This is a genomic window from Megasphaera sp. SW808 (genome assembly GCF_012027795.1).
Taxonomy (GTDB): Bacteria; Bacillota; Negativicutes; order Veillonellales; family Megasphaeraceae; genus Megasphaera; species Megasphaera stantonii.
The window spans coordinates 1-45,918 of record NZ_SJOT01000023.1 but is presented as its reverse complement, the minus strand read 5'-3'; the positions used below and the strand labels follow the sequence as shown (position 1 = coordinate 45,918).

General features: G+C 50.5%; 40 protein-coding genes and 1 pseudogene. 24 read left to right on the top strand and 17 right to left on the bottom strand.

Annotation, left to right across the window (positions count from 1 at the left end):
* Positions 1–140: 140 nt before the first annotated feature.
* Positions 141–1,328: a DUF3298 and DUF4163 domain-containing protein gene (locus E0L13_RS09010; protein ID WP_168061892.1), complete on the top strand. Its 1,188-nt coding sequence runs from the start codon at positions 141–143 to the stop codon at positions 1,326–1,328.
* A 113-nt stretch (positions 1,329–1,441) separates the two neighbouring features.
* On the opposite strand, the gene E0L13_RS09005 is transcribed toward E0L13_RS09010, so the two are convergent.
* The 3 genes from E0L13_RS09005 to E0L13_RS08995 are packed head-to-tail and all read right to left on the bottom strand — an operon-like array spanning position 1,442 to position 3,932.
* The gene (locus E0L13_RS09005) at positions 1,442–2,650 is read right to left on the bottom strand and encodes an MFS transporter (RefSeq protein ID WP_168061890.1); all 1,209 of its coding nucleotides are present in this window, start codon (positions 2,648–2,650) and stop codon (positions 1,442–1,444) included.
* 45 nt (positions 2,651–2,695) lie between these two features.
* Positions 2,696–3,307, bottom strand: a complete 612-nt coding sequence (locus E0L13_RS09000; RefSeq protein ID WP_107196088.1) for a hypothetical protein — start codon at positions 3,305–3,307, stop codon at positions 2,696–2,698.
* Positions 3,308–3,356: 49 nt separating this feature from the next.
* Positions 3,357–3,932 carry a xanthine phosphoribosyltransferase gene (locus tag E0L13_RS08995; RefSeq protein ID WP_168061888.1) on the bottom strand — a complete coding sequence of 192 codons (576 nt, stop codon included), beginning with the start codon at positions 3,930–3,932 and terminating at the stop codon, positions 3,357–3,359.
* Between the two features lie 183 nt (positions 3,933–4,115).
* Between E0L13_RS08995 and E0L13_RS08990 the strand changes: the two genes are divergently transcribed.
* Positions 4,116–7,859 (top strand): phosphoribosylformylglycinamidine synthase, encoded by a 3,744-nt coding sequence (locus tag E0L13_RS08990; protein ID WP_168061886.1) that lies wholly within the window; start codon positions 4,116–4,118, stop codon positions 7,857–7,859.
* Between the two features lie 75 nt (positions 7,860–7,934).
* Here E0L13_RS08990 and citX read toward each other — a convergent pair whose 3' ends face one another.
* Both citX and E0L13_RS08980 read right to left on the bottom strand, forming a co-directional pair.
* The gene (gene citX, locus E0L13_RS08985; RefSeq protein ID WP_168061884.1) at positions 7,935–9,305 is read right to left on the bottom strand and encodes a citrate lyase holo-[acyl-carrier protein] synthase; all 1,371 of its coding nucleotides are present in this window, start codon (positions 9,303–9,305) and stop codon (positions 7,935–7,937) included.
* Positions 9,274–10,347: a GNAT family N-acetyltransferase gene (locus E0L13_RS08980; protein WP_168061882.1), complete on the bottom strand. Its 1,074-nt coding sequence runs from the start codon at positions 10,345–10,347 to the stop codon at positions 9,274–9,276. The genes citX and E0L13_RS08980 overlap by 32 nt, the downstream gene beginning before the upstream one ends.
* 172 nt (positions 10,348–10,519) lie before the next feature.
* Here E0L13_RS08980 and E0L13_RS08975 point away from each other — a divergent pair, with 172 nt between their 5' ends.
* The 10 genes and pseudogenes from E0L13_RS08975 (at position 10,520) to E0L13_RS08930 (ending at position 21,005) form a co-directional block, all read left to right on the top strand.
* On the top strand, positions 10,520–12,079 hold the full coding sequence (locus E0L13_RS08975; protein WP_168061880.1) for an ATP-binding protein: 1,560 nt from the start codon (positions 10,520–10,522) through the stop codon (positions 12,077–12,079).
* A 19-nt stretch (positions 12,080–12,098) separates the two neighbouring features.
* Complete coding sequence (locus tag E0L13_RS08970; protein WP_168061878.1) at positions 12,099–12,776, top strand: response regulator; 678 nt, start codon at positions 12,099–12,101, stop codon at positions 12,774–12,776.
* A gap of 115 nt (positions 12,777–12,891) precedes the next feature.
* Positions 12,892–14,181, top strand: a complete 1,290-nt coding sequence (locus E0L13_RS08965) for a 2-hydroxycarboxylate transporter family protein (protein WP_168061876.1) — start codon at positions 12,892–12,894, stop codon at positions 14,179–14,181.
* A gap of 21 nt (positions 14,182–14,202) precedes the next feature.
* Positions 14,203–14,466 carry a citrate lyase acyl carrier protein gene (gene citD, locus E0L13_RS08960; protein WP_095629555.1) on the top strand — a complete coding sequence of 88 codons (264 nt, stop codon included), beginning with the start codon at positions 14,203–14,205 and terminating at the stop codon, positions 14,464–14,466.
* A 13-nt stretch (positions 14,467–14,479) separates the two neighbouring features.
* Entirely contained in the window at positions 14,480–15,334 is an 855-nt protein-coding gene (locus E0L13_RS08955) for an aldolase/citrate lyase family protein (RefSeq protein WP_168061874.1), read from the top strand.
* A gap of 18 nt (positions 15,335–15,352) precedes the next feature.
* Entirely contained in the window at positions 15,353–16,915 is a 1,563-nt protein-coding gene (citF, locus tag E0L13_RS08950) for a citrate lyase subunit alpha (RefSeq protein ID WP_206081603.1), read from the top strand.
* 350 nt (positions 16,916–17,265) lie between these two features.
* Positions 17,266–18,398, top strand: a pseudogene (locus E0L13_RS08945) (acyl-CoA dehydrogenase family protein).
* 12 nt (positions 18,399–18,410) lie between these two features.
* The gene (locus tag E0L13_RS08940) at positions 18,411–19,649 is read left to right on the top strand and encodes a CoA transferase (protein ID WP_168061872.1); all 1,239 of its coding nucleotides are present in this window, start codon (positions 18,411–18,413) and stop codon (positions 19,647–19,649) included.
* 36 nt (positions 19,650–19,685) lie between these two features.
* Complete coding sequence (locus E0L13_RS08935) at positions 19,686–20,468, top strand: enoyl-CoA hydratase-related protein (protein WP_168061870.1); 783 nt, start codon at positions 19,686–19,688, stop codon at positions 20,466–20,468.
* A 93-nt stretch (positions 20,469–20,561) separates the two neighbouring features.
* Positions 20,562–21,005: a GntP family permease gene (locus E0L13_RS08930; RefSeq protein ID WP_168061868.1), complete on the top strand. Its 444-nt coding sequence runs from the start codon at positions 20,562–20,564 to the stop codon at positions 21,003–21,005.
* Between the two features lie 77 nt (positions 21,006–21,082).
* Here E0L13_RS08930 and E0L13_RS08925 read toward each other — a convergent pair whose 3' ends face one another.
* Positions 21,083–22,699, bottom strand: coding sequence for a recombinase family protein (locus tag E0L13_RS08925; protein ID WP_002596236.1), 1,617 nt, complete (start codon positions 22,697–22,699; stop codon positions 21,083–21,085).
* A gap of 225 nt (positions 22,700–22,924) precedes the next feature.
* On the opposite strand from E0L13_RS08925, the gene E0L13_RS08920 reads away from it, so the two are divergent.
* Positions 22,925–23,125, top strand: a complete 201-nt coding sequence (locus E0L13_RS08920; protein WP_002596235.1) for a hypothetical protein — start codon at positions 22,925–22,927, stop codon at positions 23,123–23,125.
* 64 nt (positions 23,126–23,189) lie between these two features.
* Here E0L13_RS08920 and E0L13_RS08915 read toward each other — a convergent pair whose 3' ends face one another.
* From E0L13_RS08915 to tet(W), 10 genes are all read right to left on the bottom strand, one after another.
* Positions 23,190–23,384 (bottom strand): transposon-encoded TnpW family protein, encoded by a 195-nt coding sequence (locus E0L13_RS08915; protein WP_002596234.1) that lies wholly within the window; start codon positions 23,382–23,384, stop codon positions 23,190–23,192.
* 14 nt (positions 23,385–23,398) lie between these two features.
* A complete protein-coding gene (locus E0L13_RS08910; RefSeq protein ID WP_002596233.1) occupies positions 23,399–24,241 on the bottom strand; it encodes an ATP-binding protein in 843 nt (280 codons plus the stop codon).
* The gene (locus E0L13_RS08905) at positions 24,238–25,032 is read right to left on the bottom strand and encodes a replication initiator protein A (RefSeq protein ID WP_006356266.1); all 795 of its coding nucleotides are present in this window, start codon (positions 25,030–25,032) and stop codon (positions 24,238–24,240) included. Before E0L13_RS08905 ends, E0L13_RS08910 begins: the two co-directional genes overlap by 4 nt.
* Positions 25,033–25,104: 72 nt before the next feature.
* Positions 25,105–25,491: a cysteine-rich VLP domain-containing protein gene (locus E0L13_RS08900; RefSeq protein ID WP_002596231.1), complete on the bottom strand. Its 387-nt coding sequence runs from the start codon at positions 25,489–25,491 to the stop codon at positions 25,105–25,107.
* Positions 25,481–27,106 (bottom strand): relaxase/mobilization nuclease domain-containing protein, encoded by a 1,626-nt coding sequence (locus E0L13_RS08895; RefSeq protein ID WP_002596230.1) that lies wholly within the window; start codon positions 27,104–27,106, stop codon positions 25,481–25,483. The genes E0L13_RS08900 and E0L13_RS08895 overlap by 11 nt, the downstream gene beginning before the upstream one ends.
* Positions 27,078–27,476 carry a plasmid mobilization relaxosome protein MobC gene (mobC, locus tag E0L13_RS08890; RefSeq protein ID WP_002596229.1) on the bottom strand — a complete coding sequence of 133 codons (399 nt, stop codon included), beginning with the start codon at positions 27,474–27,476 and terminating at the stop codon, positions 27,078–27,080. The genes E0L13_RS08895 and mobC overlap by 29 nt, the downstream gene beginning before the upstream one ends.
* A gap of 497 nt (positions 27,477–27,973) precedes the next feature.
* On the bottom strand, positions 27,974–28,186 hold the full coding sequence (locus tag E0L13_RS08880; protein WP_002586615.1) for a helix-turn-helix domain-containing protein: 213 nt from the start codon (positions 28,184–28,186) through the stop codon (positions 27,974–27,976).
* Positions 28,179–28,601, bottom strand: coding sequence for a sigma-70 family RNA polymerase sigma factor (locus E0L13_RS08875; RefSeq protein WP_002586616.1), 423 nt, complete (start codon positions 28,599–28,601; stop codon positions 28,179–28,181). The genes E0L13_RS08880 and E0L13_RS08875 overlap by 8 nt, the downstream gene beginning before the upstream one ends.
* 171 nt (positions 28,602–28,772) lie before the next feature.
* The gene (locus E0L13_RS08865; RefSeq protein ID WP_002586626.1) at positions 28,773–29,540 is read right to left on the bottom strand and encodes a class I SAM-dependent methyltransferase; all 768 of its coding nucleotides are present in this window, start codon (positions 29,538–29,540) and stop codon (positions 28,773–28,775) included.
* 50 nt (positions 29,541–29,590) lie between these two features.
* The gene (gene tet(W) / locus E0L13_RS08860; RefSeq protein ID WP_002586627.1) at positions 29,591–31,510 is read right to left on the bottom strand and encodes a tetracycline resistance ribosomal protection protein Tet(W); all 1,920 of its coding nucleotides are present in this window, start codon (positions 31,508–31,510) and stop codon (positions 29,591–29,593) included.
* A 668-nt stretch (positions 31,511–32,178) separates the two neighbouring features.
* Here tet(W) and E0L13_RS11885 point away from each other — a divergent pair.
* From E0L13_RS11885 to E0L13_RS08845, 3 genes are all read left to right on the top strand, one after another.
* On the top strand, positions 32,179–32,919 hold the full coding sequence (locus tag E0L13_RS11885; RefSeq protein WP_240924707.1) for a hypothetical protein: 741 nt from the start codon (positions 32,179–32,181) through the stop codon (positions 32,917–32,919).
* Between the two features lie 367 nt (positions 32,920–33,286).
* Complete coding sequence (locus E0L13_RS08850) at positions 33,287–34,768, top strand: helix-turn-helix transcriptional regulator (RefSeq protein ID WP_168061866.1); 1,482 nt, start codon at positions 33,287–33,289, stop codon at positions 34,766–34,768.
* Positions 34,769–35,004: 236 nt separating this feature from the next.
* On the top strand, positions 35,005–36,174 hold the full coding sequence (locus E0L13_RS08845) for an autotransporter domain-containing protein (protein WP_168061864.1): 1,170 nt from the start codon (positions 35,005–35,007) through the stop codon (positions 36,172–36,174).
* 55 nt (positions 36,175–36,229) lie between these two features.
* On the opposite strand, the gene E0L13_RS08840 is transcribed toward E0L13_RS08845, so the two are convergent.
* Positions 36,230–37,432 (bottom strand): MFS transporter, encoded by a 1,203-nt coding sequence (locus E0L13_RS08840; protein WP_168061862.1) that lies wholly within the window; start codon positions 37,430–37,432, stop codon positions 36,230–36,232.
* 230 nt (positions 37,433–37,662) lie between these two features.
* Here E0L13_RS08840 and E0L13_RS08835 point away from each other — a divergent pair, with 230 nt between their 5' ends.
* The 8 genes from E0L13_RS08835 to E0L13_RS08800 all read left to right on the top strand — a co-directional run bounded on the left by E0L13_RS08835 (position 37,663) and on the right by E0L13_RS08800 (position 45,763).
* Positions 37,663–38,595, top strand: coding sequence for an ABC transporter permease (locus E0L13_RS08835; RefSeq protein ID WP_168061860.1), 933 nt, complete (start codon positions 37,663–37,665; stop codon positions 38,593–38,595).
* A 2-nt stretch (positions 38,596–38,597) separates the two neighbouring features.
* Positions 38,598–39,512 (top strand): ABC transporter permease, encoded by a 915-nt coding sequence (locus tag E0L13_RS08830; RefSeq protein WP_206081602.1) that lies wholly within the window; start codon positions 38,598–38,600, stop codon positions 39,510–39,512.
* Positions 39,509–40,504 (top strand): ABC transporter ATP-binding protein, encoded by a 996-nt coding sequence (locus E0L13_RS08825; RefSeq protein WP_168061856.1) that lies wholly within the window; start codon positions 39,509–39,511, stop codon positions 40,502–40,504. Before E0L13_RS08830 ends, E0L13_RS08825 begins: the two co-directional genes overlap by 4 nt.
* Entirely contained in the window at positions 40,491–41,459 is a 969-nt protein-coding gene (locus E0L13_RS08820) for an ABC transporter ATP-binding protein (RefSeq protein ID WP_168061854.1), read from the top strand. Before E0L13_RS08825 ends, E0L13_RS08820 begins: the two co-directional genes overlap by 14 nt.
* On the top strand, positions 41,456–43,042 hold the full coding sequence (locus tag E0L13_RS08815; protein WP_240924706.1) for a peptide ABC transporter substrate-binding protein: 1,587 nt from the start codon (positions 41,456–41,458) through the stop codon (positions 43,040–43,042). Before E0L13_RS08820 ends, E0L13_RS08815 begins: the two co-directional genes overlap by 4 nt.
* A 14-nt stretch (positions 43,043–43,056) precedes the next feature.
* Positions 43,057–43,992, top strand: coding sequence for an LD-carboxypeptidase (locus E0L13_RS08810; RefSeq protein WP_168061852.1), 936 nt, complete (start codon positions 43,057–43,059; stop codon positions 43,990–43,992).
* 19 nt (positions 43,993–44,011) lie between these two features.
* Complete coding sequence (locus E0L13_RS08805; RefSeq protein WP_168061850.1) at positions 44,012–45,166, top strand: amidohydrolase; 1,155 nt, start codon at positions 44,012–44,014, stop codon at positions 45,164–45,166.
* Positions 45,167–45,319: 153 nt separating this feature from the next.
* On the top strand, positions 45,320–45,763 hold the full coding sequence (locus E0L13_RS08800; protein ID WP_157949754.1) for a flavodoxin family protein: 444 nt from the start codon (positions 45,320–45,322) through the stop codon (positions 45,761–45,763).
* The last annotated feature ends 155 nt before the right edge of the window (positions 45,764–45,918 follow it).

The window sequence follows — 45,918 nt, the reverse complement described above, 5'->3', positions numbered from 1 at the left end:
TCGTCTGATGCGGCAGTTTTTTTGTAAAAAACTCAGCCTCCTCCATGAAACTTTTTTATAGCAGCTTTTTATCGTTTACGAAATCAATGGCATAGGGTATGCTTAAGGTAACGACACTACTTTTTAAGGAGGCGACGGAGATGAAAGTTATGCGAAATAAAGACGGAGGCTTTGGACGACGTTCCATCTTTTTGCTGCAGGGCTGCCTTATGAAAGCCGCTGCGGCAGCTGCCCTGACGGCGGGTATGGCTGTCCTGCCGGTCAGTGCAGCCGAAGGGGATCTTCAGCCTGTGCCGAAGGTAGTCACGGCCTTGGCCTATGAGAAGGAGGACAGGGACATCGCTGTTTCAGTGAAAATTCCTGAAATACACTGGGGGCTTTCTGTCTCCGCTGCCCGGCAGAAGCAGGTAAACGCCGGCATACGCCGCTTGTGCGAGCAGTATGCTGAAGAAACAGAAGACTGGGCCCGGCAGTACCGTAAGGCCTTTTTGGAGACCGGCGGCAGCGAAGAGGAATGGAAAGGCCACGGCATAGCGGTTTCCGTCGGGTACGAAATCCTGGCGCAGACAGACAACTACTTATCCCTGAGAATTATGGGAACAGACAACTGGAGCCGTGCCCACTATCGGGCGAAATACTATACCTTCGACTGCCAAACGGGAAAGACCGTCACGCTGAAAGATATTTTGGGAGACGAATATCAGACCATTGCCGACGTCAGCATCCGGCGGCAGATGGATCGCCGCTGGAACGGCGGAGGCTCTTATGGGACCTTTGCGGGCGTAGACGCGGATACGCCCTTTTACGTCAATGAAAAGGGCAACCCCGTCGTCGTCTTTTCCGCTTATGAAATCGCTCCGGGCAGCGAGGGACGGCCGGAATTTGAAATCATCAGGCCCTATGCCGTCGACAGCCTGTCCGAATTGACAGGGCTGCTGGGGATGAACGACGAGGACACGGCGCGGCTCTTTGGCGGCGGCCGGGAAAATTGGTCGGCAGACCGCACGTTTTTCGTCGGCCGGACCTATGAAATCATGCTGCATGGACAGCCTTGCCGCCTGTTTACGATCTGCAGCAGGGATAAGATTGTAGAGGCCGTATCCTTGTGGGTTATAGGCGGAGAACGGCCTGTGACGGAAAGGGACGCTGCGGCATGGGCTGCCTATGTCACGGCCATGATGGGGACGGAGCCGACGCTGGACCCTGACATTTCTGAAGGCGGAAGCCGCAACCGCCGCTGGCATGGGAGCGGACTCATTGCCGTCCTGCACCAGATGCCCGATATTCTTACGATTTCTATTCAGCCGGCCGTCGGCGAGCTGCATTGACGCTGACTCCTGAGAAGGAAGCCGGCTGCATAACCGCATATAGCAGACGTAAAAAACGCTGCCGCGCCAAGAGAATTTCCTGACGCGGCAGCGTTTCTGCATGATCTGTATATTTATCTTTCTTTAGAACGAATTCGTTCCATCTGTTTGTACGAGAACACGCCGGTCCGTCCGATGAGGGCGTAGTACAGGGGAATGGCCGCTAGGGCGATGACGGCGGCTCCGAAGTAGACGCTGGAAAACCCATAGGCCGGCACGAGGCTTCCCAGCATGTAAGGCCCGACGCCGACGCCCAGGTCGACGAAGATGAAAAAGGTCGACGTAGCCAGGCCGATGTGGTCTTCCGGCACGCCGTGGATTGCCAGGGCCTGTCCGGACGAGGTGACGGTGCTGTAGCTGAGGCCGAGGAGCACGCCGCCGATGGCAAAGAGGGCATTGCTTTCAGCAAGCCCGACGGCAGCCATGCACAGGGCTAAGATGACCAGCGTCGGATACATGACGGCGTCACCGCCGTGGTGATCCAGAAAGCGCCCGATAATGGGCCGGCTGAAAAACGACGTGACCGAATAGGTACAGAAGAAAATGCTGCCGGCAATGGCCAGATTCAGGGAATTCGTATAGGCTCCGATGAAGCTGAGCACCGTAGAATAGCCGATGCCGCAGAAGAAGGAAATGATGGAAATGGGCAGGGCCTGTACGGAAATGAAGCTGTCCCAGCGCAGGGATTTGAGGGCCGCCCTGTCGGCTGCCGTACAGACGTGCTCCGGCGAATGGATGGCGGCAGCCAAGGCAAAGGTCAGCACGGCCAAGCCGATGCACACGTACACGTTCAAGTAGTAGTTGCCGCCGCTGCACAGGGTCATGCCTAAGAAGGGGCCCGCTGCCGAAGCCAGCGTGTTGCCCAGGGCGTAGTAGCCGATGCCTTCGCCGCGCCGCTTCGGCGGGACGATGGCCCCGACGATGGTGCTGGCCGCTGTGGCGGATATGCCGTAGGCCGCGCCGTGGAGGCAGCGGATGACCAGAAAGGCCGTCAGCGAGTGGACGGGGAAATATAATAAGAGTCCCAGCATGTACATGCTCGTGCCGACGAGTAAAGCCTTTTTGCGGCCCAAGGCATCGATGACGTGGCCTGTGACGATGCGGGACGATAAAGCGCCGATGATGAAGATACCCGACGCCAGCCCAGCCTCGCTGACCGTCGCATCCCAGGTGTGGATGGCAAACTGGGTCGACCACAGCATGAGCTGGTACATGATGACGTAGAGGAGAAAGTTGATGCATACATCAATGGTAAAATCTTTAGTCCATAGCCTGTCGCGCACGACAAGACCTCCTTTGCAAGACGCCCCAGGGGCCGACGGAAGCTTTTAAAAGAGATACTTCGTATCGTAGCTCAGATCCATATACTGGGCGATCGTTTCGTCGTCGAAGCCGTATTCTTCCGATTTGCGCATCCACGAACCGACGCGCATCTGCATCTTCTTTTTGGCCGTTACCGGCTCTTCGTACTCGATGCGCAGCATACGGGCCGCTTCCGATTTGTCTTCGACGCGGACGAAGAGACCGTGGCGGAAGGTCAGCTCGTAGACCTTGCGGAAGGCGTGGGGCAGCTGAAATCCGAAGGGGACGAAATATTTGTCGATGAAGCCATTTGCGATGAGGATAGAGCCGGAGTAGTCCATGACATGATTCAGGTCGTACTTCAGGTCTCCTGCCGGCGAGTTGAATGGGACGGGCTTTATGCCGTCGATAGCCGGCGGTTCCATGCCGTTGTTGTTGGTCAGCAGCTTGTGGAGGGTCAGCATTTTCTCATCGTTAAAGCCGAAGATGGCCGTGTAGCCCCGCAGGCACGCTTCGTTGTACATGATGGGATGCAGGCCGAACTCTTCGATATTGAAAAAATCTTCTACGTATTCGACGGCGACGATGCTGAGCTTGAAATCGGCGAAGTCGAAGCCGTCAAAAAACTGAGCGCGCATGGCAGTTCCTCCTGTTTATAGGCGCCGGCCCCGTCTGGGGGGCGCGAGTTTAATCGGCAAAAACCGGGGCGTTGTTTTCAAAGCGGGCGATGCGGGCCAGCGATTCGACGCGCAGGCCTTTGGATTCCAAGGTTTGTCGGCCGCCCTGGAAGGTCTTCTCGACGACGATGCCGATGCCGGCGACGGAACAGCCCGCCTGGGCGGCGATTTCGGCCAGGCCTACGGCAGCGGCGCCGCTGGCCAGGAAATCGTCGATGATGAGGATGGATTCGCCGGCGTGGAGATAGGATTTACCGATAGACGCCGTATACGATTCTTCCTTCGTATAGGAATAAATCGACGCCGTGTACTGCTCGCCGCTCGTCAGGAGCGATTTCTTCTTGCGGGCGAAGACGACGGGGCAGTTGTTCATGGCCAGCGATACGGCGTAGGCTACGGCGATGCCGGACGATTCGATGGTGACAATGCGGTCTACAGGGACATCCTGAAATAGACGGGCAAATTCCTGGCCGACGTGGTTGATGAGCGTCGTGTCGATTTGCTGATTTAAAAAGTTGTCTATCTTTAAAATGCGGTTGTCGATGATGATGCCGTCCTGCAGGATGCGCTGTTTCAATTCGTCCATTACGAACCCTCCTAGTAATTATGAAAGTCAAATGTAAACGTACACGTTTAGAATAGTAACAGTCTAATACGAAACCCCAGTCAAGTCAATAATAGAGCTGAATTTCTAATTTACTTATGGAAATAAAACAGGTATACTAGGGGTAGCATTCGATTATGTATATCTTTTTAGGGAGGTCATGACATGCAGTCTATTCGACGTTTGTATGTTGCCAAAAAAGGCGTGTTTGCCGATGAAGCAAAACGCATGCTTGCTGATTTACAGGAAAACCTGCTTATCAAGGGGTTGACCGATATTAACATATTCCACCGCTACGACGTGGCCGGCTTGGACGACGCCGCCTTCGAAGCGGCGAAAACCATGATTTTCTCCGAGCCCCCGGTAGACGCCGTATACGATGAACTGCCTGTCAAAGAAGGCGACACGGTGCTGGCTATCGAATACCTGCCCGGCCAGTACGACCAGCGCGCCGACTCGGCCATGCAGTGCCTGCAGATGCTGACGATGCAGAACGACAGCCTCGTCCGCACCGCCCGGGTCGTCGTATTGTCGGGAGACTTGTCCGACGAAGACGTCGCCGCCATCAAGCATTACTGCATCAACCCCGTCGAAGCCCGCGAAGCGTCCCTCGACCCGGTAGACACCCTGGAAATGGCCTGGGAACAGCCGGCAGATGTCGCCGTCATCGAAGGCTTTACGACGATGGACGACGCCGCGCTGAAGGAATTGTCGGCTCACATGGGCCTTGCCATGAGCTTTGACGATCTGAAGTTCTGCCAGACCTATTTCGGCGAAGAAGAAAAGCGGAATCCGACGGTAACGGAAATCCGCGTCATCGATACGTACTGGTCCGACCACTGCCGCCATACGACGTTTATGACGGAACTGACAGACGTCGCCTTTGAAGACGGCAAGTTCACCGCGCCTATCCAGCGGGCCTACGAAGCGTATAAAACGACGCGGGAAAACCTGAACCGCAAGAAACCCCAGACCCTCATGGACATGGCGACTATCGCCGTCAAAGAGCTGAAGGCTGCCGGCAAGCTCCAGAACCTCGACGAATCGGACGAAATCAACGCCTGCACCATCATCATCCCCGTCGACGTCGACGGCGTGGAAGAAGAATGGCTTCTCCTGTTTAAAAATGAAACCCATAACCATCCGACGGAAATCGAACCCTTCGGCGGTGCGGCGACCTGCCTGGGGGGCTGCATCCGCGATCCCTTGAGCGGCCGCTCCTACGTATACCAGGCTATGCGCGTTACCGGTGCCGGCGATCCCCGTCAGGCCGTCAAGGATACGCTCAAGGGAAAGCTGCCCCAGCGCACGCTGACGACCGGCGCGGCCAAGGGCTACAGCTCCTACGGCAACCAGATCGGCTTGGCGACGGGCGAAGTTAAGGAATATTATAACCAGGGCTTCGTAGCTAAGCGCATGGAAATCGGCGCAGTCCTCGGTGCAGCGCCGCGCTGCAACGTCGTCCGCGAAGCGCCCGTCCCCGGCGACATCATCATCCTTCTCGGCGGCAAGACCGGCCGCGACGGCTGCGGCGGCGCGACGGGCTCGTCGAAAAAGCACACTGTCGAATCCCTGGAAACGTGCGGAGCTGAAGTCCAGAAGGGCAACGCCCTGACGGAACGGAAAATCCAGCGCCTCTTCCGCCGCCACGAAGTGACGGTCCTCATCAAGCGCTGCAATGACTTCGGCGCCGGCGGCGTGTCCGTCGCTATCGGTGAATTGACCGACGGCCTCGACATCAACCTCGACAAGGTTCCGAAGAAATACGAAGGCCTCGACGGCACGGAACTGGCTATTTCCGAATCGCAGGAACGCATGGCCGTCGTCGTCGCGCCGGAACACGTCGACGAATTCATGAAATACGCCGCAGAAGAAAACCTCGAAGCAACGATCGTCGCCGTTGCGACGGATACGAAGCGCCTCGTCATGCACTGGCGCGGCCAGAATATCGTCAACATCACGAGAGCCTTCCTCGATACGAACGGCGTAACTCAGCACCGCAAGGCCTTTGTTACGGCTCCGGAAGATGTGGACTTCTTTACGGCTCCGGAAGTAACGGATGTCGCCAAAACGTGGCTCGATACGATGGGAACCCTCAACATCGCTTCCGAACAGGGCCTTGCCGAACGGTTCGACAGCACTATCGGCGCCCGTACGGTCCTCATGCCTTTCGGCGGCAAATACCAGAAGACGCCCGTTGAAGGCATGGTCGCCAAGATCCCCGTCATGAACGGCAAGACGACGACGGCCAGCATCTTCACCCACGGCTACGACCCCGATCTGGCGATTTGGAGTCCCTTCCACGGCGCGCTCTACGCTGTCGTTCAGTCCATCGCCAAGCTGGTGGCTCTCGGCGGCGACCGCAAGAAGGTTTATTTGACCATGCAGGAATTCTTCCAGAGCCTCGGCACGAACGAAAAAGCCTGGGGGCAGCCTGTCAGCGCCCTCCTCGGCGCGTATATCGCCCAGAAGGAAATGGGCGTCGCGGCTATCGGCGGCAAGGACAGCATGAGCGGCACCTTCGAAAACTTGACGGTTCCGCCGACTCTCGTATCCTTCGCCATCGTTCCCGAACATACGAAGAATATCATTTCTCCTGAATTTAAACAGCCCGGCAACGCCGTGCTCCTCTTCGACCTGCCCCGCGACGGCGAAGGCGTGCCCGATTTCGACGCCTTCAAGGCGAACTGCGACTTCCTCCACGAAGCCGTAGTCGCCGGCAAGGTTAAGGCGATGCATGCCGTCGGACAGGGCGGCGTCGCCGCGGCTATCGCCCAGATGGCCTTCGGCAACGGCCTCGGCGTAGAAATCGACAGCTCCTTCAACGTCCAGGAACTCTTCAATCTCCGGTATGGCGCAATTATCGTTGAAACAACGACAGACAATGCTGTAGAGTGGGTTCGCCGCGACAACGTGCGCCGCGTCGGCCTGACCCGCGGCAACGGCCTTATGGAAATCGGCGATGTGAAGATTGCCTTAGCCGACCTGCAGAAGGCTTGGGAAGAACCGCTGAACGGCGTATTCTCCATCAAGAGCGAAAGCGGCGAAGGCGACGCCGAGCTGCCCTTGTTCACCACCTACGGCCCGCGCCGCAGCGAATCCTTCGGCAAGCCCCGCGTCTTCATCCCCGTATGCCCGGGCACGAACTGCGAATACGACTCGGCCGAAGCCTTTGAACGGGCCGGCGCAGTAGCGGACGTCATGGTTCTGCGCAACAACACGGCACAGGATTTGGCCGAATCGATCGACGAAATGGCCAAGCGCATCGCCCAGGCCCAGATCATCATGTTCCCCGGCGGCTTCAGCGCCGGCGACGAACCGGAAGGCTCGGGCAAATTCATTGCGACACTGTTCCGCAACCCCGCTCTTACGGAAGCCCTCGAATCGCTCCTGTATCAGCGCGACGGCTTAGCTCTCGGCATATGCAACGGCTTCCAGGCCCTCATTAAGCTGGGCCTTCTGCCTTACGGCCACGTACAGCCCTTGAAGGCCGACAGCCCGACGCTGACGTACAACACCATCGGCCGTCACCTGTCCCGCATGGTCGACACCAAGGTCGTGTCGGTCATGAGCCCCTGGTTCAGCAACGTCACGGCCGGCGACGTCCACACCGTGGCTATTTCCCACGGCGAAGGCCGCTTCGTCGCATCGCCGGAACAAATCCGCGAATTAGCTGCCAAAGGCCAGATCGCCACGCAGTACGTCGACCTGTCCGGTAAGGCGACCTACGACAGCGAATACAACCCGAACCAGTCGGTCCTCGCCGTCGAAGGCATTACCAGCCCCGACGGCCGCGTCCTCGGCAAGATGGCCCATACGGAACGGTTCAGCGCCGACGACATCTTCGAAAACATCAGCGGCAACAAGCTCCAGCCCATCTTTGCTGCCGGCGTAGCGTATTTTAAATGAGATAAATAAAAGTATAAGTAAAGCCCCTGTCTCTATCTGAAGAAACAGGGGTTTTATGTTTTGCAATGAATACATTTAATCTAATAGCGCAGATTGGGTATCTAAGAGATATAAAAAATATGTTAAGCTGAGCATGTCGGCAGAACCTCCGGGAGAAATATTTAGTTTGACGAATTGTTTATCAATGGCCCAAATTTTTTCCTGCCAATCGGGCGTGTCAAATATATTTTCATGTAATGCCTTTTTAGCTGTGTTTTGCACCCAATGTAGCGTTTCTAAATGAGGCTGTCTATGCAAAATAGTGGTATCATCTACTGTTGTCATTAACGCGAATAGCGTTTGTATTAATGCCAACCGCAGCGGTTTCCCTTTGACAAGAGCTTTCTTTAAGGTCGGCAGACCTTGATTTACAACGGAAGGAAAACCGGCTGCAGCTTCTCCTCGTACTCCTTTAATCTTAAATTCTTTGAATGCCTGAATTCCTGCCGATGCACAAGATGACGGCTGGAAAAAATCTTTAGAAAGCGGGGGCAGAATTTGAGGGACGGTACGTAAAATGGATAGTGAATTGATAGGTAATTGCAACCTTTTCATGTAACCAATCGTTCCAAGGACAAGGCCCATAGAAAAAATGATACCCTTATGCGTATTGATTTTTTCCGTTGAGGAATACATTGCCGATTCTGCAAGAAGGCCTATTTTTTTTAAAAGAGGAAATAATTCTTGTTTTGACGTAGCAAACTGTAGTCCGGCATCGTAAAAATTTGCAAAGTATGAGGATAAACTGGCGCTGCTGTTTAAAAATGTAAAAAAATCCATATCAGAATGGGAACCGGGATGCAATGGATCAACTAAACCTGGTGAAGGATAAGAAGCAGCCTCATACAATAAAGAACGAACAGCTAATGCGCTTATCTTTTTTGCTGTTTCAGAAGTTTGATTACATAATAATTCTACTTGAAAATCTAACAATAATTCTTGGACTTTTTGCAGAATTTCATTTCTGGTATGAGTGTGGTTGCGCATACAAGTTACGGCCCGCTCCTGACAAAGAAAACAAGTACGGCCTTGGCGTCGTGAAAGAAGAGAAACGGCCTTCTTATTATTCGCGTAGATGTCGATATCTAATAATCGGGAGTACGGAGAGTTTTCTTCTATCTGACTAGAAATTTCTTTTAAATGAAGGGCATTAGCAGATGATACGAATAATCCGCTGGGACCATCTGGGTCGTAGTAAATTTGTTCATGACATAGTGAGGGAATTTTTTGGTGAATAGACTCTATGCCTTTGTAAAATAATTGCTGTGCTGAGAAGCTATTTTTGTATGGTTCTGGAATAGCTAGTGTCAGTTGAATGATTGCATAATTTGGATATTGACTATGCAGTATATTGCGGCGTTCTACGCGCATTTCATTATATGCCAAATGAGCTGTTAGCGTTGTCATGCCAGTGAGTCCTTTCTTCATACTTTGCCAGGACGGCAGCGTAAGTGTTTTTTTGTAAATAAGACAGTGTAGATGCTGGAACTAACTTTTCCAGTATTGCCCAATTTTGATTTTTCCAATGCATTCGGACTGCCGATGCAGATATAGGAGCCCCGTTATATTCGACGCGAGGAATTTCTTTTACTTCAATATGAGATTTTTCTAATATATGTTGTAATGTTTGATTGTATGTTTTGGTTACTATGTCTTGTGGTTCTGTTCCGATATACCGGGCTGATATATGAAGTAACGGTGCAATTTTGTGTGCGAATAGAGAGGCATCTAACAATGTTTGCGCTAAAAGCTTATCGCTGCTTTTTAAGAAATATGACGGAAATGTTCCCTGGGAAATGATATAAGGGCCGCTGGGACATAATTTTATTTGCGGGCGATTTTGTAGGTCTTCCAGCATGAGTCGATAGCGGTCTGCAAAGGGTAACATAGAGCGGTTTTCTTCGACGACAAAGATAAGGACATTTTGTTCATTTTCAGTTGCCCGCTCAATGAGATATTTATGGCCTAGCGTGTAAGGATTACAGTTCATGACGATAGCTGCATAGGAATCTGTTGAAGATAGATTATTTTCACGAATAACGCGACGGCACCATGATTCAGGCGTTTGCTGTCCGAATTCGAGCAGGGCTACATAGGGAGAGACTTGTTCAACTAACCTAAAACCAGCGTTGCAGAAAAGAGAAATATTTTGAGGTTTTGTAAATAATTGGAAATAAAATATGTGTTTGGATGCGCCGTAAGACATAATGGCCGATAATAGTGCTGTTGTTAATCCTTGTTTTTGATATGCGGGATTTACGGCAACGTTATGAATAACATGACCGGAAAGAGAGGCAGTGCCAAGTAATTCATCAGTATCCGAATGATATGCGCCAATGCAGTAATCAACGCCGTATTTATTATAAGTGAGATTCATTTTTGTAAGGAAGACTGCAAGTTCATCATAATCGGCGGCATGAGATAAAAAGATTTCTCGGAATGCAAACATGGAAATTCCTCCTTTAAAGTTTGTATTAATTACTGCCGTATATATAAAGTATATCGAAATTTTAAACTGGATGTTGATTACATAAGTTACATATATAAATTTATATATTCCATATGTGATAAAATAAATACATCAAAATACGGTATAAATTAATACCTTTAGAAGGGATAGTATGCATCTAAGGACAAAGCTCATTTTATTAGTCGCACTAACGTGGCTTTTATCAGCTTCCGTTATGTATTTGCTTTTATCATCTAATGAAAATAAGTATGTAAAAGAAGAGGTAGCTAATCGAGCAAGATCTATTACGAAAATTGTGGCTCTATTACCAGAATTACAGAATTGGATTATAGATCCAGATAAGCACGAACAAGTGCAAGAAATGACGGAGACCTTAAGAAAGGAAACAAATGTAGATTTTATTGTAGTTTTTAATAACGATGGAATTAGATTGTCTCATCCTAATGTAAAGAATATAGGAAAGCATATTGAAGGAAACGATGAATTAAATGCATTGAATGGAAAAGAATATATTTCGGTGGCTAAGGGAAGTTTAGGCGAATCTATTCGTGCATTTTCTCCAATATATAAGGATGGAAAACAAATTGGCGCTGTTGTTACAGGCGTTTCTATGAATGCTGTAGAAGCGGCGATACAAAGACGAAATATGCAGATGTTAGGCGGCGGAATGTTGGTTTTATGCATTGGAATCGTCTTAACTGTAGTTGTTTCAAGAAAAATTAAAAACTCCTTATTGGATATGGAACCTCAAGAATTGGCGCGAATAACTGTAGAAAGAAATGCCGTAATTCAATCCGTCCATGAAGGCGTCATTGTTATTGATAAGAATGGGTATTTACAGATTGTAAATGAAGAAGCAAAACGCATTTTTGCTAAAGGAGGCATTACCGGAAACCTTGTCGGATGTTTGGCGGCAGATGTAATTCCTCATACGCGTATGATGGATATCGTTCAATCAGGGAAAGTAGAATTAAATCAAGAACAAAAAATTAATACTGTTGTTATCTTAACGAACCGTGTTCCGCTAATCGTTGAGGGAGAAATTGTAGGAGCTATAGCTACTTTCAGAGATTTTAAAGAAATATGGGAATTGTCAGAAGAATTAACCGGTGTAAAGAATTATATAGAAGCATTGCGCGTCAGAGCGCATGAATACCGTAATACGCTTCATGTAATTAATGGATTAGTCGCCAATAGAGAATATAATAAATTAAAAGAATACATTCAAAGCTTGGCGCTGACGGATGCCACAGAGTTTGAGGAAATCAGCAGGCAGGTAAAAGATCCTGTTATTTTATCTTTTTTGCAAAGTAAGCGTAGCCGAAGCAGGGAGTTAAATACAGAGCTTATATTTGATAGTAACATGAAAATTCCTAACATAAAAAAGTTAGAATTTAGAAATGCTATTATTACGATTTTAGGAAATTTAATAGATAATGCAATGGAAGCGGTGCAGTTATCTGAGAAAAAACAGGTCAAAGTAAACGTATATCAGTCCGACGGCTGGTACATCGAAGTAATTGATACCGGATGCGGCATACAGGACGATGTGAAGAAAATACTGCAAAAGGGGTATTCTACAAAAGGGAAAAATCGAGGCTTGGGGTTATATTTGATTGCTAAAATAGTATATCGATTCAATGGGAAACTAGGGATACAGCCTAACCTTCCCCAAGGAACAATTTTTTCTATTTATTTACATCCAGAATAAAAGAAAGGGGGAATATGAAGTGATTCAAGTTTTAATTATCGAAGATGATCCGATGGTTGCGGAAATCAATACGCGATATTTGCGAAGAGTAGACGGTTTTGATGTCATGGGCGTAGTCAAGAATGGCTTAGAAGCTCTTGATTTTCTAGAAAAGCATCAAGTTGATTTAATCTTATTGGATGTCTTTATGCCTAAAATGGATGGAATTACGTTTTTAATAAAATTGAAAGCTAAGTATCCAGAAATTGACGTTATCATGATCACAGCTGCTCAGTCGAAAGAACATGTAAAGAGAGTTCTTTCGCATGGAGTTATAGATTATATTATAAAACCTTTTACATTTGAACGGCTAAAAGCGACTTTGCTTTCTTATATGGAAAGAAGGAAGATTTTGCAAGATAACAGTGATTTTGATCAATCTATTTTGGATGCAGCGTTTTTTAAACAACGAGTTGATGCGACTTCCTGTGATTTGCCAAAAGGCATAGAGAAACAGACGCTTGATAGAGTCAAATACGAATGCAGTCAGAAAGAATCCCCTTTCAGTACGCAAGAGATTGCAGACGCCGTGGGTATTTCCAGAATATCTATAAGAAAATATTTGAATTATATGGAAACGCTGGGTTTGGTGTATGGAACTCTTACCTATCGCCCTAAAGGAAGGCCTATCTATATGTACACATACTGTAAGAAGTAATAATTATAATGGTTACAGAAATTACATAAATATTACCTATGTTTACAATTCTATAAACCCCTTTCGAGAAATGATATAGTGAAGCCATCAAATCATTCCGAAAGGGGTTTTTATTATGAACGAGGTAAAAAAAAGTTGTATGTCATTCAAAATCGGCGTACTTCCTTTACCAGTGTATGTGGTCTTAGCGGCGCTTATCTTCTTTGCCACACTGTATGGGAAACTTCCGGCCGATATGATTGGCGGTATCGCTATCATGATGATCATGGGGATGTTGTTAGGCGACATAGGGTTAAGAGTTCCTATTTTAAAGGATATTGGCGGCCCGGCAATTTTATCGATTTTTATCCCCTCCTGTTTAGTTTTTTATGGCCTTCTGAATCCTACGGCAGTTAAAGCGATAACGGCTTTTACTAAAGGCGCTAATTTTTTATACTTCTATATTTCCTGTTTGGTTGTCGGCAGTATTTTGGGAATGGTACGAAAATTCTTAATTCAAGGATTTTTAAGGATGTTTGTTCCCTTAATTATTGGAACGATTGCGGCGTGTACCATTGGTACTAGTGTCGGCGTCGTCTGTGGAATGGATGTATATCACGCCTTTTTCTTTATTGTGATACCGATTTTGTCCGGCGGTGTCGGTGAAGGAATTCTACCCTTGTCTGTAGCATATTCAGAGATTTTAAATCAGTCTCCTGAACAGTTTTTAGTACATTTCGTCCCGGCGGCAATGTTAGGTAACTTGTTTGCTATTATGCTGGCAGGATATTTGAAAAAGTTGGGAAATAAACGACCAGAACTGACTGGCAACGGCGTTTTAGTAAAGTCTGGAGACGATTTGAATTTAGTAGATGTGAAAGCAGCTGATCAGCCGATTGATATAAAATTAATGGGCGCAGGGCTGATTATTGCATGTAGCTTTTATGTTGGGGCTCGGTTATTAAATATGGTTATTCCCATTCCCGCACCGATTTTGATGATTATTGGGGCGGCAGTTGTCAAAGCGATAGGTATTATGCCTTCGCAAATGGAACAGGGAGCTAATCAGCTGTATAAATTTGTTTCCGGCAACTTAACGTGGGCATTGCTGGTTGGCGTAGGCGTATTGTATACACCTTGGAACGATGTGGTAGCCGCAATTACGCCGGCATATATTCTTACTGTATTGGGCACGGTATTAGGTATGGTTGGTTCAGGATTTTTCACTGCCAGATTTATGAACATGTACCCTGTCGAATCGGCTGTTGTTACGGCTTGTCACAGCGGGTTAGGCGGAACGGGCGACGTTGCTATTCTTTCTTCGGCTAATCGAATGGAATTAATGCCCTTTGCACAAATATCTACTCGTCTTGGCGGTGCGTGCACAGTAATTGTAGCGACGATATTAATGCGGATGTTAACTTAATAATACTGGGAGGTGCTTCTCATGAAAATGGGGCAAGCAGGAACATTGGAATCGAACGATATTATCATTACGGTGTCAGAAGCGGAGAAAGGTTCGGGCATACAAGTAGAATTGACAAGTATTGTATTGCCGCAGTTTGGACAAATGATTCGTCATACTTTGGAACGAGTTTGTCAACATGAAGGTGTTACGGATGTTTTGATTACTGCGTCAGATAAAGGGGCGCTGGATTATACGATAGCGGCTCGATTAAAAACGGCGTTGCAGCGAGCTGGAATGATATAAGGAGGCGGCATCGATGAGAAGAACGTTATTATTTTTACCAGGAAATAATCCAGGGAATGTACAAAATGGGGGAATCTTTGGAGCAGATGGGATTATATTGGATTTAGAGGATGCCGTTTCTCCAAGTGAGAAAGATTCAGCGAGAAATTTAGTTGCTAATGCTTTACGGAATATCCATTATGGAACTTGTGAAAAGGTGGTTCGTATAAATCCGTTAATTAGCGGCGGAGAAAAAGATATTCAGACGATTGTGCCATGCCAACCTGATGCGTTGATGTTGCCTAAAATTGAAAGAGCAGAAGATGTAATTCGCCAAGTGGAATTGATTGAGAAGGCAGAAACGAACGGTCAAAAACCAGTTAGCGTCATGCCTTTGTTAGAATCACCGATGGGCGTTAGTCAAGCTTTAGAAATTGCTTTATCGTCGAAACGAGTGGTTGCTCTTTGTTTTGGCGCAGAAGATTATACTGCTGCGTTGGGCGTACCTCGAACAAAGGCCGGGAAGGAAATTTTTGTAGCTCGTTCTATGATTGCCAATGCTGCGGCCGCAGCTGGCGTGGATAGTATAGATACGCCTTTTACCGACGTACAGGATGAAGAAGGGTTAGTGGAAGATGTACGGTTAATGAAATCGTTAGGTTTTAAGGGAAAATTAGTTATTAATCCACGTCAGATAGATACAGTACATGAATTATATGCTCCGACAACGAAAGAAATTCGTTGGGCGCAACGCGTTATTTCTGCTCTTGACGAAGGAAGGGCTAAAGGAACTGGCGTCATTGCCGTAGATGGAAAAATGATTGACGCACCTATTGAAGCAAGAGCAAAAAGAATTCTGCAATTAGCAGAAATGCTTCATTTACTATGAAAGATGTATTGATATGGAATGAAAGGGTTGATACCTGTTATGAAAAATGCTGTTAATCGGGATATTCCGGAATATATAAATGGAAAAAAAGTGAAACTATTTCAGGGTGCTTTTGCTACTCAACCGGACATGCATCGCCAAGCTCCTATAGTAAAGTGTGCCAAACCGGGAGAAAGCAAGCTTATGGATAGTTTAGAAGATGTATTTAGAAAGATACCTATTCGCGACGGAATGACATTGGGATTTCATCACCATTTTCGAAACGGCGACGGCGTTTTAAATCAAGTATTGGAAGTTGCTTCCAAAATGGGAATTAAAGACTTGACGCTTGCAGCTAGCGCTATTTTTTCTGTACATGCTCCGCTTTTACAGTATATAAAAGATGGCGTGGTGACGCATATTGATACCAATTATGCCGTTGGACCCGTTGCAAAAGCTATATCTCAAGGGTTACTTGAGAATCCTGTTATCTTTCGGACACATGGAGGCCGTGCTCGCGCTATTGAATGCGGAGATCTGCACATTGATGTTGCCTTCATTGCGGCACCTGCGGCAGATGAATATGGTAATCTAAACGGCATTAAGGGAGAGACAGCTTGTGGTTCTTTGGGGTACGCATTTCCGGATGCAGAATATGCGGACATAGTCGTTGCAGTTACTGATCACATAGAGCCGTATCCATTAGCACCGATAGCTATTTCTCAAGAACGAGTAGACTATGTCGTGAAAATTGACTATATCGGCGATCCAGAAGGCATCGTATCAGGAACGACAAAAATTACAAAGGATCCTGTACAATTAAAAATTGCTTCGTATGCTGCAAAAGTAATTGAAGCTTCCGGGGTATTGAAGGATGGATTTTCTTTCCAAACCGGAGCCGGCGGCGCATCCTTAGCTGTCGCGCATTATTTGAGTAAAATTATGAAGGAAAAGAATATCAAAGGAAGCTTTGTAATGGGAGGCATTACTGAATATCTGGTCAAGATGTATGAAGAAGGATTGTTTAAATGCATTATGGACGTACAAGACTTTGATTTGGATGCAGTTCGCTCTCTTAAAGAAAATGAAGGCCATTTAGAAGTAGGAGCCGGATTATATGCAAGTCCTTATAACAGCGGGTGCATAGTTAATAAGTTGGACTGTGCAGTTTTAGGGGCTACAGAGATTGATAAGCAATTTAATGTCAATGTTATCACTGGCTCAGATGGAGTTATTATGGGCGGATCCGGCGGGCACAGTGATGCAGCAGCCGGAGCTTCTTTAACTATCATTACTACTAATTTAGTTAGAAGTCGATTAGCTGTACTGAAAGATCGCGTGCAGACTATAACTACTCCGGGAGAAAGTATTGATGTACTGGTTACGGAATATGGAGTAGCTGTAAACATGAAGAGAGAAGATTTAGTTGATAAGTTCAAAAATTCAGGAATTCCTGTTATGTCTATTGATGAAATGGCTGCGTTAGCAGAACAAATTTGCGGCAAGGCGATGCCCGTGGATACAGAAGATCAAGTCATAGGCGTAGTAGAATATCGTGATGGAACTGTTATTGACGTTATCCGAAAGGTAAAATCTAAATAAATATTTCATTTTGTAAAAATGTCCTCTTTATAACGAATAAGCAAACAGGCAAAGCTTATTAGTTATAAGAGGACATTTTATTTTGGCATGACATAAAACAATTAAGAGAAATATTCGTGGTATGGCGTAGTATCTTTGGTATATTAGACAATTAATTTAGGGGATTCCATCGACATATGCGTTTTTGACTATATTGTGAAAATAGAAACTTGCCAAATAAAATGACAAAATGTCATGACGTTCATGTCAAAATGTGTCGAGCGTTTGTGTATATAATTCAACTACTTGTGTATTTATAATAAAAGCATAAGTACGAACGATTTTCAAATTTTCTTGCAGAGGTGATTTGTATGATTTTGAACGAAGAACAATTGGCGATTAAAAACATTGCCGGCGACGTAGCTAAAAAAGTGATTGCTCCTATGGCTGCGCATTATGACGAAACGGAAGAATTTCCTTGGGACAACGTGAAAGCTTTGGCTGATATGGGATTTATGGGCGTCGTCGTACCTGAAAAGTTTGGCGGTGCGGAACTGGATACGGTGTCTTACGTCGCTGCTTTGGAAGAAGTTTCCAAGGCCTGCGCGTCGACCGGCACGGTCATGGCCGTCCATAACTCGGCGGCGATTTTGCCGATATTGATGTTTGGAACGGAAGAACAGAAAGAAAAATATCTTCCTTCGCTGGCCAGCGGCGAAGTTGTCGGAGCGTTTGCATTGACCGAACCGGGTGCAGGATCCGATGCAGCCCAAGTTGCGACGACGGCTAAAGAAGACGGCGAGTATTACGTCTTAAACGGTACGAAATGCTTTATTACCAATGGCAGTGCTGCCGGTACTTTCATTATTTTTGCTTCTAAAGATCGTTCCTTGGGAATCAAGGGGTTAACGGCGTTTATTGTAGAAAAAGACACGCCAGGCTTTATTGTTGGAAAACATGAAAAGAAAATGGGAATTCGTGCGTCTTCTACTGTAGAACTTGCTTTTGACAACTGCCGAGTACCGAAAGCAAATCAGTTAGGCAAAGACGGCGAAGGATTTAAGATAGCTATGGTAACCTTAGACTCTGCCCGCATCGGCATTGCTGCCTTGGCCGTCGGCGTTGCATCGGCGGCCTATGATGCGGCCAGGGAATATTCCAAGGTGCGGGAACAATTCGGCAAACCGATTTGCGCAAATCAGGCGATTGGATTTACCTTAGCCGATATGGCGATTCAAATTGAAGCTGCTCGTCAGCTTACATACCACGCTGCTGAATTAAAAGACGCCGGCAAGCCCTTTGGCACGGAGCGGCTATGGCGAAAACCTTTGCTTCTGATATCGCCGTTCAAGTTGCTTTAGACGCTGTACAGGTTATGGGCGGATATGGCTATTCCAGAGAATATCCGGTGGAACGTTTGCTGCGCGACGCGAAGATAACGCAGATTTACGAAGGCACGAACCAGATTCAGCGCGTAGTCATCAGCCGGTCTATCTTGAAGTAAGGAGGTGTCGTCATGTTTTTACCGTTGAAAGGCGTTAAAGTTATTGATTTAACCTATTTTGTCGCTGGCCCGGGCGCTGCGAAGATTTTAGCGGACTGGGGCGCCGATGTCATAAAAGTAGAGCCTCCTTTTGGCGATCCGATTCGTACATCCGGTACGACCTTGCAGGCTCCTATTGAAAAAAACTGCAACCCTTTATGGGCCGCTTATAACGCAAATAAACGCGGCTTGGCTCTCAATTTGAAAACCGAAGAGGGCAAGCAGATTCTAGGGAAACTGCTCGAATCGGCAGACGTATTTGTTTCCAGCTATCGTACGGGAGCGTTAAAGCGGTTGGGCTTAGACTATGAAACGCTGAGCAAAAAATATCCTCAGCTGATCTGGGCTCAGCTGAACGGCTACGGCGATTTTGGTCCGGCGAAGGACAATCCTGGGTTCGACGTAGTTGCGTTTTGGGCTCGTTCCGGTGCGATGATGGATTTTGCGGAAGTCGATACGTCTCCAATCAACGCGCCATACGGTTTTGGCGACGCGACGACGGCGTGCTCCTTGGCAGGCGGTATTGCCGGCGCGCTGTACCAGAAGGCGCAGACCGGCAAAGGCTGCAAGGTTATGGTTTCTTTATATGGACAGGCTATTTGGAATAACAGTGCCTTGGTTGTTGCTACTCAATATGGCGACGAATATCCAAAGACGCGTAAAAATCCGATGGCTCCCGTCATGGACAGTTTCAAATGCTCCGACGGCAATTGGATTTACATGAGCATTTTACAGCACGAGCGGTATTACAATACTCTGATGAAAGACGTGATTGACCGGCCGGATTTAGTAGACGATCCTCGCTTTTGCACTGCTGTAGAAGCGAAGAAACGCACGAGAGAATTAGTTGAAATTATCAGTGAAGGCTTTGCGAAGTATACGCAGAAAGAAATGGCTGAACGGCTGGCTAAAGCAGATATTGCCTTTGACTACATTCGCCACGTTAAGGATATACTGACAGATGCGCAGGCGTTGGAAAATCAGTACGTCGTTCCGGTTAAAAACTTAAATCATACGGAAACGCTGCAGGCGATGTCGCCGGTACGGTTCTGCTTAGAAGAGCCGCAGAGTCCGAAAGATATTGAGCCGACGGTGGAACGAGACGCGCCGCAGATTGGTGAACATACCGTAGAAATCTTGAAGGAATATGGCTATGATGACGCTGCCATTCAGCACTTAAAAGATATTGGTGCTATTTCATGTGAAGAATAGAACATATTCAGAAGATATTTTCGTGAGGTGAACGACATGGAATTCAAAAATATACAATACGCTATAGATAACGGCATCATTACCGTGACGATCAACCGCCCTAAAGCCTTAAATGCCTTGAATCCGGAAACGATTCATGAATTAAGCCAGTGCGTCGGCATGATTGAAAGCAATACAGATATCAAAGTTGTCGTTATTACTGGCGGCGGAACGAAATCTTTCGTAGCCGGCGCGGACATTGTGGCCATGTCCACGATGAATCCCATCGAAGGCCGGACGTTTGGGATGTTAGCACAGGATGTATTTACCCGCATTGAAAATCTGCCTCAGCCGGTCATCGCCGCTATTAACGGGTATGCGTTAGGCGGAGGCTGCGAATTAGCTTGCGCCTGCGATTTCCGCTACGCTGCTGATACGGCGAAATTTGGCCAGCCCGAAGTGGGGCTCGGCGTTACGCCTGGATTTGGCGGAACGCAGCGTCTGCCCAGAGTCGTCGGCCGCGGATATGGTAAAGAATTGATTTATACGGGTCAGATGATCGATGCGCAGGAAGCCTATCGCATTGGCTTAGTCAACAAGGTAGTACCTCAGGAACAGCTCATGGAAGAAGTAATGAAAACGGCGAAGGTCATTGCTTCTAAAGGAACTGTCGCCGTAAACCTTTCTAAAGCAGCGATTAATAGAGGCATTAACTGCGATGTCATTACAGGCATTGCCTATGAAGCGGAAGTATTCGGCCTTTGCTTCGCAACAGAAGATCAAAAAGAAGGTATGCAGGCCTTTGTTGAAAAACGCAAGGCTGTATTTAAAGGCAAGTAATAGTTTGTGAGACGATAAGGCTGTAAATTATGCATTCTACTGATTTGCAGCCTTTATCTATAATTACCTGCTATAGTAAGGATGGTGAATAGTATGGAAGTCGTAATGATTGTAGTAAGTTTAGCGTTATTAGTTACTATTGCATATAAAGGCTTTTCCGTTATTCTGTTTGCGCCGGTATGCGCATTGGTTGCGGCTAGTATGGCAGAGTACCACTTACTGCCGGCGTATACGGACTTATTTATGGGGAAAGCAGTTGTATTTGTAAAATCATTCTTTCCTATATTCTTGTTAGGGGCCGTATTTGGCAAAGTTATGGAAGAAACGGGGATGGCCCGCAGTATTGCTGAATTTGTTATTCAGAAACTGGGAAAAGACAAAGCTATTTTGTCAGTCATGATGGTTTGTATCATTTTGGCATACGGCGGCGTCAGCGTATATGTTGCCGTATTTGCTATTTATCCGTTTGCAGCTTCTATTTTCAGAGAAGCTAATATTCCCAAACGTTTAATTCCGGCTGTGTTTGCTTATGTGTGATAAAGAAGCAATAGAAGTGCAAAAAATTTTGCCGTTCCTATCCGACACTTGGCCATTGTGTCGGATAGGTCGGGCGGTTATTCGGGCAAGTCAATCTTGCCGACAAAGCTGTAATAAATCTCAATGTCCTGCCTGCGGGTGCCGTTCTCATCATAGCTGCACTCATGCACCACAATTTTCTCGATCATTTCCCGCAAGAGAGTGGGGGTCAGTTCTTCAAAGGCAAGGTGCTTGCGGACAATGCCCATAAATTTCTCGGCGTTGACGGTAGCTGCCTGTGACTTGTCCAGTTCGGCTTGCAGGGCGGCGGCTCTCTTTTTCAGCTCCGCTTGCTCGGCTTCGTAGTCAGCCGACAGTTCCATGAAACGCTCATCGCTGATTTTGCCGTTTACATTGTCCTCATACAGCCGCTTGATAATGCGGCTGATTTCAGAAATGCGTTCCTGCGCCTGTTCAAGCTGCTTGATGGCTGCGGCGGTCTTTCGCTTGCCGCCGATCTCGTTCTGCTGGACAAGTAGTTTCACAAACCGGCTCTCATGCTTGGCTGCGTATTCGGTCACTTGCCGGAGATTTGCCAGGACACCAGCGGTCAACAGATCGGTGCGGATAAAGTGCGCCGTACAGTTGCGGGTGCGCTTCTTGTAGCTGCCGCAGATGTAGCAGTCCTGTTTGCGGTCTTTGTTCTGATACCGCTGCTGATACAGCACATGGCCGCAGTCGGCGCAGAACAAAATCCCGGAGAACAGCCCCACTTCATCGTAGCGGTTCGGGCGTTTGCGCTGTTTGCGTAACTCCTGCACCCGTTCCCATGTTTCCTTGTCGATGATCGGCTCATGGTGGTTCTCGAAAATGGCCTGCTTCTCGACGGGGTTCTCTATGCTGTGCTTGACCTTATAAGAAGGCTTTTCCGTTTTGAAGTTCACCAGACATCCGGTGTACTCTCGGTTTTCGAGGATATGAACGACGGTGTTGGTCGCCCATTTGCACTCATAGCCTGGGTGATAACGGCGGGTGCTGCCTGTCCGCTGATATTCCAGCGTCCCCGGCGTGGGGATTTGCTGCTCCGTCAGCATACGGGCAATCTTGGTCGGGCCGTTCCCGGCAAGGCAAAGCTGGTAAATCTGCTGCACCACCGGGGCGGCTTCCTCGTCTATAATAAAATTCTCGTCCTCGTCCATCACATAGCCGTAAACCGGCTTGCTGGTAACAGGCTTGCCGCTCATGCCTTTTGACTTTTTCACTGCCTTGATTTTCTTGCTCGTATCTCTCACCAGCCATTCATTGAACAGATTTCGCAGCGGGGTAAAATCGTTGTCCATGCCCTCGCTGGCACTGTCCACATTATCGTTGACAGCGATAAAACGCACACCCTTTTGAGGGAACAGCATTTCCGTGTAAAACCCTACCTGCAAGTAGTTTCGCCCTAACCGGCTCATGTCCTTGACGATGACCGTACCCACTTTCCCGGCTTCAATGTCCGCAAGCATGGCTTGAAATCCGGGCCGCTGGAAGTTCGCGCCGGAAAAACCGTCGTCGGTGTACCAGCGCAGATTGGTAAAGCCGTTCTGTTTTGCGTAGGTTTCGAGTATCCTTTTTTGGTTCGATATGGAATTACTCTCGCCTTGCAATTCATCCTCGTGGGACAATCTCGGATAAAGGGCGGTAATGAGGTTTTGGGTGGCTTGTCTTAACATAAAATCCTCCGTTTCCGACAGCCAGCCCCACTATTCCGTGGTTTCATTGTACCACGGAACGGCGGGGGCTGTACAGCGGCAAAAGCGTTAAATTTGCTTCTTTACAGCTTTTCAATTTTCCGATTTTTATGGTATGGGTTGTCGTCCCATATTTGCAGTAGAAAAGTTCATAACTCCGTGGTATACTCTGATTTAACAAAAAAATCAGAAGTTAAAGGAGAAAACATGAAGTATACAATAGATGAATTAACCGCGGCCAAAAGGCAAATTGATTCAACTCTGCACAAGCTAAGAGAAACAGTAAAAACATTTGAATCAAAGGATAATTCCGAGCGTTATAAATCACAAATCACATTGGCAAAGAGAAGAATAAAAGCCTTTGAAATTGCAAATTATTTTATAGAGAATGAGATTAAGAATTGCTAAAGCACTTCCGATTTTCGTTCCAGCGGTCATGCTCCCTGGCATGGCCGCTTTTCCATGCCCCGGTTCACGCCGGATAAGTCGGCTCCTGTGTAGCAGCGGCTTCCGCTTCCAGTACCCGCGCCATTTTGTCGGCGGCTGTGGTTGTGGTGTCTTTCTTGAAATAGCCGGACACGACAAGGACGGAATTGCCCATGCGGATTTCCGTCACACAGTCAGGGCGGCGGGTGGTGCGGGTGTCGTGCTGCTTGTTATCTGCCATAGGCAATACTCCTTTCAGTCGGTAATCAGTTTCTTCATGCTCTCCATTTTCCGCTTGGCGGTTTCCTGCCGGAAGTTGTCGCCGGTAAAGCGTACCGGGACGCACATGGAAAGCAGGCGGTCATAAATCCGGGAATGGGCGGTGTCCTCCGGGTTGTGCAGGTCGTCCAGCGTAAGGTTGGTCGTGACGATCAGCGGCTTGCCGCTGCGGTAACGGCTGTCAATCACATTGAACACCTGTTCCAGCCCGTATTCCGTCCCGCGTTCCATGCCGAAGTCGTCAAGGATCAGCAGCGGATAACGACAAAGGCGGGAAATGTACTCGTTGCGCCCCTCAAAGCTGGCGGCAAGGTCATTGAGGATAAGAGCAAAGTTCGTCATGCGGACGGGGATTTCTTTCTCCATGAGGGCGTTTGCGATACAGCCTGCAAGGTAGCTTTTGCCGGTGCCTACGCCGCCCCAGAACAGGCAGCCGATATTGTCTGTCCGCATATCTTCCCAATGCTCCACATACCGGCGGGCAAGCCCGGTCTGCGGGTTCCTGCCGTTGTCGTTCTCGAAAGTCCAGTCCCGCATGGTGGGGTCGGTAAAGCCCCGGCGTTTCAGTTCTTCCACGGTGTCAAGGTGTCTGCGCCGCTTTTCGGCGGCTTCCCGTTCCTCGCGGGCGGTTCTCTGGCAGTCGCACTCTGCCGGGTGGCGGTCGCGCCCGAAGATAGCGGCCTTATCCGGCGCAAAATAGGCTTCTTTCGGCTTGCGGCACTTGCCGCAGTACAGTAAACCGTCCTCGCCGGTGTAGTCCTCCGGCTCCGGGATGGTGGTCGTCATATTCTCCAAAACCGCGTTGATTTCATTCTTCATAAACTCTCGCCCTCCTTGCATGAGTAGTCTGGTATGCCCTTTTTAGGGGCTTCCTTTTTGTCGTTCCCCGCCCATATCCGCAGGGCGGCGGCATAGTTCTGGTAGCTTTTCCCGTTGGCGGCAAGGTAGCGGCTCATTTCCTCGATGAACCGTTCCAGCCTGTCAGGGTACTCTGCCTGCAACTCGTCGTATTCGGTCTGTGACAGAAAAATATTTCCATATCGGCCATAGGGCGCGGACGGCCCCCCACTCACTCCCTTTGTTTGGCTCTCTGTAAGGTTGTTTATAGTAGTTTGGTTAGGGGACGGTTTTCCGACCATCATAAGGTCGGTTTTCTGACCATCAGTAGGACGGTTTTCCGGCTCTATGAGGGGCGGACTTCCGGCCATCAGTTGGTCTGAAAACTGTACCTGTGGCACTGGCGGTACTTTGACATAAAGCCGGTTCGGTGCGGAGAAGCCGCCCCGTTCCCGTTCCAACAGCCCCGCCGTGTCCAGTTCATTAAGCGCCCCCTTGATGGTGGTGCTGCCTTTATCCAGTATTTCTGCTATCTCCGCGATGGGATAGATAATATAAATCCTGCCCTCGTCGTCCAGCCACTTGTTTTTCTGGGAGAGGGTGGAACGGTCTAACAGCAGCGAATACAGCAGCTTGGCGGTCTGTGAAATCTCCATTTTCAGCAGGAAACGGGGATACGGCAGATAGGCGGGCAGCCGCGTGTCTGCCCTGATATAATCAGCGATAGGATCACCTCCCTGTGTTCGGGTTGATTTTGGCGTATTGTCACGCATTAAAACGCCGTTTCCGGGGGAAAAGGATAAATGTATCGCGTACCCTTTGACACCCACGAAAAAAGCCTTGATTTATGCGGGTTTGAAAGGCTCTAAAGCGTGACATCTCTGCCTTTGTTTCCGCTTTCTCTCGGCGGCTTTGATTTTCTTCATGCGCCCGGCGCAGTCGGGGCAGTATTTTCCCCGGTTGGATTTGGGGACAAAGGCCGCCCCGCAGACGGCACACCGTTTCCGGCTTCCCCGGCACAAGAGGGCTGCGGCCAGCTCCCCGTCAAGGGGCAGGACAGCCACACGGAACCAGTGGCACATGAGGGAAAAGGAAATGCTCTGGACGCACACGCAAGGCTCCCCGTCGTCCAATAGCAGGCAGTTCCCCTCATCGTAGTTACAGCACTCATGTACCAGCCGCCGCGCCCGCCGGTGCTGGCGGTAGTCCATGTGGGGCAGGTTATCGCTCATGGCTCTGCTCCTTTCTGCGGTGCGGCTCGTCCCGGCGCAAAATCTGGTCGATGTTCCGCTTGACGGTCTGCAACTCCTTGAACCGCTGTTTCTGTTCGTGATAGGTGTTATACAGGCCGTCTTTCTCGGAGATAAGCTGCTCGATCTCGGCCTGCAACGCTTTCCGGGCGGGCAGCTTGGTAATGCCATGCGCCTTGAAATACCGGGCTGCTGCGTCGGCTATGATAAAATCGCTCTCATGGGCCTGCCGGTATGCGGCGCGGGCTTTCTCGGATTTCTGTGCCCGCAGCCCGTCGCGGGCGGCCTTGGTCTGGGCGTAGGCCAACACCTGCCGCTGCAACTTCTTTTTCCCTTGCAGCTTCGTTTCCAGTGCTTTCAGTTCGCCGCTGGTCTGGCGCATTTTCTGATAGGCGGTGTCAACGGCGGCTTCTAACTGCTCCGGGGAAGTAAAGCCGTATTGCTGGTAGACGGACAGCGTTTTGGCGGCCTGCTTCAGATTGTGTATCTTCGCCCAGCGTTCATAGCCCCGGCCTTTGCCCTCGGCCATTTTCTGCTCAATGTCCACAAGCCGCTGCACTCCGTCCTGTTTCGGGGCGGCTATCTCGGCTCTGGCAACCTGCAAGCGGTCTTTTATGGTGCGTGGGGGATCGGGGGATCTGGCTGGCGCTTCGGCTGCTCTGGCGGCGTTTTGCTCTAAAACGGCAAAGACAGCGGCGCGGTCAAAATCGTCGCCCAGCTTCCGGGCGGTAATTGGCTTTGTCCTGTCCGGCGTGAGGTAGGAAAGCCGCCCCCGGCTCTCCTTGACGGTCACACCCTCCTGCAGCAACAGAGAGGAAAACTCGTCAAAGCTGGCGGCGGTGGCAAGGGCTTTCCGTAGGGTCTGCCGCAGCTTCTCCTTGTTCGTTTCAAACTTGGTCTGCCGGGGCGTGATACTATCGGCAATCATGGGGGCGTTCTGCTTGTCCAGCGCGGCCTGTCCCTTTTTCTGCGCCCAATACTCCCGGTCGGTGACGCGGTTCTTGCTGCCGTTCAAGAGGTCGATTTGATAAAGCCCCTCCCGGTGGCACATCTCCATGACTTCGGATTTGAAGTAGCGCAGGGCAGCGTCGGTACATCGGTGCTTGCAGCCGACTTTCGTATCGGCCGGCCTGTCCATGTAGGGCAGGAACGGCACTTCCTCAATCCGCAGGCTGTTTATGACGATATGCACATGAATGTTGCCGCTGTGGTTATGCCCGTCCGGGTGGGTGCAGACAAGGGCCTGGTGGCCGGGAAAATGCTCTTTACAGAATTGTTCCCCCAACGCCTGCGCCCGGTCTACGGTCAGGCCGTTGTCCGGCCCGTCCCGCGGGTCAAAGCTGATGATGTAGTGGTGGCTTTTCACATCTTCCCGCCGCTGGTTTTTCTGATAGCGGAGATTGGCCCGCATACACGCAACGGCAAAATCCTCCCCGTCGCAGTTCAGCGTGGACAGCCGGTAGTCCTCGCGGGGGATAAGCCTGCCGGTTTCATCAAGGACGGGCTTCATGGTAAACTCGTCATGCTCAAAGAGAAGATATTGCTCGGCGGCTCCGTAGTCGGCGTTTTTAGAGTTGATATGCTTGAGTGTTGCCAACCGCGTCACCTACTTTCTTGAGGACTTCATACTTGAGGACGGCAAGGTCGGATATGGCGGCGCGTACCTCGCCGGAAAGGGTGTTGTAGGGTACGCCGTATTCGTTCAGATACCGGGCAATCTGATTGAGGTTGCCGCCGATCCTGCCGTACTCGGCTGTCAGCTTCCCGACAGCGGAAAGCAACTCGTCATTGACCGACGACACATGGACAACCGGGCGTATGGTCGCCCGCCGTATCGCCTGCCGGAGAAATTCGGACTGGCTGATACCATAGGGCGCAAGCCGCGCTGTGAAGTCGGCATACTCATCTTCGGACAGCCGGGTTTTCACAACGCGGCTGCGGTGGGGCGTGTTGTATTTCTTTCGCATGGTGTGACCTCCTTTCTCGCCCGTAAGGGCGCATGAGCAGGGTTTGGGGAAGGCACTCCCCAACAAGTTTCCCGCGAGGGGCAAAACTGCAGAATTGCGGATTTTGGCACCGTGGTAGAAACTTGCTCTCCGTGACTGCAAACTTTCTCTCACTTCCGTCCGCCACTTTTTTGGAAAACTGCAACCACAAAAGTTTGTTTCTCTTTTTCTGCTACTACTAATCCTGTAAAGGGCATTCCTGCCCGCTTTCGCTAAAATGACACCGGACGCAGTGGTTTCTACCCGGTGTTGGAGAAATCCTTTCTCTTTGCCCTCTACTACGGGTAAATGCTCCAAATGCCAAACACCAGGGCAGAAAAATTCCCTCCTCGCTTACTACTACAACCGGCAGGGGGCAAAATGGCCGGGAGCGGAGCCGGACAACAAAAAAAGCAGTAAATCTTTTTCAAGACTTACTGCTTTCGCTGGCCGCGTCGGTGGCGGCTGGTATTCAGTTTTTATGACTTGTCCGGTGGTTCGTCAAGCCGGAACTTGAATTGACAGTCAATTAACCGCTGCTTTACATAGTCCTCCACCTCGGCGTTGACCTGCCCGTTCACTTTTGAGAAATAGCGGATATATCCGGCGTAGTGGAGCAGGACAGCGTTCACGGCTTCTGGGTCGCCCTCACGGGCTTTGAGGATTGTTTCATAGGGGAGAAGTCTACTCATACCGGCTCACCCCCATTTCTTCGCGTAGCCGCTGCAAGGCAAGCTGGATATGCCGCCCCGCTGTGCTGCGTGACCGGCCAATACACGCGCCGATCACGCGCTGCGGCTGGCGCAGAAAGTAATAGCGCAGGATTTCTTCCCGCGTCTGCTCCGGCAAAACAGAGATCGCGTCGGCAAGGGCGGCGTTGCAGAGCAGGACGGTCTGACCGCAGACGGTAAATGGGTATTCCTCGTCCGGCTCCGACGCGGCAAACTGGACAAACTTCTCGTTCATCAGATAGTCAAGGGAAACTTGCCGTTCCCATTGCCGTTTAAGCTTCAAAATCTTGTCCAAGGCGGCACAGCGGATAACAGTCTTGCAAAAGGCGTTGTACCTGCGCTGGATATATTCTTGATAGGCTATCTGGTCGGTCATGGAAATTCCCCTTTCTGAATAATAGTGCGGGGCGGTGGCACTTCTTGCTGTCGCCCCTTGATTGCCTACCAGCAAAGGCGGGCGGGGCTGTCAACGGCTGCGCATATGCGCCGTTCATCTTGACCGTTGACTGGCTCGGCTGGGTTTGCTATTTACCCGACAAACTTGAATTTATTTTAAGCTATCACGTTTTACCTTCTTAAGCCTTACTATCATTACCATAGGAATTTCTTTGTTGGTTTTAAAACATTCTTCATAAAATCCATCAATGACAAATCCAGCTCTAAAACAAAGGTTAAAAATATCTTGTATGGAACGATGATAATAAATCTGCTCTTTCGGTTGCCCTTCAATCGCTATATCATAGTAACTGTGCGGTGTCATATATTTTTCAGTCAACGTGACAAAACAAGGGTGTTGCGTTGCAAAGACAAAAATTCCGCTTTCCTGCAACAGTTCATAAACAGCCATAAGAAGTGGTTCAATATCCGTAATATCCATAATTGCCATATTAGAAACTGCTTTCGTAAAGGCTCGATTTCTTTTTAATTCTAATATACTTTTTCTATCGGTCGCATCCGCCACACAAAATTCAATTTGTTTTGCATATTGTGATTGCCGTCTTTTAGCCAATTCTATCATTTTTTTGCTGTAATCAAAAGCGACAACCGAAGCGCCTCTTTGTGCAAGATACGAAGAATAATTTCCATTGCCACACGCAATATCCAAAATGTAATCCGCAGGATTAGGAGATAGAAGTTCCGTTACTTTGGGACGCACTACCTCTCTGTGAAATTCATTAGATTCGTCACCCATTGCATTATCCCAAAATTGTGCGTTCTCCTCCCAGATTTTTTTACTTTCCTCTGTTCCCATGTTCTCTCCCACTCCCCAAATTTGCTTTTTTGCTTCCATTAAATCTTCCTTACTATATTCCATTGTTACCCTCCATAACTTCTGATTGTTGCCGTCTTGACGATTATGTATCTTTACATTACCTTCTGAAACATATGGCGCACCTTGTCCAGGCGGCTGTTTGGACGGCGGGGCTGGATGACCGGCTGACCGACAGCGGCCTGATATCCTTTCAGCTCTGTAAGGCATACGCTCCGCCCGTTGGTGTAAAAGGCCAGATCAGTACGGTATGCCTGTATACAGCGGGCGGGAATCTCGCCAGTAAAGACAACTTCATCCTTTTTTACCTGGGCCGTTTCGATGGTGGCACAGTATTTCGGTGCATCATGATAAGCCCTGGAAAGGTATTCCTGGGGCGCATAGAGGATGAAGGAGAGATAAGGTTCCAGCAGCTGCGTCCCCGATTCCTTCAATGCCTGTTCCAATACAATCGGGGCCAATGAGCGGAAGTCCGCCGGCGTGCTGACCGGACTGTAATAAAGCCCGTATTCAAAGCAAATCTTACAGTCCGTTACGTTCCAGCCGAACAAGCCCTGCTCCAGCCCGTAACGGATACCATCCCTGACAGCGTTTTGAAAACTCTGGTTCAAGTATCCCAGCGAAACCCGGCTCTCGTATTGTACACCGGAGCCAAGCGAGAGTGGTGTAACAGACAGTCCTATGGATGCCCAAAACGGGTTGGGCGGCACCTCGATATGGATGGTGTGGCTGGCTGCTTTGAGCGGCCGCTCCATATAAATGACGGAGGGTTCCTTTACCACTGTTTCAAGCTTGTATTTTTCCGACAGCAAAGCGGAAACAACCTCCAACTGCACCCGGCCCAAAAAAGAAAGAATGATCTCATGGGTGATGGAATCCACTTCGCAACGCAAAAGCGGGTCAGTATCCGCAAGTTGCGTAAGAGCGTCCAGCAGCCGTTCTCTTTGCGCTGCCGTTTTCGGCGCAATCGTCGTCCGCAGCATGGGGAGGGGGTCCTCGCGCCACCTTTTACGAGGGAGCCGGGTTTGGTCCCCTAATACATCGTTTAACCTCACGCTGTCGCTGGGAAGGATAACAATTTCACCCTGATAAGCGGTGTCTGTCCGAACAATTTCCCCTTTGGATGGAATACGCATCTCTGTGATTTTCAGCTTTTCTCTCCCGGCCAGGGCCACCGTATCCCGCAGGCGCAGCGTTCCGCTGTATAACCGTAGATAGACACGCCGCTGGCCGCAATCGGTGTACTCAACCTTGAAAACGCTGCCGCATAGGGCGGCGCCCCCCTGTTCCCCAATCGGTTGGAACAGCCCTGTCACCGCATCCATCAACGGTTGAATGCCAAGGCCATTTTTGGCGCTGCCATGATAGACTGGGAACAGGGAGGCGTCTTGAACCCGCTGCTGTTCCTCCCGCGCAAGTTTTTCCCGGCTGATTGGTTCTCCTGCGATATACTTTTCCAATAATTCATCGTTATTTTCGATGACCGCATCCCATGCTTCTATGTCGGTATTTTCCTCCAGGACTATTTCCGGGGACAGCGACACCGTCTGCTTGATGATAATATCGGCGGAGAGCTTATCCCGAACAGACTGAACCACGCTCTGCAAATCAACGCCAGCCTGGTCGATCTTGTTGATAAAGATAACGGTGGGAATGTTCATTTTCCGCAGGGCATGGAACAGAATACGGGTCTGGGCCTGCACGCCATCTTTAGCGGAGATCACCAAGATGGCCCCATCTAAAACAGCCAAAGAGCGGTACACCTCCGCCAAAAAATCCATGTGGCCGGGCGTATCCACAATGTTAACTTTACATCTGTGCCACTGGAAGGAAGTGACTGCCGCTTGAATGGTAATCCCACGCTGCCGCTCCAAAAACATGGTGTCCGTCCTCGTTGTCCCTTTTTCGACGCTCCCCGGTTCTGAAATGGCTCCGCTGGCATATAGCAGGCTCTCCGTCAAGGTCGTCTTTCCAGCGTCTACATGGGCAAGAATTCCAATATTGATTATTTTCATGTGATTGTCCTCCCTTTACAGCCCCAAAGGGCATAAAAATCCCCAGCAGTAAAATACTTTTACCACTGGGGATTATAAGTTGCGGACATACACATATACAGCATACACCTGTTTGTGATTGCTGTTTTTGGGGATATGTCAAAATTGATAAGGCAAAAGTATTCTTAAATTGGGTACAAAAAACTAAGCCCCTACAAAAGGAGCTATCATAATCCTTTGTTCCCACTATTTGATTATAGTTTTATTTAAGAATACCTTGCCGCATATTTTTTACTCCTTTTCTGGATTAAATCATTGTATCACATCAGTTTTAGGAAAGCAAGTACCTAAAAGAAATTTTTCTTCCCCTTATATGTAACAATCATACCGGCTTCCTAGCGTTCAGAATGTTTTCTGCTGTCTGCTGTGGTGTTTGGTTGGAATTGTCCAACCAAAAGCCGATCCGTGGTGTTGTCTGCATTTTACTAAATACAAATTCAATGTATACAGAAAGATATAAGGAGTGGGAGGGATTCCGCCGTAGTTGGCATTGTAGGAAAATCCAAAAGTTTAGATTTTCCCACAATGCTTATCTTTTGGTCTTTGGTTCGGAATAGTGTAGTGCTGGCGGTCTATCTCTTGTTTTCGGTTGCTTGCTTCCTTACCGTACATGAGCATTAACAGCTGGTTTGCTGACAATGGTTATGGACTCGGCTCCGGGAACTCCGCAGCTGCAAAATATTATTCCGACGGTATACTTGGGAACGACTATTTACGCTGCTCCTACACTGGGTACTATTTGCGGCATTATGACGCTGGCCTTGTGTTATATCTACATTAATTGGCGGAAAAAAGTTGCTGAAAAACATGGCGAAGGCTATGGAAATCATACGCTGAATGAAGCGACTATCGACCCGGATCAGCCGACGCCGCCATGGTATTTTTCGATTCTGCCTCTGATTACGGTACTGGCTGTAAGTTTCTATCTCTCCTTTATTTACAAATGGGATCCTTCCATGATCGAGCCCTTCCAAAAGATGGGATTGCCTTTGGCGACAAAAGCGATTAGCAGCGTTATCTCGATTTGGGCGCTGATTATCGGGCTTATCGTCTCCATCTTGCTGGCTATTGGCTTAGGCTATCGGTTTATGCCTAAGAATATCAGCATTAAATCGGCTTTAAATGCCGGTGCGATCGGTTCGTTGCTGGCTGTTATGAACACAGCGTCGGAAGTCGGTTACGGAAGTGTTATTTCTTCGCTGCCCGGTTTTACGGAAATAGCCAATTCGTTGTATAGCGTTGGAGAAGGCATGCCTCTGCTGAACGCAGCGATTATGGTCAACGTATTAGCGGCTATTACTGGTTCGGCGACTGGCGGCTTGGGGATTGCCTTGGAAATTTTCAGCGCTCATTGGCTGGAAGCGACGTAGGCAGCTGGAATTCCGCCTGAAGTATTGCACCGCGTTGCGTCTATGGCTGCAGGCGGCATGGATACGCTGCCTCATAACGGGGCCATTATTACGACCTTAGCTATTTGCGGGTTGACTCATAAAGAATCGTATAAAGATATTTTTGGTGTTACACTATTGAAATTTGCCATGGCATTCTTTGCTGTATTCCTGTATATGGTCACTGGTATTGTTTGATATTATGCCCCAAGCCTGAACTGTAACTATTCAGGCTTGGGGTTTTTTGTGCAAGTTGATTGTTTTTGTGTACAATATGCGTTGCATTTTGGTATACTGTATACAAACATTGTTCGTTAGTAGTTGTTGTAAGGTAAAGGTGATGAGCGTGATGAAAAAAGAAAGTTATTCTTTGGTGTTAAAGGAGTTGCTTAATTTTTCACAGATTAAATATGCAGCCCTATCTCATGCCATTGGCTATGATTTGTCATATGTTAGTAAATGGACGACAGGGATTCGCCTGCCAGCAGCTAAAAATGTAGATCGAATTAATCAAGAGATTGCCCGGTTTCTTTCAGAAATTATCATTAAGCAAAATAACTTAGAAGCTTTTGCTGAACATTTTTTAGGCAGAGAATCAATTGAACAAGAAAATGTAGCCTTTGAAATTTATCAGAGCCTTAGTTGTGCGTACCGCAGTTCTTTAGAGTGTAAAAAAGGGGTTAGCATCTCTAATATTACTGATGATAAAATTGTTTTGGGAAAAGCGGAATGCTTTGCTTTTTTGCAAAAAATAATCAAAGAAAAGTTAGAAGAAAGTACTGTACCGCCAACTATCATCATTACAGGAGAATTCTTCAATTTGGCTAAAAATCACTTTTGGCAGATTTTTTATGACATTAAATTAAATCATTGGCCTTGCGATATACATGTGTTTTTAGACCTTTCTGAATTGGAAAAGGGTGCGATTGGCGCGGCTGAAATATTGTTTCAATGTTTGAACGATTTGCTGAATTATGATTTTACTATATATGAAAAGAAATCTAATGCTTATAATAATATAATTGCAATCAATAATGAATTTGTTATTTTTTATAGTGTAAACGCAGCTGGTGAAATTGAAATTTGTACATCAAGTGCTGATTTAAAGCAAGCTCATTCAGTATATACAAAATGCAAGCAATTTATGGCGAGTCAGCCCGTTATTTTGGAGCCGAAGCAGACCTTGGGAATGACGCGGTTTGGATTTCGCGATCAATTCTACGCTTCACAAAAATTCTTCTTTTTTTGCGTGAACGGCTTTGAATTTCTCCTTCCTGACGAGGTATTCAATTCGATGATTGAGAAGGCAAAAGTCGGCAATTTGGGAATGGCCGACGTGGAATGGGTTCAAAGAGTTCAAAATCTTTTTAAGAATCTCTTGGAAAAAGTACCGCTGCGATTTATGCTGCCTACTAATTCGATTGTCAGATATTTGGAAACGGGAAATATTAATTTAACCGATTTTCCCTATCAAATGACAATTGAGGAACGAAAGCTTCATATTAAACATGTATTGCAGTTGATTCAATCCAATCCTAATATTACGTTCGGCGTATTACTGCCTACAACGGAGAAATATAGCGGCACTAATTTTATAAATTTGTCGTTTAACACGAGTTATTCTACAGGATTTTTAAAGAAGAACATCCAGCTGATTCATCCGGACACCTTGCCGATATATTTTATTAAAAATACGATGCTGTTAAATTCATTTCAGGCATATTTTGATAATCTGACAAAGTCAAAGCATTATAAAGAATATACTGCGAAAGAACTAGAAGAGCTATATAAAAAATACTATTTTTTAATTGAGTTTTTATTTAAGGAATAGTATGTTGATGATATGATATGGAACTCATAAGGTATATTGACAAGAATAGTATATGATGTAAAATGAACGTAACAAGATAATATACAACTAATGTGTTATTAATAATGAGCAATAAGAATCGTATCTCTGTCACTGTGAGGGATACGATTTTTATCTATTTGCAAAAATGGGCAGGCAGTCAGGAGCGAAGCGTCGCCTGCCCCGTTTACATGAGAAGTGAAAGGAGAGGACGGAGTATGCTCAGACGGCAGGAAAAGAAAAGGCTTGTGGTTATTTGCCTGCTTGTCAATTTTACCATTTCTGTTCATGCTGCCGAATCCAGCGACTGGCGGCAGACTGCCTATTCCATTGCGGCCGGGCAGATTGGGGCCGTCAACGCTTACCGCATAGAGGACGACTTGATATGGCGGCGCATTGACGACAGCCGGTTTGCGGCATTTAAGGGCATGCAGCTGCCGACGGATGCCTCGGACTGGTCGGTAAAGTTTTTCTACCGCAGCGACGTATTTCCCCGCTATGGCAGCGCATCGCTGTCCCAGGATTACAGCTCCATGCAGCTGGGCTACGAAGCGGGGCGTGTGTGGAATTGGCGCGGCGGCACGATGCGGCAGGGGCTGTTTTACTTGTCAGGGTCTTCGAACGCGTATTTGAGCAGTTACGACTCCGGCGACATATCGTACGGCGGCGCGTCGTCGGCCATGAAGAAATACGGCGCGGCCTGGTATACGTCGTGGGAGGGCGCGGATTCCCACCGCATAGAAGGCGTGTTTCGGGTGACGAGCCTACGGAATCAGTTGTCCTATACGGACGAGGCCGGTCAGAGACGGTCGGAAGCGTACCGAACGTGGATGCCGGCGCTGGGATTGCGCTGGTACCAGACGAAGTTTGCAGCGGACAGCTTCTTTTGGGAGCCCCAGGTCGGCGTGTCCTTCGGCTATATGAACCTGCCGTCTGTAGGGTCGACGGCGGTGTATACGCCGAAGAATCAGACCCTGCTTACGGGAAAGGCCGGCCTCATGGCTGGAAAGACCTATCGTATCCGCGGCAATCAGGGGCTGGCCTACGGCCGGTTTGAAGTGCAGCGTGATTTTACCGGCCCCCTGTATGGAGAAGGCAAGGATGTGCAGAGCGGCGATTCGGCTTCTGTGTCGCTGGGGACGGGACCGTCCTCCTGGTATAACATGACAGTCGGTACGTCCTTCGCCATGGGGCAGGGAAATTCGATTTGGGGCGAGCTGACGCGGCGCTTCGGCTCCGACATGAGGCAGACGTGGAGCGTAACCGGCGGCCTGGTCCTGCGCTGGGGCGGCGCAAAAAAGGAAGACCGGGAAGCGTTCAAAAAGCTCAAAGAGGACGAACGTTCCTTGAAACCCGATAAGGACGCAAATAAAGACGGAAAAAAATAACATCCCGCAGGCATGTCGGCTGCAGCTGCCGGACATGCTTACGGGATGCTTTGCGTTACGGATGATATTGCCGCATGGCGATTTTTTGCTGACGGCGGGCGAAGACGCTCATGATGAGCACGATGACGCCGGCCAGGACGAAGACGAATTTGATGCCGACGAAGGTCGCAATGACCCCGCCGAGAAGAGGTCCGGCCATAGAACCGATCTGTTGGGCTGAAAAGAGGAGGCCGAAGACGCGGCCTTTCATGTGGGACGTCGTGTTTTCTGCTAAAATCGCGTTGATAGACGGATAAATGCCGGAAAAGAACAGGCCGATGGCAAACTGCGTCGCGGCGAAGTAATAGAGGTCATCCGGAACGGCTTGCAGGAAGAATACGAGGCTCGTGGCGAACAGGGCGTAGGTCAGCGACGTGTGGAACCCGTGGTGCTGGCCGAATCGGCCCCACAAGGGCGAAGAAACGGCGCTGGCAAAGCCTCCCAGAGAGAAGACGAGGCCGGAAATGAAGATCAGGTTGTCCAGCTGGCCGGCTAATTCCGTTACGTACGTTGTCAGGACGGGCTGGATGATGAGGATGACCATCTGCACGAAGACGGCGAAAATCAGCATGTTGCGGATGAGGGGATGATGCCACAGGCTTCCCTCGTCTGCCGGTGCGGCGGCCTGCGCCGTTTCTGCCGGAGCGTCCGTGTCAGGCGGTTCCTTGATGAAGAATACGAGGACGAGAAAGTTTAAGAATAAAGCGCCTGCGGCGAGGAAAAAGGACATGCGCATGCCGAAGATTTCTGCCAGCAGCCCGCCGAACAGGGGACCGATGACCCCGCCGGCCGTCAGGGCGCCCTGCATGACTCCCAGGCAGATGCCCAGTTTTTTAGGAGGTGCGTACGTCGTCATAATAGCCAGCTCCATAGGCCACAGGCCTGCGGCAAAGCCCTGGAACATGCGCATGAACGTCAGCTGCAGCGGCGAGGTGACGATGCCGCCGAGAAAATAGCTGATCGCCAGCAGCAGGCTGGAACGGATCGCCATGAGCCGTTTGCCTTTTTTATCGGCCAGGCGTCCCCAGATCGGGGCCATAATCGCGCTGACGGCGAAGGTCGACGAAAAGACGACGCCGGACCAGATATTGACCGAAGACGCGTCTACGCCCAGCTCCCGCGTCAAATACATGGGCAGAAAGGGAATAAGCATCGTGTAGCTGGAAGACATGAACACGACGTTGCAGGTTAATATGGCTAAACAGACTTTCCAATTCATGATCGATTCGCCTCTTTTATATGGTATATTCTATATATTTCTTTATATACTTATAATAATCTATTTGAGTACGTTCATTATACTGCAACTTTTTGGAAAATGGTAGACCCGTCGGTTGGTCTTGCTGAATTCATGCCGGACTTATATAATAAAGACACCGCATGGCGACAGGCGGGCATGCCGCCGCCTTTTCCTGCGGAAGGACAAGACTTGAAAAGAAGGAACGCTGCATGATTATATATCTCCTGAAGCGCATAGCCGGCGCTGCCGTCGTGCTGTGGGCTATTATTACGATTACCTTCGGGCTGATGCACGCCATACCGGGCGGCCCGTTTACACAGGAAAAGAAGCTGCCGCCGGCCGTCATGGAAAACATCGAAGCCCGATACCATCTGAACGACCCGCTCTGGAAGCAGTATGCCGATTACGTCGGCCGGGCCGCCGTGTTGGATTTGGGCCCGTCTTATAAATACCCGGGCCGCACGGTGAACGACATCATCGCCGAAACCTTTCCCGTGTCGGCCGCTTTGGGATGCATCAGCCTGTGTCTGGCCGTCGGCGTCGGCGTGGCGGCCGGTCTGGCCGCAGCCTGGTACAAGAACCGCTGGCTCGATTACGCCCTGATGCTTGGTGCGACCTTCGGCGTATCCGTTCCCAGTTTTATTATCGCGGCGCTGCTGGTGCAGCTGTTCGCCTTTACCTGGCCCGTGCTGCCGGCGGCGATGTGGAAGGGGCCGTCCTATGTCATCCTGCCGGCCTTGGCCCTGGCGGCTCATCCGACGGCCTTCGTCATGCGCCTGACCCGTTCCAGCGTGCTCGACGCGCTGGGACAGGACTATATACGTACGGCCCGTTCCCGCGGCGCAGGAAAATACTCCCTCCTGTGCCGCCACGCCCTGCGCAACGCTTTGCTGCCGGTTGTCAGCTACATCGGCCCCTTGGCGGCGGCCTTGCTGACAGGCAGCTTTATCGTCGAGTCCATGTTTGCCATTCCCGGCCTGGGGCGGCATTTTGTTACCAGCATATATAACCGCGATTATACGGTCATATTGGGGATTACGATTTTTTACAGCTTTCTTATCATGCTGATGAATTTATTGGTAGATCTGGTGTATCCGCTGCTGGACCCGCGGATTGCCTTGAAATCGCGTAAGGGGGAATGACCATGGACGCTCGTGAATTTGAGCCTATCGGGCCGGAAGCGCGCCTGGAGCCCTATGTTTCGCCGCAGAAGCTGCGCGAGCGGGGCTGGCGGCAGATGAAAAAAAATCGGCTGGCCCTCTGGGGCATGGCGATTGTCGCCGTCATGACCGTTTTGGCTGTCGTCGGGCCGTGGCTGTCGCCGTATACGTACGACGCGCAGAATTTCGCCATGGCCAATGCCTGGCCGTCGCGGGAGCACTGGTTCGGCACCGACTCGCTGGGACGGGATTTGTTCGTCCGCGTCCTGTACGGCGCGCGCATTTCCTTGTCTATAGGACTGGTTGCCAGCCTGATCAACGTATGCATCGGCGTGTTGTACGGCGGCGTCGCCGGCCTGGTCGGCGGCCGGACGGAACGGATCATGATGCATATCGTCGACGTCCTGTATTCGATTCCCATGCTGCTGTACGTCATCCTGCTCATGGTAGTATTTCGTCCGGGCCTGCTCAATATTTACCTGGCCTTGGGCATATCGTACTGGCTCAACATGGCCCGTATCGTCCGCGGCCAGATACTTAGCTTAAAGCAGCAGGATTACGTGCTGGCTGCGCGGTCCTGCGGCGCGTCGACGTGGCAGATCCTGCGCCGCCACATGATTCCCAACTGCGTCGGCCCGATCATCGTCACGTTGACCTTATCCATTCCCGACGCTATTTTTACGGAGGCTTTTTTGAGCTTTATCGGATTGGGCGTATCAGCGCCCATGGCAAGCTGGGGCGTACTGGCTTCGGAAGGCATCAACAGCATGCGATCCTTCCCGTTCCAGCTGTTCTTTCCGGCGGCGGCCCTGAGCCTGACCATGCTGGGATTCATGTTTCTCGGCGACGGTCTGCGCGACGCCTTGGACCCGCAGAATCAGAAGGAGGGAAGCCGATGAAGCCGTTATTAGACATCGATGGGCTGTCCGTGTCGTTTCGCACGTACCGCGGTATCCTCGAAGGGCTGCATGAGGTGTCATGGCGTGTATATCCCGGAGAGACCGTGGGCATTGTCGGCGAATCGGGCTGCGGCAAATCCATTACGGCCCAGTCGGCGATGAAGCTGCTGCCGGAAGAAACGGCGATGTATACGAACGGCCATATTTACTGGGACGGCCGGGATATACTGCCCTTGCGCGAGGGGGATATGAACGCATTGCGGGGCCGGCAGATGGCTATGATATTCCAGGACCCCATGACCTCGCTGAATCCGGTGCTAACGATAGGCAGCCAGATTCGCGAAGGTCTGGACCCGGCGAAATTCAAGAGCCGGAAGGAACGGGATGAACGGGCCCTGGCGCTGCTGCGGGCCGTCGGAATTACAAATCCGGAAAAGCGATTGGGCCAATATCCCCATGAGCTGTCCGGCGGCATGCGCCAGCGCTGCCTCATCGCCATGGCCTTGGCCGGCGAGCCGCGGCTGCTCTTCGCCGACGAGCCGACGACAGCTCTCGACGTGACGACGGAAGCGCAGGTATTGGCGCTGATTCAGGAGCTGCAGAAGCAGCTGGGCATGGCCGTCGTCCTTATTTCCCATAACCTCGGCGTCATCGCCCAGATGTGCCGGCGCGTGTACGTCATGTACGCCGGCTGCGTCGTCGAGGAGGGGCCTGTAGAAGATATTTTTTATCGGCCTGCCCATCCGTATACGCAGGGGCTGCTGGCGTCGCTGCCGGACCCGTCCCGGCCGGACAAGGAGCTGACGGGCATCGACGGACAGGCTCCCGATTTGTTCCATATGCCGGCAGGCTGCCGCTTTTATCGCCGCTGCCCGCGAGCCATGCGCGTCTGCACGCATAGTCTGCCGCCGCCGTATGAGCTGGGCGGCGGCCATCGCGCGGCGTGCTGGCTCCTGTGCCCGGAAAGGAGGAAGGGCTGTGAATCTGATTGAGGCTGTTCATATTACAAAGCAATTCGTCGCAGGCCGGGACTGGCTGGGACGGCCGAATAAGGTAGTGACGGCCGTTCGCGACGTATCTCTGGCTATACGGCCGGGCGAGACCGTCGGCTTAGTCGGCGAATCGGGCTGCGGTAAATCGACCTTTGCCCGCACCGTGCTGGGACTGTACGAAAAAACGGGCGGCCAGGTGCTGTATAAGGGACAGGATACGGCCGAGGCCGACGCGGCTAAAGCGTACCGACGCTGTGTCCAGATGATTTTTCAGGACCCCTATTCGTCCTTAGACCCCCGTATGACCGTCGGCGACATTATCAGTGAACCCCTGCGGAACTACGGCCTTTGCCCTACGGCGGAGGAACGGCGGAAGACCGTAGAGGCTCTCTTGGAGATGGTTGACTTGCGGGCCGAAGCGGCCCAGCGCTATCCTCATGAATTCAGCGGCGGCCAGCGGCAGCGCGTCGGCATTGCCCGCGCCCTGGCCTTGAAGCCGGAATGCGTGTTCTGCGACGAGCCCATTTCGGCCCTCGACGTATCCGTGCAGGTGCAGATCGTCAATATGCTGAAGCGGCTGCAGCAGGAGCTGGGCTTGGCGTACTTGTTTATTTCCCATGACTTGGCTATGGTGGATCACGTCAGCCGCCGTATCGGCGTCATGTATTTAGGCCGCCTTGTCGAGTTGGGACCGGGCGGCGACGTATTTCACCGGCCCCTTCATCCCTATACGAAGCTGCTGATTTCCGCCGTGCCGCGTCCCGACCCGGGACACAAGCGGCGCGTCGTCGTCGAGGGGGAAATTCCCGGGCCCTTCGACGTGCCGTCGGGCTGCGTGTTTCATCCGCGCTGTCCCTATGCGTCGGACCGGTGCCGCCGGGAAGAGCCCCTGTGGCGGAAAGTGCGGCCGGAGCGGTACGTCGCCTGCCACGCTGTGGCAGAGGAGGGCCTATGATGAAACGGATATTGGCGAGTATCGGCCTGGGGTTGCTGCTGTTGGCCTGCTGGGGCTGCGGGGCCGCGCCCCGTCCCGATACGGTAAGCTACGTGCTGGAGGCCGAGCCGTCGCGTTTGGACCCGGCGATGACGACGGCCCTGCCGGAAAGCAACGTGGAGCTGCAGATTTTCGAGGGGCTGACCCGCCTGGACGACCATGACGTGCCGCAGCCGGCCCTGGCCGCTTCGTGGCAGATTTCGCCGGACGGCAAGGTGTATACGTTTTATCTGCGCGACGGCATCTGCTGGAGCGACGGCACTCCGATTACGGCTCAGGATATTGAATACTCGTGGAAACGGGTGCTGAATCCGGACGTCGCTTCGGAAAACGCCTACATGCTGTTCTGCATTGATAAGGCCGAAGCGTATTTTAAGCGTCAGGCCCGAGCTGACGAAGTAGGCGTCGCTGCCCTGGATGATAAGACACTGCAGGTGCGGCTGACGAACCCGACGGCCTACTTTCTCAATTTGACGGCTTTCCACTGCTATTACCCTGTGCCGAAGCATATCGTCGAAGCCCGTCCCGATACGTGGGCTGCCGACGCGGAGACGATGGTGTGCAGCGGGCCCTATAAGATTACGGCTTGGAATCACTCCAGCCAAATCGATATGGTGAAAAACGATGCTTATTGGGACGCCGACGCCGTCGTTTTGGACCGCCTCGAATTTCCGATCAGCGATTCTCAGGCGACGCGCCTCACGCTGGTAGAAAGCGGGCAGGCTAATATGACCGTCGAGCCGCCGCCGTCGGAACAGGAACGATTGGAAGGGCTGGGACTGTATAAGATTGCGCCGTACCTTGGCTCGTATTACTATGTGTTCAACGTGCAGAAGCCGCCCTTTGACGACGTAAACGTCCGCCGGGCCTTTGCGGCGGCCGTGCGGCGGGAAGAGCTGGTGCGCCATGTCGTGCGGGCTCAGAAGGAAGCGGCCTACGCCTGGGTGCCGCCGGGCATTGCCGACGAAGAGACGGGCCGCGATTTTCGTGAAGAAGGCGGCGATTTAGCCGTCGAAGACGAGGCGGCCGCCAGGGCCTATCTGAAGGCTGCCGGATATGACGAAGACCATCCGCTGCCGGAGGTGACGATTTTATTCAATACGAACGAAATGCACAAGGCCATCGCCGAAGCGATGCAGGCCATGTGGAAGGACGCGTTGGGAGCTGACGTCTTTTTGGCGAATCAGGAATCAAAGGTGTTCCTGGCGACGCGCAGCCAAGGCGATTACCAAATTGCCCGGGCGTCGTGGATTGCCGACTACGTCGACCCGATGACGTTTTTAGACGTCTTTGCAGATAGGGATAATGACGCCCGCTATTATAATGTTATATATAATAATTTGGTGCAGGCGGCTAAAGAGACCAACGATCCGGCGCTGCGCCGGCAGTATATGCACGAAGCTGAGCAAATTTTGTTCGACGACTGCGTCATCATCCCGATTTACTATACGACGCAGCCCTACGTCGTGCAGCCCTATGTCAAGGGCTATCATTGGTCGCCTTTGGGCGTCGTCGATTTCAAACGGGCCTATTTAGAATATTAGAAAGGAAGAACTGCATGTATACTTTTCCGAAACCGCTGCGGCCGGGCGATACGATTGCCGTCGTAGCGCCGTCGGCTGCCCTGGCGGACGACGATTTGCAGGAAGGCGTCGATTTCATACGATCCTTAGGCTATGACGTCAAGCTGGGACGGTCTGTCGGCGCTCATTGGGGATACCTGGCCGGTACGGACGAGCTGCGGGCGCAGGACATTCACGAAGCCTTCGGCGACGACGGCGTGTCCGCCGTGCTTTGCCTGCGCGGCGGATATGGAGCCGCCCGGCTGCTGCCGCTCCTGGATTATGAGTTCATTGCGGCCCATCCTAAAGTATTTATGGGATTCAGCGACATTACAGCCCTGCATACGGCTTTTCTGCAGCGCTGCCATATGGCGACGGTCCACTGCGCCATGGCCATGTCCTTGGGCCATACGGCGTCGGACTATACGCGGGAGCAGTTTTCCCAGGGGCTGCAGTCGCCCTTTTCGGCGCGGACCCTTTCCCTTCCCGAAGGAACTGTGCTGGAGCCTATCGTGCCGGGCTGCGTTTCCGGACCCTTGTGCGGCGGCAACATGATGCTCCTGTCGGTCCTGACGGGGACGCCGTATGAGCTGGACGGCACGGACGCCGTCGTGCTGCTGGAAGAAATCGGCGAAGACGCCTACGCACTGGACCGGATGCTGTGCCAGTTTGAGCAGTCGGGCTTATCCGAACGGGCGGCGGCCTTTGTCTTCGGCGATTTTGCCCATTGCGGGCCGACGCAGAAGAGCGAGTATGAGTTTACCGTAAAGGAAGTCGTATTCCAATACGCCCAGCGCTGGGGAAAGCCAGCTCTTTGGGGGGTTCCTGCCGGTCATGGCCGGCATAACGCCTGGCTTCCCTTCGGCGCGACGGCCCAGCTGTGCAGTACGGCGGACGGAGCGGAGCTGGCCATCACTGCGCCGACATTCTGAAGCAGAAAGGGAGATTGACATGGATAAGCAGAAGATGAAGGAAGCAGCTTGCCAAAAGGTCGACGAGCTGCAGCCCTTAATTTACGAAATTGCCGACTACATACACGGCCATCCCGAATTGGGCGGCAGCGAATACTTGGCGTCGTCCTATTTGCGGAAGGTGCTGCGCGACGCCGGTTTTACAGTGGAAGACGTCGTGCCCGAAGCGTTTCCAACGGCCTTTCATGCTTCGTGGGGAGACGGGCCGTTTCACATGGGATTTTTAGCGGAATACGACGCCCTCCCGGAGATTGGCCATGGATGCGGGCATAACCTCATCGCAGCCATGAGCGTCGGAGCGGCCCTAGCCTTTGCCGCTGTCTGCGGCGACGGCGCGACGGTTCATGTATACGGCTGCCCGGCCGAGGAAACGGCAGGCAGCAAGGTGTATATGAGCGACCAGGGCGTATTCGACGGTCTGGATGGGGCCGTGATTCTCCATCCCTGCGCCGATACGACCAGCATCGGCGGCACGTCGTATGCCTCCCATCCTATGGAATTTACCTTTTTGGGCAAGGCCGCCCATATTGCCGACAGGGAGTACGAGGGAATCAACGCCCTGGATGCCCTCGTCGATTTTTATCGGCAGATGGAAGACCTGGAGCAGTCGTGGACGGAACCCCATCTGATCGGCGCTATCATTACGGACGGCGGCGTCGCTCCCAATATCGTGCCTGATAAAGCGGTGATGCGGGCTACGATACGGGCTCTCGACGCGTCGTATTTAGAAACGGTCATGCTGCCGCAGATTCGCGAGCTGGCCCAAGCCGTTGCCCAGACGCATGGGGCGGAGGTTGCGATGGTTCACTATGAGCCGCTGTATAAAAATATGATACAGGACGCCAAAATGAACGTGTATTTTGCCGAAGCCTTTAACGCCCTTCATGAACCCTTCGACGTAAAAGACGACGACTATGCCGATGGTTCCAGCGACGTAGGCAACGTGAGCCAGGTCACGCGGGCCTGTCAGCCGGAGATCTGCATTTGCTACGACGCGGCGGCTCATACGGAAAAATTCGCTGCGGCAGCAGGCGGCGAGCTGGGGAAAATGCAGGCCTTAGTAGGGGCCAAAGCGATGGCCATGGTGGCCGTAGAGCTCATGAATGAAAAGAATGGCAAAGAATTCTTATCGTGAATTTTTTTCTTTATGAACTGGCAAAAAATGTATGAGTAAAACGTGATGAGATATATTGACAAAAGAACACCTCAATAATATACTTTAGGCAAGATGATATTTCATTATCATTTTGCGGAACGTCTTAAGAAAGAAGAGGGAAGTGATCACATCATGAAATCTATCGTATTATACTCGTCTCATACAGGAAGAACGAAAAAAATTGCCGAGCATGTCGTAAGCGGACTGCCGGAAGGTACGCCGTGCCTGCCCGTTGAAGAAATGCCGGCCGATATCAACTCCTACGACTGCGTTTTTTTGGGCTGCTGGGCTGACGGCGACGCCGTAGACGCCGGCGCTGCGCAGGCTTTGGAACAATTGGACAATAAGAACGTCGCAGTATTCGTCACCGTGCAGAGCGGACCCTTCTCCGACGACTCGGCGAAAATTTTGCGCACCGTCATCGACGTCCTTCCTTCGGGCTGCAAGATCGTCGGCACCTATGTCACGCCGACGGAACGGGAAGATAATAAAGAAGAAAGTGATCAGAAGGCGCGGGCTTTTGCTCGGGACTTTGCTGAAAATACGCTTGACCGCTTGATGGGCGCCGGAGTTTAATCGCTTGTGTTTGTACGGACTCGCTAAAGAAATCCATTGGATTTCTTTAGCGTTTTTTGTTGCCGCCATTTAAACGAGACGGCCTGATGCGGCGTTTACCAGGTGTTTTTCCGAAACACACATTTTTGTAGGAAAAATCTCTTGACAACAGGACG

Bases quoted from the DNA above. Each gene is read 5' to 3' on its own strand.
- E0L13_RS09010 (WP_168061892.1), top strand. From the start codon at position 141: ATGAAAGTTATGCGAAATAAAGACGGAGGCTTTGGACGACGTTCCATC.
- E0L13_RS09000 (WP_107196088.1), bottom strand. From the start codon at position 3,307: ATGCGCGCTCAGTTTTTTGACGGCTTCGACTTCGCCGATTTCAAGCTC.
- E0L13_RS08995 (WP_168061888.1), bottom strand. From the start codon at position 3,932: ATGGACGAATTGAAACAGCGCATCCTGCAGGACGGCATCATCATCGAC.
- E0L13_RS08990 (WP_168061886.1), top strand. From the start codon at position 4,116: ATGCAGTCTATTCGACGTTTGTATGTTGCCAAAAAAGGCGTGTTTGCC.
- citX (WP_168061884.1), bottom strand. From the start codon at position 9,305: ATGACAACGCTAACAGCTCATTTGGCATATAATGAAATGCGCGTAGAA.
- E0L13_RS08980 (WP_168061882.1), bottom strand. From the start codon at position 10,347: ATGTTTGCATTCCGAGAAATCTTTTTATCTCATGCCGCCGATTATGAT.
- E0L13_RS08975 (WP_168061880.1), top strand. From the start codon at position 10,520: ATGCATCTAAGGACAAAGCTCATTTTATTAGTCGCACTAACGTGGCTT.
- E0L13_RS08965 (WP_168061876.1), top strand. From the start codon at position 12,892: ATGAACGAGGTAAAAAAAAGTTGTATGTCATTCAAAATCGGCGTACTT.
- citD (WP_095629555.1), top strand. From the start codon at position 14,203: ATGAAAATGGGGCAAGCAGGAACATTGGAATCGAACGATATTATCATT.
- E0L13_RS08955 (WP_168061874.1), top strand. From the start codon at position 14,480: ATGAGAAGAACGTTATTATTTTTACCAGGAAATAATCCAGGGAATGTA.
- citF (WP_206081603.1), top strand. From the start codon at position 15,353: ATGAAAGGGTTGATACCTGTTATGAAAAATGCTGTTAATCGGGATATT.
- E0L13_RS08940 (WP_168061872.1), top strand. From the start codon at position 18,411: ATGTTTTTACCGTTGAAAGGCGTTAAAGTTATTGATTTAACCTATTTT.
- E0L13_RS08935 (WP_168061870.1), top strand. From the start codon at position 19,686: ATGGAATTCAAAAATATACAATACGCTATAGATAACGGCATCATTACC.
- E0L13_RS08930 (WP_168061868.1), top strand. From the start codon at position 20,562: ATGGAAGTCGTAATGATTGTAGTAAGTTTAGCGTTATTAGTTACTATT.
- E0L13_RS08925 (WP_002596236.1), bottom strand. From the start codon at position 22,699: ATGTTAAGACAAGCCACCCAAAACCTCATTACCGCCCTTTATCCGAGA.
- E0L13_RS08920 (WP_002596235.1), top strand. From the start codon at position 22,925: ATGAAGTATACAATAGATGAATTAACCGCGGCCAAAAGGCAAATTGAT.
- E0L13_RS08915 (WP_002596234.1), bottom strand. From the start codon at position 23,384: ATGGCAGATAACAAGCAGCACGACACCCGCACCACCCGCCGCCCTGAC.
- E0L13_RS08910 (WP_002596233.1), bottom strand. From the start codon at position 24,241: ATGAAGAATGAAATCAACGCGGTTTTGGAGAATATGACGACCACCATC.
- E0L13_RS08905 (WP_006356266.1), bottom strand. From the start codon at position 25,032: ATGCGTGACAATACGCCAAAATCAACCCGAACACAGGGAGGTGATCCT.
- E0L13_RS08900 (WP_002596231.1), bottom strand. From the start codon at position 25,491: ATGAGCGATAACCTGCCCCACATGGACTACCGCCAGCACCGGCGGGCG.
- mobC (WP_002596229.1), bottom strand. From the start codon at position 27,476: ATGCGAAAGAAATACAACACGCCCCACCGCAGCCGCGTTGTGAAAACC.
- E0L13_RS08880 (WP_002586615.1), bottom strand. From the start codon at position 28,186: ATGAGTAGACTTCTCCCCTATGAAACAATCCTCAAAGCCCGTGAGGGC.
- E0L13_RS08875 (WP_002586616.1), bottom strand. From the start codon at position 28,601: ATGACCGACCAGATAGCCTATCAAGAATATATCCAGCGCAGGTACAAC.
- E0L13_RS08865 (WP_002586626.1), bottom strand. From the start codon at position 29,540: ATGGAATATAGTAAGGAAGATTTAATGGAAGCAAAAAAGCAAATTTGG.
- E0L13_RS08850 (WP_168061866.1), top strand. From the start codon at position 33,287: ATGAAAAAAGAAAGTTATTCTTTGGTGTTAAAGGAGTTGCTTAATTTT.
- E0L13_RS08845 (WP_168061864.1), top strand. From the start codon at position 35,005: ATGCTCAGACGGCAGGAAAAGAAAAGGCTTGTGGTTATTTGCCTGCTT.
- E0L13_RS08840 (WP_168061862.1), bottom strand. From the start codon at position 37,432: ATGAATTGGAAAGTCTGTTTAGCCATATTAACCTGCAACGTCGTGTTC.
- E0L13_RS08835 (WP_168061860.1), top strand. From the start codon at position 37,663: ATGATTATATATCTCCTGAAGCGCATAGCCGGCGCTGCCGTCGTGCTG.
- E0L13_RS08830 (WP_206081602.1), top strand. From the start codon at position 38,598: ATGGACGCTCGTGAATTTGAGCCTATCGGGCCGGAAGCGCGCCTGGAG.
- E0L13_RS08825 (WP_168061856.1), top strand. From the start codon at position 39,509: ATGAAGCCGTTATTAGACATCGATGGGCTGTCCGTGTCGTTTCGCACG.
- E0L13_RS08815 (WP_240924706.1), top strand. From the start codon at position 41,456: ATGATGAAACGGATATTGGCGAGTATCGGCCTGGGGTTGCTGCTGTTG.
- E0L13_RS08810 (WP_168061852.1), top strand. From the start codon at position 43,057: ATGTATACTTTTCCGAAACCGCTGCGGCCGGGCGATACGATTGCCGTC.
- E0L13_RS08805 (WP_168061850.1), top strand. From the start codon at position 44,012: ATGGATAAGCAGAAGATGAAGGAAGCAGCTTGCCAAAAGGTCGACGAG.
- E0L13_RS08800 (WP_157949754.1), top strand. From the start codon at position 45,320: ATGAAATCTATCGTATTATACTCGTCTCATACAGGAAGAACGAAAAAA.